Here is a 52,869-nt window from a genome sequence, read left to right on the forward strand (position 1 = left end):
TGAGTGTATTACAAACGGATACGGAAGTCGCGGGCCCTCGACGATGCGGCTTCGTCGAGGGCTCGCCGCGGCGAGCTGTCGGGGCCTGGTCGTGTCTCTAGTCGAGGTCGAACTCTCCGTTGCGTACGCCGCCGAGGAAGGCGCGCCATTCGTCACGGTTGAAGACGAGCGTGCCGCCCTCGCGGTCCTTGGTGTCGCGGACGCCGATCACGGTGTCGGTGATCGCCACTTCCACGCAGCTTTGGCCGTCGCCGCTGAGCGTGCTCTTCTTCCAGTTGGCGTTGGACAGGTCGGTCATTCCCGGTTCCTCTCTAGGATGCGGCCAGCTTCTTCAGCATGGCCGTGGTGTCGCCAGGGCTGAGCGCTATGGCGCGCAGGTGTTCGAAGATGCCGTTGTACCGTGTCAGCGCGGTTTCCTGCTCCAGGAACAGGTCGCCGGCCATCGAGTCGACGTACACGATGTCGGGGTCGTCCGGGCCGAACTTCATGACCACGAAGCTGCCCGGCATGCCGGGATGGGCGCCCGCCGCGAAGGGCACGACCTGCACGGTGACGAACGGGTCGCGGGCCTGCTCGGCCAGGTGGGCGATCTGCTCGCGCATGACGTCCGGCCCGCCGACCATGCGCGTCAGCGCTCCCTCATCCATGATCGCCCAGCGCGACGAAATGAAGCCGATCTGCCTCTGCCTCTACCGGAACTCCTCCAGCACGGTCATCGAGGTATGGGACGAAAGCAGAACCCCGCCGCGCATGCGCGTCCCCGGCGACGACGAGGAAGGCGGCCGCGGCCTCTGGCTGGTCGAGACGTACGCCAAAGCGTGGGGCTTCCGCTGGCCCAGAACCGGCGGCAAGATCGTCTGGGCGGAGCTCGCGACGCCCTAACCTACGCCCATGCCGACCGCAGACCGCCTCACCGATATGCGGCATCACGCCCGGCCGAGGGAGTGACAGAACGACGGAGGCGCGTCCTTCACGACGAATCCCCACGGGCCGGGATACAGCTCGGCACAGCGAGCCGAGCCCAGCTCTTGCGGACTACGGCGAGCGCCTTGGCCGCGGTCACAGTCAACCGCACCTGTCCGCCGAGGTCTCGCCGCCACCGATCCTCGGAGGGGGCTTCGCTGAAGGTAGCGGGGTCAGGTCTGCCGTTCGTCGGCCCGACCCTGGCGTATAGGTCGGCGGCCTCCTCGGTCAGGTGGCCGCGCTCCGCCAGCGCCCACAAGTCCCACAGATCGCGTGCTGCGGCCCGATCGTGCCACGCCGCGGTCTTCGCGGCGACGAACCCCGCTGCGGTGGGCACCGTGAGCACGGCCGCCGGGGCGTCGGAGTAGCGCTGCACGAGATCGACCTCTTCAGTGGGCCATTGTGGATAGCCGACGGCGTTGAGGAGTTGAACGCGAACAGCCACGCCATCAGGCGAGTGCAGGATCGCGGGATCGGTGTCGCGGCCGGCGATAAGCGAGGGATCCCAGGTCAGGCCGGGGTACTCGCGGCGCAGGGCTCGCGGAATGGCCCGGTCCAGCCGCTCGGCCACCTCGGTTCGCCGGCCGAGGGCAATCAGGTCCACGTCCTCGGACAGCCGACCGTCGGGCACCAAGCTACGCGACAGCGCGGTGCCTCCGAAGAAGATCACCGAGTCTCTCGCCGTGGCGCTCACCGCTGCGAGCAGGTGGGAGATCAGGTGATCCCGGCGGACCTGGGTCTCATCGACCCCGAACCGAGAGGCGACCTCCCGCAATTCATCGGCGGCGAGCACGTCAAGCCATCCTGCGATGGTGCGCGAGGGCCTGGTCCACTACCCGACGGCGGCGCTGTGCCGCGGCCAACTCCCGCAGCAGGTCGGCATCGGCCCGCGGAATCAGCGCAGCGATCGCCTCCCTCGCCGCGTCCGGCGCACCGCCGACATCAGGCCGGGCAATGAGATCGAGCGCGGTCTGCTCCACGGTGGTCACCCACCCCTGGCCCAGCTCGGTGCGATGCCGCTGCACGTCCAGCCGGCCCACGTCACGCCGCACAAACAGAATCTCGGCCTCGCGGTCGGTCAACCGCAACGTACGGCGATGGCGCTCGACAGCCACCACGGCGACGTTGAGAGCCCGCGGAATCGCCGCGTGGACACGGGCGGCGCTGATCCCCATCAACGCCACCTCGTCGGTGCGCCCCCCGGCGGCAGCGACCGCGAGCGCGGCGGCTTCTAGCGGCGGCAGCCAGTCGCTGCCCACGGCATCGTCAGGGACGGCAGCGAACAGGCCCGGGGCAAGCCGGTGCAGCGCCCCGCGCCGTTCCAGCCGAGCAAAGTCGGCCCGGGGGTTGGTGTAGAAGTTCTGGGCATCGATAGGGCGCAGCACGCGCCCATGATTGAGCAAGGCCGGCGGAACTCGCGCGGCAACATGAGCCATCATCACTGTCACCTCCGTCGTTCAAAACACTACGATAATGACAGTGACGACGAAAGCAAGAGCGCGAAAACGCCTCAGTCAATCCATATCAGTTGCTCGAACCGATCGGCCGGAGCACACCTGGACGTGCGTCTCCTGGGCATCCGCCCGCGCTAAGCCACGGCGAGCGGGAGGTGGGTACGGCCCGGCAGCGGGACGACCGCCTGGCGGACCTCGCCGATCGCCTCGGCCTGGTCCGCCAGCCTGACCGACCGGCCCACTTGGTCGTCGAGTCGCGACCGGTCACGATCTTGCACAGGTTCCAGCCAGCGCCGACACCGGCGTACAAGACCTGCGCAAGGCCGCTGACATGCGGGACTTCCACGGCGTGACGCTGGGCGAGGCGGTCAAGCGCCTGGTCAAGGAACACAAGATCAACCGAATCATGCGGCGGTACGAGGAGCTGCGCGCCGACCCCGAGGAGTCGGCCGGCTACCGGGCCGAGGCGCGGCTGACCGACAATGCGGCCGGCGACGGCCTGCCGGACGCGGGCGAGGAGTACCCGGAGTACAGCCGTTGAGCCGGTCGGCAAGGTTCGCGCCATGGCAAGTGTGGCTGGTGGACTTCGGCCAGCCGATCGGGCATGAGCAGGGCGGCCTACGCCCGGCCGTCGTGGTCGGCTCGGCGACGCACTGCCGGTTCCCGATCGACATGGCGCTCGTGGTGCCGTTGACCACGCGAGACCGCGGTCTGGACCATCACGTGCGCATCGACTCGCCCGAGTCCGGGCTGAACCGGCCGAGTTGGGCGCGCACCGAGGAGATCACAGCGGTGTCCACCGAGCGGTTCGCCCGGTCCAGGCCGCTCGGCACCGCATCCGACGCCGAGGTCGCCGAGTTGCGCGAGATGGTCGCCTTCTGCTGATCCACGGCCGCCCCGCCCCCATCGGCAGCCGACTTCGCCGATCACGTCGGCAGATGTCAGCACGCTGCTGACTTCCACGCGTCCCAGATCTCCGGCCGAAGTCTCCCGCGTGATGCGACCGGGAGCCCGCTGGCGCGTGCCCAGGCCCGCACCTCGGATGTGGTGGGCGTTTCTCTCCTTGGCGCCGTTTCCGGCTGCGTCGTGGAGAGCAGCTCAGGAGGCGGCAGATGGTCTCCTGTGGTTGTGAAGCCGAGACGGGTCAGGGTACGGCGCCGTTTGCCGTACATCCGCACCAGTTGAGGGACCAGCACATCGAGATAATCGTGAACCTCGACGTCATGCTTGGTCGCCGCCTCGCGCATGATCCGGCCGACCTGCTGGATGACTCTCCCCTTGAAGGAGATCGGGACGGCCAGGAACAGGGCGTCGAGCCGGGGAAGGTCGAAGCCTTCCCCTGCGATCTTGTCGATGGCGACCAGCACCAGCGGCCCGTCGTGGTCGAAGGCCAGCCGAGTACGAAGGTGGTCACGCTCGGCTGGGGTCAGCTTGCCGTGCAGCAGGGTCGGTGTCACGCCGAGTTCACGCAGCGTGGTGTCGAGGCGTTCGAGATGCTCCAGGCGGTTGGTGAGGACAAGGCTGTGCCGCCCGCGGTTGACGGCGTCGGCGACATCGGCGGCGATCTGGACGTTGCGGGCCTGATCGGCGGCCAGTTCGCCGTACGTGGCCTGGAAGGAGGTGCCGTCATTGCCGATCTCTTCCGTGGCGAACGCGGTGGTGTGCACCAGCAGGTGCCGGGCGAAGGTGACCTCCGTCGCGATCTCGTGCCGGATGGGGCCGCACTGCATGGTGATGATGGCGTCCATCTGGTCGGCACGGTACGGCGTGGCCGACAGGCCGATCCAACGCTCCACGCTCACCTGGCGAATCGCCGCTTCAGCGGCCGGCGCGCCGATGGCGTGGCACTCGTCGATGACGACCAGGCCATAGCCGTCCAGCAGGTTGTCGGCGGCGCGGCGGCTCGTCAGCGACTGCAGCATGATCAAGTCGATGGTGCGACCGCGCCGGTCCTTGCCCTTGCCGAGGCTGCCCACGTCGGCGTCGCCGAGGTCGAGGAAGACGGCCAGGCGGTCCTTCCACTGGTCCAGGAGTTCGGCCCGGTTGACGATGATCGCTGTCGGCAGAGCGTGGTGGGCGATCAGGGCGCAGGCCATTACCGTTTTGCCATGTCCGGGTGGGGCTACCAGCACGCCGGTCGAATGCCTGCTCATCGCCTGTACGGCATCGGCCTGGACCGGCGTGAGTTCGCCGGTGAACCTCGCGTTGATCGGCTTCGGGCGGCGCAGCTCGCTGGAGACCTCGAGGATTCCACCCGCCGCGCTGACGAGGGCGGCGGCGTCCTCTCGTAGGCCGCGTGGCAGGCGCAGCCGGCCGGGCTGGGTGTCATCGAAACAGCACACGAACCGGGGCGTGGCGAAGGTGGAGTACCGCATCGCCTGACGGCGGTAGAACTCCGGGTTGTGGAAGGAGGCGGTGTGCTTCAACGCCGCGACCAACTGCGGCGGCAGTCCCAACGTCGAGATGGCGAGCATCGCGCCGAGGCGGGCGTGGACGACCTGCGGCGCTTTGCCGAGGGATCCGCGGCGCGGCCGAGCGGAGAGGATGCCGGATGCCGATGCCGATGGGCCGGCATGGACTTGCCCGAGTCTGTCGGCGAGGGCTTGTACCTCTGCTGGATGGAGCCGCTGGAGCGTGGACAGGTAGGCGAACTGGTCGGGGTAGGGGGTCCAGGTCTCCGGGTCGCAGAAGACGGTCGTGCCGTTTTCGCGGCAGAGGCCTTGCAGCGGCAGGGCGATCAAGTTGCCGAATCGGAACCGAGGCAGCGCGCTGGTCGGCAGCGAGTCTTGAGCGGGAAAGAGCCGGTCGTAACTGGCCAGGGACATCTGTCCGCGGCGGTCGATCGCCTCGCGCAACATGGCCATGCCGATGGCACGAGCCGACGCGGTTGTGACGGGCGCGGTGAAAAAGATCCACACGTGGGCGCCATCGCCGGATCGGGAGATCTCGGCCGCGGCGGGGATCCCCGCCTCCCGGCAGGCGGTGACATAGGCGGCGGCGTCTTCGCGCCAGTCGGAGCCGTCGAAGTCGCAGGCCAAAAGTTGGCAGGTGTCGTCGGGCAGCATGGGGTAGAGGCCCACGTGGGTCTCGCGTTCGTTGGATGGTTTGGAGAGGTGGCTGATGAGCACCTGATCGGTCAGGGGGAAGAACTCACGGTCGGCGTCGTCCTTCTTTCGCCAATACTCCTTCTCGGCGGGGCTCCACGCATACTTGCCGGTCTTCTTGCTGAGGTAGCGGGTCGCGTACACATCGGTCCGGCCCACGAACAGCGCCCGGAACAACGCGAGCTTCTCCGTCGGTGACGAGGAGGCGTCCGCGTACGGCAAGCCGGACTCTCTGGGGGGCGGAGTGATGCTGGACAGAGCGACTTGCGGGCGCCGCTGTTGTGCGTTCCCGTTCTCCAGCAGGTCGCGTAGGCGTTCGTTCTCCTCCCGCAACTCGGCGATCTCGACCAATGCCAGGTCCAGGCGGATTCGAAGTTCTGCCGGGTCGTTCCATTCGGCCCACCCATTCACGATTCCATCCTGCGAGATTCACTCCGTGCAGCCAACTGACCACCGTCGTTTCTGCGGGGCGGTCGACGAGGCTTTACCCGGGCCGGGCTGTCGCGCGAGGAGCCTCGAACGTCACAGTGCGTTCATGGATCCCCATAGGCTGGGATCACGTCCCCCAGTAGATGGAGTCTTTCTGATGTCTCAGCCTCCTGATGTTCCCGCGGAGGTTCATCACCTGAAGGTCACGCTGCGGGATTTCCGCCCCGCGGTGTGGCGGCGACTGCAGGTGCCCTCGGGTGTGACACTCGGCGAGCTGAGCGACATCCTGCAGGACGCCTTCGAATGGGACGGCGATCACCTGCACAGATTCGACGTCGGCAGCGTCGGCTACGGCCCCGACATGCTGTGCGAGCGGCAGATCTTCGACTTCGGGCCCGCAATGGTCCATGAGGACACCGTCAGCCTCCGCCAGGTCGCACCGCGCCCGGGCGCCGCCTTCGATTTCACCTACGACCTGGGCGATGAGTGGTTGCACCGGATCGAGGTGGAGGATGTCGCTCCAGCCGAGCCGGACACGCTCTATCCGGCCTGCGTCGCCGGTCGGGGCCTGGCCCCGGAGGAGGACTCCTACGACTACACCCCCGGTACCTTCACGGACGCCGACCGGCTCGCGCTCAACTCGCTGTTCCGCCGCAATGGCGCGGTGGCCGGGCGCGACCTGCCGTCCGGAACCGGTGACGTCGATCCGGTGTTCGCGGCGCTGTTCCCGAGGCTTGTCCAGCTCGAAGCGGAGGAGGAGCGGTCGCTGGCGCCGCGTGAGCCTGCGTCCGCTGAGCAGCTCGCCGACCAGGCCGCCGCCTCGCCTCTGCTACGACGGGCACTCGCGCTGGCCCGCTGGGTGGACACGGGGCGCGCGCTGACCCCCAGCAAGTTGCCGCGGCCCGTCGATGCCGTCCAGGCTGCGGCTGAGCTCGGGTTGGCGGAGCCCCTCCTGCCCGCCATGGCGCAGGTAGCCCTCGCCTCGGGAGAGTCCGCGTTCGGTGACTGGGTTCTCCGGCGCAGGGCGCGGGAGGCTGCGCGCACAGACGGTAAGCCGAAGAAGGTTCGAAGTGCCAAGGACCTTCCCGCGCTGCACGGCCTGTGGTGCGCGGCCGTCGAGGCCGGACTCATCGAGATCCGCGGGTCCAAGGCCGTCATCGGCGCCGCCGTACGGGCTTGGGAGGACGGCTCAGCCGAACAGCGGCTGGAGATTTGGGCTCGGCTGCTGGCCGGGCTGTTACGCGCCCGCCTCGAAGCCGAACGCGCCGACCGCGGCTACTTCGGCCGTATGGCACCTCAGGAGGACGTCTTCCCCCTCACCGCCCAGATCCTGGACGGGCTGGCCGGGCGGCCCGTCCCGGCCTTGTTCCCGGCTCTGGCCATCGCCGCGGCCACGGGCGAGGTGATGGGCATGTACGGCTGCACCGACAGCCTCTTCGCGGCCGTTCACGCGGTGATGAGCGACTGGACACTGGCCGGTGTGGTCGAACGAACCAGCCGCGATCCTGGCCATGACGCCTTCGAACCGGTGCTGAAGGAACTGGCGGCCACCTTCTACCAGCAGTCCAGTCACGATGGGGACGATGATCCGTCCTCTGGGCCTGGGCTGTCGGACGAGCAGCTCATGCAGGCGATCTTGCGGCCCGCGCTCACCGCTGTTCGCGACAGCGCCGCCGTCCGCCTGACCCCGCTCGGGTCGTACGGCATCCGCCGTCTGCTCACCGCCCACGGCTGGCAGACAGCGACCTCATGATCGAAGTCGTAAGGGAGACCAGGCTGAGTGCTCACTGTGACGCAGAGCGTTCCGTTGTGATGCTATGCCGTCGCGGTGAAGTCCCACTGCAGCCGATCAGTGAGCGATCCGGTTGCGCAGTTATCCCGTGCGGGGCCACCTTGGTGAGACAGGGGCCAACTTCCCTGAGACAGGACAACGCTGTGATATCCCGCCGGGGGTAGGAGACGGCCGATACCAAACAGAATAAAGCTTGCTCGCGCTGCGCCAGCAGGCGAGCAGTCATCCGCCGTACCTTCGCCGTGGCGAAGCGGAGGGAGGGGCTGATTCAGGCCCGCGAAGGGAGCGGGCCGAACAACCAGTTGCCGTGGGCGTCCGCCTCAGGGCTGCGGAAGAACTGCTCAGTCGCGGCGTGCAGTTCCTCCGTGCTCAGTGAGCCGTTGCCGTCCAGGTCGAGATGCCCGAACGCCAGGAGGCTGTTCGCCTCCGACATGCGAAATGCGCTTCCGGCCATCCGGAGATACTCGGTCCGAGTGATCCGCCCGTCTCCGTCGGTGTCCATCAGGTCGTAGAACGCGTCGGCGACCGGCGCGATATGCCTGCTGTAGCCCTCCTCGGGCTGTGTGACGAACCGGTCGAACCCGGCCGTGAACTCTGTCAGGTCGACGCGTTCGTCTCCGTCGGCGTCCATGGGAAGCGTCACCTCGTCCCACAGCCTCGCGTACCGCTCCCTGACCCGCTGCGACTCAGCCGAGCCCGGCGCGAATCCGAACGCGTTCACCAGCCGGTCGGCCGAGGCGGTGTAGTCCATCTTGTCGATGACCTGGTCGTCGTCCACGTCCAGGAGTGCGAAGAGATGAGCCATCTTGCGCAACTGCAGGTCGTTGAGCATGAAGCCTCCCGAGTTTGACCACGTTGGGTGACTGATACTTTACGGTTCGCTAGCCTTCATGGGAAGGTTCTCCGATGAACGTTCAGGTGATCGACGGAGCCAACGGATTCGTGGGGTCCCATCTGATCGGCGCGCTGCTGGCCCGAGGTGACGAAGTGATCGCCCTGGCTCGCGCCTCCGTGGAGGTGGTGCGCCGCCGGGTCGCGGACGCACTGCGCTGCCTCGGCTTCGACGAATCTCCGGTGGACCGGCTCCGGGTGCGCAGGCTGGCATTGGACGAGCCGGATCTCGGCCTTCCGGTGGCCGAGGTCTTCGCCGAGCCCTGCACCTACTGGCACACCGCCGCGCTCGTCACCTTCTTCCCCCGCCGCGAGGTGGAACTGCTGAACGTGAACGTGGCGGGTTCCGCCAACGCCCTGGCCACCTACGAGCGACATGCCCGTCCGGGGTCGCGCTACGTCTACATCGGTACGGCCTATCAGTGCGGGCTCGACACGGGAGGTCCCGTGCCCGAGGACTGGCCCGCCTCCGATTCGCCCGACAGGTTCCGGAATTTCTACGAGTACTCCAAGCGTGAAGCGGAGATCGCGCTGGCCCGGTCGCGGTCAGTCGGCGAGGGCACCGTCCTGACGGCCCGGCTGGGCGTGGTGGTCGGCCACTCCTGCACCGGCCGCGCGCTCACCGACTACGGCCTGTACGACTTCCTCCGGGTGATGGCCTTCTTCGCCCGGCGTAACCCCGGCGAGCGGGTCCGCCTGCCCTGCCACCCGGACGCCAATCTCCACCTGACCCCCATCGACACGACGGTGTCCAGACTGCTTTCGATCGCCGCCGCGGATCTCGACCGTCCGATCTTCCATGTGGTGAACGGACAGACCGTGCCCGTACGCGATCTGTTCGAGGTGCTCAACGCCTGGCTTCCGATCGAGCTCATCCCGGCCACGCCCGAGCAGATCGAGGACGTGCCCTTCAACCGGTTCGAGGCCGTGGTCAACATGCGAGCCAAATACACCGCGACCTACTTCCGGCATCGTTACGACTTCGCGTGGCGGGACCTGGCGGCACCGCCGGCCGTCACGGCCGAGGTCCTCGACCGGTTGATCTCGTGGTACGTCCGTGAGGGGCTGCCGGAATGACCGATTTCGTCACGCACATCCGGGACCGCCTCAGCGCCGAACGGCAGCTGGTATTCATACAGGACAACGGCGAGCCGACCCAGCTCACTTTCACCGAGCTGGATCGGCGAGCCCGCGCCGTCGCCGTGTGGCTCACCGAACTCGGCATGACCGACCAGCCGGCGCTGCTGCTCTATCCGGCCGGACTTGACTTCACCGTCGCGTTCCTCGGCTGCCTCTACGCCCGGGTGCCGGCGATCCCCGCGCCGCTGCCGGACTCGGGTGCCCCGCAGATGAGGCGCGTGGCGGCGTTGCTGCGGGACGCGGGCGCCCGCCTGGTCCTGACCGATCCCGCGCACGCCTCCCAACTGTCCGGCCTCTCGGCCCGCGTCGTCGTGCCCTCCGCCGATCCCGACCGCTGGACCCGGCCGGCCCTGGGTTCCGGCGCCATCGCCTACCTGCAGTACACCTCCGGCTCGACGAGCGAACCTCGCGGCGTCGAGGTTTCACACGGCAACCTGCTGCACAACCTGGAGTTGTTCCGGTCCCTCACAGAAGGAAAACCGCCACGACGGCTGGGCGGATGGCTGCCCCACTACCACGACATGGGCCTGGTCGGCCTCCAGCTGCAGGCACTCCACACCGGCGCCGACCTCGTGTTCATGTCACCGAACGCGTTCGTCGCACGGCCCGTGCGCTGGCTGGAACTGATCAGCCGGTACGGCGTGGACTGGACCGTTTCTCCAGACTTCGGATACGCCTGGTGCACTCGCCGGATCACCGATGAGCAACTCGCCGGCCTGGACCTGTCCACCCTGACCATGGCCCTCAGCGGAGCCGAGCCGATCAAAGCCGCCACCCTCGCCGATTTCGAGCGCAGATTCGCACCTGTCGGCTTCCGCCCGACCACGTGGAATCCCGGGTACGGCCTGGCCGAGTGCACGCTGATGGTCACCTGCACGCCGCGAAGGCAGGGCGTGACGGTATGCAGGTTCGACGCCTCCGCGCTGGAGCGGCATCAGGCGATCGCTGACCCCGACGGGGTTCCCCTGGTGGCGTGCGGCCCGGCCTCCGGGCTCGACCTGCGAATCGTCGACCCGAACGACTGTGCCCCCGTGCCCGACGGCAGGATCGGGGAGATCTGGGTGGCGGGCCCGAGCGTGGCCCTCGGCTACCGTGGCCGCCCCGAGGAAACCCGGGCCACCTTCCACGCGGGCGAGGGCCGCTGGCTGCGCACCGGCGACCTGGGGTTCCTCTTGGACGGGCAGCTCTATGTAACCGGGCGGATCAAGGACCTCATCATCGTCAACGGCCGCAACCTCTATCCCCAGGATCTGGAGGAGGCGGCATCCCGGGCGAACTCGAGTGCCGGCCGAAGCGCCGCCTTCGGCATCCGCCGGCCGGACGGCGGGGAACACGTCGTCCTGATCCAGGAGGTACGCCGCGGAGATGCCGCGACCCTCGGCGAAATGGCCGAACAGGTCATGGACCTGGTGGCGAAGGAATTCGGCATCCCGCTGAGTCTGATGCTGGTAGCCCGTGGCGTGGTGCGGCAGACCACCAGCGGCAAGCTCTGCCGCCGGCACATGAGGCAACTGTTCCTCAGCGGGAGCCTCACGCCACTGCACGCCGAGCTGGTACCCGCGGTGCACGACCTGCTGGAAACCGCCTCATGAGCGTGCCTGAGATCCGACCCAGGAGAGGCCGTGTCCGACCATGACGTGCACCGATGGCTTACCGAGCGGGTGGCCCACTACCTTGAACGGTCTCCCGTAGAGATCGATCCGAGCGCCAAGCTCCGCACCTATGGATGGGAGTCGATCCACGCGCTCAGCCTGTGCGTCGACATCGAAGAGGCCGTCGGCCTGCTGGTCGAGCCGACGCTGACCTGGGACTATCCGACGATCGACGCCCTCGCCGCCCACCTCACCGAACTCCTGTCTCCCCGGCCGGGTGGTTGATCCTGCACACCTTCTCCACCGAGAACTGGTGGAACCCTGCCGCCGCGAGGTCGGCATCCTGCTGCGACTGGTACGGCACCCCGTCCGGAGGTCGGATGGCGCTGCTCACCTTGGCCCTCCGGCCGAAAGATTTTCGAGGTGGGGCAGAGTGAGGGTGTCGATGGCGGCGCGGCGTTGGCGGCTCCACCGGCACCCACACGTGTACGGCCAGCGGGCTCGGGGACGGGCCGAGCCGGCGCATGGTCAGCCGCCGGGATGGGTGCCGCCTACGGTGACCGCGGCCGGGACGCGGAGACCCTGGCGAAGGCCGAGCTCAGGAGGGCCGTACCGACCCATCAGTGCCGCCGCGAGACCGCTTGCCCATCGGTCTGCCCTGCCTGCGCATTCGCCGGTTCCGGCCCGGGCTGGGATGTCGCCCTCGTCCGCGCCTCCGACGACCTGCCCCGCCCCGCGTGGATCTTCATCAAGATGTCGTATCGGCTCTGTACTCTCTAGAGGCGAGGAAGGGAGCAGGCCATGACCGCGCAGCCGTACGGCTTCGTGCCGGGCGAGACGCCGTTGCCGGAGAAGAACCTGCGAGCCATACGTGGCGCCCTGGTCATCCCGGAAGACCGCGAGGCGTTCGACGCCGGGCTGAAGACGGTGCTCGACGAAGTGCGGGTCAGCCTCGAACTCGGGGCGCTGAACGCGTTCGTGCACCGGTGGTGGATCTCCGCCTGCGACTCGGTACGGGACCCCGAAGGCCGGCGGCAGATGCACAACCGGGCCGGGCAGGTGCTGTCCGGAGGCCCCCGGCCCGAGGGCAGGCCGTGGCGTGAGATCCTCGCCGCTCGCGGAATCGACGTGTAGGTGTACAAGCTCATCGTTGATCCGGTCGCCGAAGAGCAGATCACCGCGCTACCCGATGAGGCGCTGCGCCCGCTCGCGGAGTTGTTCACACTCCTGGAGACCGCTCCGTGGAGCGGGGAACCGTACAACCGGGCGAAGCCCAGATCGAACATGCTCGCCCACGCCTTCGGCGAACGCGGCCTCGCCACGTACGTCGTCCTCGAAGAACAGCGTGAGACCCTCCTTGTCCGCCTCGAATGGCCCTGACCGGCGAGACAGAGCCGACCATGGCCACGCAAGTACGGCGGAACTCGAGCGTATGCATATCACCGTGGCCAGTTCCCAGACCGTGGGAGGGATCGAGAGCCGACGGCAACGGGGCTCGCCTGGTCTGCTCGGGCCAGGGCCACCTTCCCGAGCGGTGCAGCCGCCTGCGTCCCGGTGTTGTCGTAGTGCCGGCCACGCTCAATTGAGCGCTCACGTGGCGAGGTCTTCGGGGCGGGGAAGGGTCAGGGTGTCGACGGCGGCGCGGCGTTGGCGGCCGGGCCGCCGGTCGTAGCCGGAGGTGGTGACGGGGGATGCGTGGCCCATGAGCTGCTGGACGCGGGCGAGGTCGACGCCGTTGTCGAGCAGGTCGCCCGCGAACGTACGCCGGAGGTCGTGGGGTGACAGGCGGGGCAGGCCGGCCTGGCGGCGGCGGCGTTCCAGCGCCGCGGCGATGGCGTCGGGTGACAGGTGCCGGGCGGTGGCGGCGCCCCAGCGGTTCACGGGTGCGATCAGCGGGCCGCGGATGTGTTCGGTCGCGGCGAGCCACCGTCCGAGGTAGACCGCGGCGACCTCGTGGAGGTAGACCTCGCGTGACTTGCCGCCTTTGCCGGTGATGAGCAGGCGGCGGTCGCCGGGGTCGTAGTTCGCCCGGGTGGCCTTGGCCAGTTCGTCGCGGCGCATGCCGGTCGACTGGAGTACGGCGATCACCGCGGCGTCGCGGATGCCGATCAGGTCGCCGGCGGCCAGGCATGCTTTCAGCATCGCGGCGACTTCGTGCTCGGCGACGTTCCGTCCGGCTTTGGCACGAGTGCCGCCTTTGACGTTTTTGACGGCTTTCGCGCGGTGGTAGTCCTCGGCGGTCATCTGGCCGAGCATCCAGGCGTGGTAGAGGACCTGGCGCAGCGCGCTCAGGTGCTTGTTCACGCTGGAGGGCGACCAGGGGACGAGCTCACCGTCGGCATCGAGGTGAACCTGGTTCACCAGTTCACTGCGGAGTGCCGCCGCGTGCTGGTAGCGCAGCAGTCCCCATGGCACGGTCTCGCCGGTCGTGTAGCCGAGGATCCGGGCGATGCGGTCGAGACATCCGCCCATGGTCCGCCGGGACTGCGCACCCCCGAGGGATTTCAGGTAGACGAGGTAGGGATTGCGCGCCGGCGGGCCGGGCGGCACGTCGGGCAGGTACGGCGCTGCCCCCGAGACGATCTCTGTCACGGCAGCCCATCATAGTGATCAACTCGCGAGAATCTTCATTCTCATAGGTTGAAAAACCGAGAATGCTTACAAGATCTAGTCGGTATTTGTGACTCACGGAAGTAGGACTACGTTACCTCGTTGAGAGCCACGGAACCGGACGGTAGGCCCGCCCGGCCATCTGCGGGATCCCCTTAAATCCACCTACCCCGAGTATTACCAGGCAGCTACACTCCAGGTATGGCTAAGGATAAGACGTCGATCAGCATCGCCCCGTGGATCCTGGAGAAGGCGCGGGCGCACGCCGAGGCGAACGGGCTCAGCCTGTCGGCCGTCATCGAACGGGGTCTTCTGCGGGAACTCGCCGCCACCCACGCCCAGGCGGCCCGGGCCAGGTTCTACGGCTCCCCCGCCATCACGGGCCAGGAGGCCGACGAGGCCACGATGCACGCCGACCTGCAGAACGCGCTGAAGAACAAGCAGGGCGGAGCCGCCGCGTGAGCCACCGATTCGGGGAACTCTGGACAATCCAGCTCGCCGACCGCGAAGAGGTCCGCCTCATCGTGTCCGGCGACTTCTACCACACCCTGTACGGCGACAACGTCCTCACCGCATACGTGGAGGCCGCGGACATGGCGACCGCGCTGACCGCGTTCTCCATCGACGTCGGTGGCGGGCGCGCGGCGATGATCGACCGCATCACCACCGTGCACAGCGGCCGACTGAAGGAAAAGGTGGGCGACCTGCCGGAGGCTCGGCTCGCCAACGTCCGCGGCATGCTCGCCGCCATCTTCGGCTTCGCCAGCTGACGGAGTATGGTGCTGTCTCTCCATAACAACGTGTGCACTTATCACCCGCTATGAGTGACTGCATCGAGCCCGCCCGGCTCGTCCTCGATCGGAATGACGCACATACGACAGTCACCTTCCGTCTGGACGAGTTCCCCCTCGGCGGTCGCGCTGCGCAACCGGGCCAAGGCCAGCTCTTCCAGCGCTACGGGCTGCCCGGCGGCGGCGCCACATCCGCAGTCAAGGTCGGCGCCCCCATGCCGTGATCACCTCCCACTGACGATGGTCAGACGGCTCCCCCGCCGTCGCTGGCTACATCCGCCAATTCGACCGATGGAAGACAGCGAACGCACGACCTCTCGGTCAGATGTTCACGGAGACGCCGACGTTGCCAGCGGCGGCCCGATCGAGGACAACCCGGGCGGCGGCAGCGTCTTCGACCGCGTGGTCCGTGGACTTATACACGGTGATTTGGGCGTCGCGAGGGCGTTCTTATAGGGGTCGACAAGGCGCCCGCCGTACGGCGGAAGCCGACGCTGGCGCTCGCCTTCCCCCTGGCTGTCGTCGGCCTCGGTGAACACCAGGCCGTCCCGCCGCGTCCCCGTCATTCCGCGCTGATCCGTTGTTGCTCTTCGGTCTTGTCGCCGCCGCCATTTGCCGGCGTTGCCGCTCTCGCCAAGCTCAGCGGGTCACGGCGGTCTCCCGCTCCACACGCGACAGCTTCTCGGGATTACGCACGTGGTAGGCGCCGGTGACGTAGCCGTTCTCCACGCGCACCGCCACCACTCCGTCGATCTCCCCGTCGACTCGCACGAGCAGCCCAGGCCCGCCATTGATCTGAACCAGCTCGACCGTCCTTTCCTCGTCGCGCTTCCACCAGCCGACGGCCAGCAGGCGAGCCACGTTGTCGATCCCCACGACAGGCCGCAGCAGGGCGTGTTTGACGCCGCCGCCGTCGCTCAGGGCGACGACGTCCGGCGCGAGGACGTCGAGCAGGCTCTGCAGATCGCCGGTTTCGACCGCTCGCTGGAAGGCCTGGAGCGCGGCTCGGGTCTCGGCCGGGGAGGCGATGCCGCGGGGCCGGCGGGCGGCGATGTGTGCCCGCGCCCGGTAGGCGATCTGGCGGACCGCGTTCGGGCTCTTGTCGACGGCTTCGGCGATCTCGTCGTAGTCCAGATCGAACACCTCGCGCAGCACGAACACCGCCCGCTCGGTCGGCTGAAGCGTCTCAAGCACGAGCAGCATCGCCATCGAGACGCTCTCGGCGAGCTCGACGTCCTCGGCCACATCAGGCGCGGTGAGCAACGGCTCGGGCAGCCACGGCCCGACGTAGGACTCCTTGCGCCGACCGAGCGCGCGTAGCCGGTCCAGCGCCTGCCGGGTGACGATCCGTACCAGGTAGGCGCGCTCCTCCCGCACGGTGTCGAGATCGACGTCCACCCATCGCAGCCAGGTCTCCTGCAGCACGTCTTCGGCGTCGGTGGCCGAGCCGAGCATCTCATAGGCGACGGTGAACAGCAGGTTGCGGTGGGCGACGAACGCCTCGGTGGCGGAGTCCGCTGAGCCGACGTGGTCGGCACGATCGAGCGGCTCGGCCGGGTCGGCGCTTCGTTCGCCGCGCTCGGTCATGCCCCGCTCCTGCCTGTTCGTTCTCAGCACTGCCACACGTACAAGACGCCGATCCCGACCGCTTTGTAACACCCACGGTAGGTGGCCTATGTCACATGGCCGCGCTGTTACAGGGATCGGGGCGCCGGCGTCTCGTGGTCGTCAGGACGCCGCGCGGACGATCCGTACGGCACTGCGACGAGTTGAGAATGAGAAGGGAAGTCTTCCCCATGTCCACACCCACGACGACCGACCAGCGGTCACGGATGCCCAACCCCCTCCCCTACCTCCCCGAGATGGTGGAGGTCGGCGCAGGTCTGCACAAGGCTCTCCAGAACGGCGCCATTCCCCCGACGACCATCAGCCTGCTGCAGCTGCGCGCCGGGCAGATCCTCGGCAGCACGTACTTCGCCATCCGGGAAACCGGCAACCTGCGCCAGTTGGGGGAAACGGAGGAGCGCATCACCGCCGTGGCCACCTGGCGGGACGCCACCTACTTCACCGACGCAGAACGGATCGCGCTGGAGCTCGTGGAGGCGGTCCTCACCCCGAACCCGTCCGGGGAGCGCGTCCCCGACGAGCTGTACGCCAGGGCGTCCGCGCACTACGACGACAAGGCGATGTGGTCGCTGATCATGGCGATCGCCCACATCGGCTTCTTCACCCCCGCCGCTCTCATCGCCAAGCCGATCCCCGGCATGCCCCCGGGTCAGAACTACAGCGAGTAAGAAAGGCATTCAGCATGAGCAACACCACGTTCGCGGTGGCGGGAGCGACCGGGCGGCTCGGCCGCCACGTCGTCGACGTCCTCACCGAACGAGGGCACCGGGTCGTGCCGATGTCCCGAGCCACCGGCGTGGACATCATCACCGGTGAGGGCCTCGCTGAGGCGCTCACCGGGGTGGATGTCATCATCGACGTCGCCTCGTGGCACTCCTCCGACCAGGAGGCGGCGACGGAGTTCTTCCGCACGTCTGCCCGCAATCTGCACGAGTACGGACAGCAGGCGGGGGTCACCCAGATCGCCATGGCGTCCATCATCGGCGCCGACAAGGCCACCGCCGGTTTCCTCGCCGCCAAGAAGGTGCACGAGGAACTCCTCCTGACCGGCCCGATCCCCGTCCGCATCCTGCGGGCCGCGCAGTTCCACGAGTTCGTCGGCCAGCTCCTGGACTGGCAGCAGGGCGACGTCGCCTACATCCCGGCCTTGCCCACCCAGCTCGTGGCCTGCCGCACCGTGGCCGAGGAACTGGTCGACCTTGCCCTCGATCCCGGAGCGCCCGCCCCAGGAACGCCGATCCCCGAGATCGCCGGACCCCGCGGGGAGACGATGGCGGAGGCGGCGCAACTTCTCGGCGCCCGCCGAGGCATCAAGGTCGTCGGCGTCGACGGGTCCGGCATGCCCGATGCCGAGCTCGCCGCCGACGGCGTCTTCCTGCCCGGCCCGCACGCCAAGCTCGCCGGACCCACCTTCCAGGAGTGGCTCGGCACCCAGTCCTGAGCCGGTCGTACGGCACGGCCATGCCCTTGTTCTCGGAATGCCACCACCCGGGGCCCCGAGAACAAGGGTTACCCCGAGCCTCACCCTCGGGGACTCAGTGGCTGCATCTTCGGACGACATCCACAGAAAGGGGCTTACTCATGCCCGTCACCACGATCGACACGACGACCACACTCGTTCTCATCGATTTGCAGAACCTCGTCGTCGGCCTCCCCACCACCCCCTACCCCGGCTCGGAGGTGGTGGCCCGTGCGGTCGAACTGGCTGACGCCTTTCACCACCACGACGTTCCGGTCGTCCTGGTCCGGCTCACGGCCGACGCGGACGGATCAGATGCCGCGCCGGGACGCACCGAGATCCCGCGCCCGGCCGTCCCCCTGCCTGAGGGCTGGGACGCCATCGTCGATGACCTGGCCGGCCACCCCGGCGACATCATCGTGACCAAGCGCTCCTGGAGCGCCTTCTACGGCACCGACCTCGACCTGCAGCTACGCCGCCGCGGCGTGACACAGCTCGTGCTGGCCGGAATCGCCACCAGCATCGGCGTGGAGTCCACCGCCCGCGCCGCCTACGAGCACGGCTACAGCGTCACGCTGGCGACGGACGCCATGACCGATCAGGACGCCGAGGCACATCACCACAGCGTGGAACGGATCTTCCCGCTCCTCGGCGAGAGAGGCTTCACCGCCGAGATCATCGACCTGCTGGCCAAGACCCGCGGCTAACGGTCCCACACGATCACCGGACGAAAGGACAGACGATGACGCAGGCCCCGGAACTGCCGCTGCACATGCGGAGGAACGGGCTCAACCCGGTCGAGGAACTGGCCCGGGCTCGCGACAGCGAGGGTGTGGTGCGGGTGAAGACGCCGTTCGGCTCGACCGCGTACGTGATCTGCCGCTATGAGGACGTTCGCCAGGTGCTGGCGGATCCGGCCCGGTTCAGCAGTGCCCTGACACCGTTACCGGGATCCGGGCAGATGAACGCCGACGAGCTGGCCAAGATGCGGGCCGGGCAGCTGATCGGATTCGACCCGCCCGAGCACACGCGGCTGCGCCGGATGCTCACCCCGGAGTTCACGGTACGGCGGATGCGCAGGCTGGAGCCGCGGATCACCGAGATCGTCCAGACGGCTTTGGACGATCTGGAGCGGGACGGCAAGCCGGCCGATCTGGTGGAGCACTTCGCGCTGCCGGTGCCGTCGCTGGTGATCTGCGAGCTGCTGGGCGTGCCGCATGCCGACCGCGCCGAGCTCCACGAGCGTTCCGTACGCCTGCTGGACACCTCCTTGCCGATGGAGCAGCGCGTCGCGGCGCAGCGGGAGGACCGCGCCTACATGGCCGGCCTGGTGGCCCGCGCCCAGGCGGATCCGGGCGAGGACATGCTGGGCATGCTGGTACGCGAGCACGGCCACGACCTCAGTACCGATGAGCTGATCGGCATCGCGGGACTTCTGCTGCTGGCCGGGCATGAGACGACCTCGAACATGCTCGGCCTGGGCACCCTGGCCCTGCTCCGGCACCCGGACCAGCTGGCGATGATCCGCGATGACCCGGCGCAGGTCGAGCCGGCCGTCGAGGAGCTGTTGCGTTGGCTGTCCGTCGTGCAGTCGCTGCCGCCGCGCACGACCACGACGGACGTGGAGATCGCCGGGCATGCCATCCCCGCGGGATCGCTCGTGATCTGCTCGTTCCCCGCCGCCAACCGCGACCCCGCCTTCGTCGACGATCCCGAGACACTCGACATCACCCGGGGAGTCGCCGGCCACGTCGCCTTCGGCCATGGCGTGCACCACTGCCTCGGGGCGCCGCTGGCGCGGATGGAGATGCGCATCGCCTTCCCGGCACTGCTGCGGCGCTTCCCCGGCCTCGCCCTGGCCGACCCGTACGAGCAGCTGGACTTCCGCGTCTTCAGCCTTGTGTACGGCGTGCACACGCTGCGGGTGACCTGGTGAGCAGACAGCCGGCACCTTACCCACCCAAACCGAACGCCCCCGAGAAGCCGAACACCGGGAAACTGTCGGCGGCGCAAGCCGTACGGCCGGGCCGGACGCACGGTGCACTGGCCGAGCCGAGTGACGCACGGACCCCCGCGACGAGGGAGCAGCCGACGGCGACCAGCCGGGCGGCCCTGCCAGAGGGGAAGATCCACGACATTCACCGTGAGGCCGAACAGTTCTTCGCCCGGCAGTTGGGCCGCGGGTGGCCCCTGCCATACCTCCGCACCCGCGGGATCGACGCGGCGACCGCCAGGGCCTGGCGGATCGGGTACGCGCCGAGCGGCCGGAAAGGGCTGGTCGCGCATCTGCGAGGCCGCGGATACGAGGACACGCTGATCGAGGCGGCCGGCCTGGCCAGGCGTCGCGACTTCCGTCTGGTCGACGCCTTCCAGGACCGGATCGTGCTGACATTGCGTACGGAAGCGGGTGACATCGCCGGCTTCATCGCGCGCCACTCTCCCAAAGGCCGGGGGCCGAAGTACCTGGCCAATCGAGGAGCGGCAAAAGGCAGCGTGCTGTACGGCCTGGCCGAGAACCGCCGGCTTCTCGCCGCGGGCGCCTGTCCGGTCATCCGTGAGCCACGGTGGTTCCGTGGCGGACGGCCAGGGTCGCCGATGCGGCGAAGGGGGCGCCGCGCCGACCAGCGGGATCTCGTGTACTGCGGAGCGGGGCCAAGTTCCCGGAACGTACTACAAGCCCCTCGGCGGCGCACATGCCTTGGAATACACTGTCCAGCACTGGATTCCGAGGGACTGCGAGGGGAGCGGCCGTGAAGGCACAGCCGGTGGAACCCACGCCGTGGCACGACCCGGACGACATCCTGCGCCGCCTGCCCGACAAGTACCGGCCAACCTTCCTGGCCGAGTACCGCGAGGCGATGGTCGCCGCCGCGCACGAGACGTGGCGCTTCAAGCACCTGGAAGAGGTCCTGAAGATCTGGCACCTGCGGGCGATCGCCTACGCCAAACCCGGCTTCGAGCGAGCCCGGGCCGAGGCCAAGCACGGCATCAACTGCGCGCCGGCCGACGACGTCATCCCCGGCTGGGCCAAGTTCGTCGCCGCGCACACCGGCGGCACGACCGCGTGAAGTACCGGATCAACTACCACGCCAGCGCCTCCAGCCAGGTCCCCGGCCTGCCCGAGGACGCGTTCCTCGCGCTGGTCCGCACGTTGATCACGGTCGGCGACGACCCGTGGTCGACTGGCATCCCCGACCCGGACGACCCGGACTACCGCCAGGCCGTGTTCGGCGGGCTGGGCCTGGTGCTCTACTACGTCGACGACACCGCCGGCGTCGTGAACGTCTACGACGTCACCTGGGCGGGCTGACAGCACCCAGCGAGAGATGGTATGGCCGATGCTGACGGTGCGCCTCGCTTCCCATCGGTCTTCGATCAGGAGTTCTCCTTCCTGGGGACCGGCAAGGGAATACTTCGGCACCGATGTCCTGAGAGGCCTGGTGCAGGGCCTCGACGAGTTCGCTGCCGACCCCGACAGGCGCTGGGAGCAGTATCGATCCTTAGGGCCCGCACTTCTCGGCTGCGTCCCATGGCTGGACGATCCCGAACTGCTCGACCGCATCTTGACCTTCCCCTCGTCCTGCGTGCTGATCACTAAGCCGGAGCTGAAGGAGCAGGATCGGGAGAGCTTCCAGGAGTTCAAACGGAAGGTCGAGCAAGGGCCGGGATTCCCGGCGGAGGCCTTCGCCGAACTGACCGGCCTGGACTATCGCGTCGACGGTCGACCACCCGTGATCGGGCCCTACTCGCCCAGGCCACAGGTGGTCATTAACTACCGGGCCCGCCTCGCCTCGGCGACCTCGGCCACAGGCGACCACCAGGCCGCGATCCAGGAGGGGACGGCCATCCTGCCCGACCTGGGCGGGCGGCTCACATCGGTACGGGTGCTGGATGAGCTGCGCCCCGTACGAAAGGCAGCCCAAGCCCTGGATGAGGAGTTCTGCGAGCGCTTCGACGCGGCAGCACGCATGCTCGCCCCCATCTCCGCCTGAACCCGGAGAATGCAGCCATGGCCGGAATCGACGCGATCGCCTTCACGCACTACGACACCACCGGCGCCCGCGCCCAGCGCGACGTCGTCTCGCTGATCCACCGCGACGCCTACGCCGAACGCATCGCCACCGGCGAGACCTTCGCCGGCGACGAGGCGTTCATGACCCGCTTCGACGCCTACACCCAGCGAAACGGCTTCGACCTGGTCATGGCCTACGACGGGGACGAGCCGGTCGGCCAGGCGTGGGGCTGGCCCCTCATGCCGGACACCCGGTGGTGGGACGGGCTGGAAGCCGAGCCGGAGCCGGGATTCACCGTCGAAGACGGCAGCCGCACCTTCGCCTTCTCCGAGATCATGGTCCGGCGGGCGTGGACCGGCAGGGGCATCGCCCGCGCGCTGCACGACCACCTCCTCGCCGGCCGTCCCGAAAAGCGGGCCAGCCTCCTGGTACGGCCGGGCAACACCACCGCCTACGACGCCTACGCCCGATGGGGCTGGCGCCCGGTCGCCCGCCTCCGCCCGGGCTGGCCGGACGCGCCCTGGATGGACGTACTGATACTCCCTCTGGACAGCCCCGGAACGTAGCGGCGCGGCAGACCGGGGCGGCGCCCGGATACGTCCGGCAAGAAAGGCAGATCGGGAACGCGCTTTGCCGGCTACGGCGGGGATGGCCCGGGGCCGGCGGTTACCGTCACCCCATGTCCAAGCTGCCGCACCACCTGGTCGGCGCAGGCGTCGTGCTCCGTGACAGCGACGGCCGGGTGCTGCTGGTACGGCCCACCTACCGCTCCGACACCTGGGAGATCCCCGGTGGCGCTCTCGAGCACGGCGAATACCCCTGGGAGGCCGCCGTCCGCGAGGTGAGAGAGGAAATCGGCCTGGCCCTACGCCCGGGCAGGCTGCTGGCCGTCGACGTCGTCCCCGCCCAAAGCGACGGACAGCCCCCGCTGGTCAACTTCGTGTTCGACGGCGGCGTCCTGAGCCCGGCCGAGGCGGCCGTCACCCGCCCCTGCGACGAGGAGTTGTCGGCCGTCGCCTGGTCCACCCGCCAGGAGCGGAACGCCCGACTGGCCCCTCACATGGCGCGTCGAATCGACGCCTGCCTGCAGGCCGCCGAAACCGGCCGCACCGTCTACCTGCAGTACGGCTACGGGGCGGCGTTCCTCATGCTGCTGCTCGCGGCGCCGCGGTCGCCCCGGCCGCGGGCGGGGAAGGAGGTCGACTTGTGGGCGGCGGCCGTCGTGGCTGCGGCGCGGGCGCCGGTCCGGCTCTCCCTCATGTCTCCGGGAGAGACCGGCACCTCATTCGGGTGGACCGCCTACACCGCGCCCCGTTCCCTGTGGAGCGATCCCGCGCTCTGGGGGTGCAAGGCCGACAGTGACGGCCTGCTGGTCGTTCTCGTCACCCTGGCCGCCACGGCGAGCGGCGTCCTGGCCGGCAGGATGCGGCGCCGTCTCACCCTGGCGATCGGGGCACTCCTCATCCTCGCGGCCTTCGAGGCGTACGTCCCGGCCGTGATCCTGCTGGACGCCGACAAGCTCAGGCAGGAGCCCCAGTTGGACGCGAGCATGCTGATCCGCTGGCACCTGGTCGTCGCGGCGGCGCTGGTCGCCACCGCCGCCTTCGTCGTACGGCCGGCCGCTCATCCCAGCACCGCGCCATAGCGGTCACCATCCGTGCCGAGGCTCCCTGATGCTCGCGTCGGACTGCCCCGGAAGGTCACCGCGCAGCCGTACGGGCTGAGCCTGGCCCGGGGGCATTGCCGACACCGTGACCTGGGTGAGCAACTGGTCCGCGGCCTGGCGGGCGGCGGCCGCCTGGGCCGCCTGCTGCCGGGCCTGGCGCAGGTCGGCGACCGAGGCGACGAGGGAGGCCAGGGCGCCGACCAGGGCCACACCGGCGAGCATCGTGTCCCGATCTCCTCGTGCGAGTAGGACTCGTGGTCGAGCGCCCAAACGAGCCGGCAACGATAGCCCGATACCGATTGCATGCAATGCATACAAACACATACTATTGCCACCATGATGTTGGTTCAGGTTCGTGACGTGTCCGAAGCCACCGTGAACGCGCTCAAGGCGCAGGCCGCAGAGCGTGGCCTGACCCTTACCGCATACCTCCGAGCAGAACTCGACCGGCTCGCCGCCCGGCCGACGAACGCCGAGGTGATCGAGAGAATGGCCCGCCGCGACAGACGCGGTGGACCCACGGCGGAGGACACCGTGGCAGAGATCCGGCGGATCCGCGAGGCATCGTGATCATTATCGATTCCTCCGCCATGGTCGACGCGCTGGTTGACGACCCGGTCAACCCGGCGCTTCTGGCGCTCATCGCCGACGAAGAACTACACGCGCCCGCCCTACTGGACTTCGAGGTGATCAGCGCTCTGCGCGGTCACTGCCTGGCAGGAAAGCTCGATCAGTCCCGCCTCGACGAGGCGGCCGAGGACTTCACCGCGCTGCGGATCCAGCGCTACCAGATGACAGACCTGCTTCGCCACATCCTCAACCTGAAGGACAATTTCACCACCTATGACGCGGCCTATGTCGTCCTATCGCAGGCGTTGGAATCGCCACTGATCACTTCGGACGCCAAAATGAAAGAGGCTGAGAAGATCGGGATCGACGTACGTGTCATGAGGTGACGTGGCGCATCACCGGCATCAGGACCCTCCCCTCGCGGACGGCGGTCTCCTCCAGGTCGGCGTACTCGCCGTCGTCGAGAGAGAACTGCACGACGTGGCGCCGTTTGGCACCGCGCCGCCTGCGCCGCCGCCCCTGCCTGTCCCCGTCCATCACGCCGGATGTTGGCCGTACGGCATTACCGGCGGTGTGACCACGCCACTGTGACGGAACGATTTCGGCAGCCGGGGGCCCACCCACGGGGCGTGCGGAAGGCAGGACGTCTCGTACTCCGTCGTTTCCGTGAGGCCTTCCGGCCCGCAAGGGACATGAGATGGCAACAGCCGTCCCATGTCCTGGGCAGATCGTCTACCCCTAGGCCGTTTTGGGCCTCCGGGTTCCCTGCCCAACTACGGCCGACCGGGACAGATTGCCCCATGAATGCATGTTTCATGCATTCCAGGTTTCACGGCTTCTCGATACCATGGGGTCATGGAGAAGCACCTGGGGTTCGTCGGAGTCCAGCCCCGCAACGGCACGGTGACGATCCCGGCCGAGGCGCGCCGCGCCTTCGGCCTGGACAAGGCCGGTGCGCAGGTCGAGGTCATCATCCGGGACGGCGAGATCGTGCTCGTTCCGCACGTGGCGGTGCCCGCGAGCGAGGCGTGGTTCTGGAGCCGGGGCCACCAGGCCGCGGAGCGGGAGGCCGACGCCGACCTGGCCGCGGGTCGCTACACCGACTCCGACAGCGCCGCGGAGTTCCTCGCCGACCTGGAACGCCTTACGGGTAAGGGCGACTCCGAGGCCGTGGCGTGAAGTTCCGCCGTGCCGCTGCGTTCGACCGGGACTTCACCCGGCTCCCCACCGAGCATCAGCGACTGTTCCTGAAAGCGCTTCGCGAACACGTCCTGCCCGCGATCGGCGCCGGCGCCTTCACCGGGGACCCGCCCTGGCCGGCCCGGCTCCGAGTCCACCGTCTGTCCGACACCGCGATCTACTCGATCACCTGGCACTTCTCGTCTCCCGACGGGCGAGCCACCTTCCACCTCGGGCAGAACGAGGAAGGGGAACCGATGCTGGTATGGCGCCGCATCGGAGATCACAGCATCTACGACCGGCCATAACACCACCAGCAGCGTGCCCCGGCCGGCTTCGAACGGCATGCCGCCCCACTCCCAGCCCCAACCACCCGTTGCACGACCGCGCCCGGTCGTACGGCTCCCGCCCTCGAGAGCCGGGGTAAGCATGGGCTACACATGGCGTAGGCGGTGCACCGGTCGACGTATCCGGCTCCGGCCCGGGCCGCCTCCTCCGCGATGTTGAAGGCCTCCCGTCCGGCGCGCAGCTTGGCGGTGCCGTCCCAGGCGAAGGCCGCGAGCAGCAGCATCAGCGGGCCCACCACCGCGGCGGTGAACACCGTGACCGATCCCCCGATCCCACTTCATGATCACGCTCCGCGGAACGGGTCGATGGGCGAGGTGAACGACGCCCGGACCGCCTTACTGTGCCGCAGCAGGAAGCGGGCTCGCGCCGCACGGCGAAATCCCCGGCCGCCCGCGGCCCGTGCGGACTCTCTCAGGTCGTGTGACTCGCGAGAGCGTCAGTTTCCGCATAGTCTCGCCACGACATCCGCCTTGTGCCGGTACGCCTCGGCCAGTGTCGCGCCCTGTCTCAGCGCGGCCACGACCTTCTCCTCCGCCTCGGCGTAGGTGTACGCGTCGGCCAGCACCTCCGGATCCGTCACCACGGCCACGCCGTCCCGATCCATGACGATCGTGTCGCCGTCGCGGACCGGCACCCCCGCGATCTCCAGCGGCGTACCGACGGATGCCATGTGCACCAGAGGCCCGGGGCCCGCCGTCGCCTCGTACAACGCCCACAGCGGCAGCCCGAGGCCACGTACGGCCTCCACGTCGCGGACCCCGCCCTCGACCACGGCCCCGGCCGCGCCCCGGCCGAGTGCCGCCAGCGTGAGGATTTCGCCCCACACCGCTCCCGCCGCCGCCTCGGCCCCGGCGATCACGATCACGCGTCCGCCCAGGTCCTCGTCGAGCAGCCGGTGCAGCGGCTTGAGGCCGTCCGGGCCGGGCCCCGCGGCCAGGCACACCGTACGGGCCCTGCCCTGTACGGCGGGGGCCCGGTGGATCGGCACCAGGGGTGGGCTCAGCCACCCCGTCAGCCCGCGTAGCTGGAGCACGTCCGCGATGGCGTTGGTCGGCGGGGGCACCACTGACTCACCTCTTCAAGAGAAATTTCCGTATTTTGCCGACGGAGGTTCGGGGCAGCGCCTCCACAACCTCGAAACGCACCGGCCGTTTGGACTTGGCGAGTCGCTCGGCGCACCAGCCGGCGAGATCGTCGAGGCGGGCATCACCCCGGGGCACCACGTAGGCGACCGGCACCTCATCCCTGACCGGGTCGGGCTCACCCACGACCGCCGCTTCGAACACGCCGGGGTGCCCGGCGAGCACGGCCTCGATCTCGACGACCGAGACGTTCTCCCCGGCGACCTTCAGCACGTCGCCGCCGCGCCCGGCGAAGTACACATTGCCGTCGGCGTCCACGCCGCCGCGGTCGCCGGTGACGAACCATCCGTCCCGGAAGCAGGCGGCCGTCGTCGCCGGGTCGTCCAGGTAACCGGCGAACAACGTCGTGCCGGGCTCGCCGCCGACGAGGATCTCACCGATCTCGCCGGGCTCCACGGGGAGACCGGTCGTGTCCGAGACGACCGCGACCGCGCAGCCGAGCGTGGGCCGGCCCATGGCGTGCGGGACGGGGACGACGGCCCGGTTGGTGAGAACGGCGGGGATCGTCTCGGTCATGCCGTACAGCTGGCGGGGACGGCAGCCGAGTAGAGCGGAGATCTGGTCGTACTGGTCATCGGTGAGGTTCTGGGCGTACCAGCAGTTGACCAGTCGGAGCCCCTCGACCGGGGTGCCGCCCCGGGCCAGGATCATCCGGATCGGCGCGGCGAACAGGCTGGCATGGGTCGCCTCGTGCCGCGCCGCCTGGGCCAGGAAGCCGCTGGCCGAGAACGTGTGCATCAGGGTCACGCTCGCGCCCATCGCGATGGCCGGCGCGAACGAGTAGTACTGCGCGTTGGCGTGGAACAACGGCAGCACGACGAGCTGGCGGTCATCCGGCCGGAGGGCGGATGCGGCGGCCATGACGTCTCCGGCGAAGGCGTAGTTGGCCTGTGTGACGACCACGCATTTGGGTGCGGAGGTCGTGCCGGAGGTGAACATCAGGCCGAGCGGCGCCTCCGGGGGCGGCGGCTCCTTCCACGGCGGCGGGTCTCCGGCGAGCACGTCGAGCGTCACGTCCGCCTCGGACACCTCCACGACGGAGACCCCGCTCTGGGCGGCCGCCGCGCGGAAGACCTCCGCGCGATCCGGCGCGCAGACGCCCAGGACGGCGGCCGTGCGCCGCATGTGGGCGGCGAGCTCGGGTGCCGTCGAGGACGGGTCGGAGGGGACCATGGCCGCTCCCAGCTTGGCGCAGGCCAGCCAGATCGCGACGAATGCCGGGGAGTTGCGCAGCGCGAGGCTCACGCGGGAGCCGTACGACACCCCCCGGGCCCGCAGCCCGCCCGCCACCCGGTCGGCCAGGGCGTCGAACTCGGCGTACGTCCACCGGGTCACGGACCCGTCCGGGCCTTCCCAGATCAGGAAGGGATGGCCCGGACGGGCCGCGACCGCGTCTCGCCAGCGGGCGGCGAACGTGACGGTCATGCCGATGCGCTCTCCGCGGCCACGCCGTACCCGCCGCCGCCCGGCAGTTCGAGCCGGACCACGTCGCCCGGCTGCAGGGTGATGCGGGCCTGGGTGCGGACCGGCTCGCCGTTGACCAGGAAACGGCCGGTGGCGCCCGGCCCGCCGCCGAAGACGCCGAGCGGGCCACGAGCCAGGCGGCTGGTCACCGCATTGAGCGTCCAGGGTGCCTTGGTGTCCACGGTGAACTCGATGGTCTGGCCGAGCCCGCCGGTGTGGCGGCCCCGGCCGCCCGAGTCTCGGCGCAGTTCCTTGCGGAGGAACCGGATCGGGGCCGAACCTTCGACGACCTCGATCGGCACCGCGGCGACCCCGGTGGGATAGGAGGTCGCCGACAGGCCCGGCTTGGCGGCGCGCGCCCCGACGCCGCCCGCGTAGGTGAACATCGCGGTGATGAACGGCCGGCCGTCGTCGTGCTGCCCGCTGACCTGCATCGTCCACACCGCCGCCGAGCCCTCCGCCATCACCGCGTCCGGCAGCACCTTGGACATGGCCTGCAGCAGCGGCATCGGCAGGAACATGCCGACGACGTGCCGTGCCGTACACGGGCTCGGCGGTACGGCGTTCACGATGCTGCCCTCCGGGGCCTCCACGCGGATCGGGGCGAGCGAGCCCGCGTTGTTGGGGATCTCCGGGTTGAGCAGGCTGCGCAGCGTGAACGTGGTGTAGGCGTGGGTGTAGTTCTTCACCACGTTGATGCCGTACGGGCTGGCGCCCGAGGAGCCCGCGTAGTCCACGAGGATCTCGCCGCGCTCGGCGTCGATCGTCACCGCGACCTGGATCGTGATCTCCGAGCCGTCGGCCAGGTCGAGCACCGAGGTCGCCTCGTAGCGTCCGCCGGGCAGCGCCTTGATGGCCCGCCGGGTGGCGTCCTCGGAGCGCTCGATGACCACGTCGGCGAGGTCCTCGATGTCGTCGAGTCGGTAACCGTCGAGCAGCGCGTGCAGCCGCTGGGCGCCGACCTCGCCCGAGGCCATCTGCGCGTGCAGGTCACCCGCCATGTGCGTGGGCTGGCGCACGTTGGCCAGGATGAAGTCCCACACCGGGGTGTTGCGCTCACCCCTCACCATCAGTTTCGTGATCGGGATCCACAGGCCCTCCTCGAAGACGTCCCTGGCGCCCGCCCCGATGCCGTAGCCGCCGACGTCGGTGTGGTGGATCGTCGAGCCGAAGAACGCGATCACACGGCCGTGGCGGAAAACCGGGACCAGCACGGTCACGTCGAGCAGTTGCCCCGCGGTCTTGTACGGGTCGTTGGTGATCAGCACGTCGCCCGGTTCGAGGGAGTCCACCGGGTGCCTGTCGAGGATGTTGCGCGCGGCGATGGCCAGGGAGTTGATGTGGCCGGGCGTGCCGGTCACGGCCTGGGCGACCATCCGGCCGCGCCGGTCGAACAGCGCGTTGGCCAGGTCCCCGGCCTCGCGCACGATCGGGCTGAACGCCGCCCGCTGCAGCGCCCTGGCCTGCTCGTTCACGGTCGAGACGAGCGAGCCCCAGAGCACTTCGAGCTCGATCGCGTCAAAGGTCCTCACTAGATCTCCCGGGTGGCGATGATGGAGCCGTCGGCGGACACCTCGCAGGTCCAGCCGTCGGGCACGACGGAGGTGGTCTCGCGTTCCTCGATGAGCGCGGGGCCGCTGAAGCGGTCGCCGGCGCCGAGGGAGGCCCGGCGGTAGACGGGGACCTCACGGGGCGGTTCGCCGCGGCGGAAGCGGGCCAGGCGGGTGCCGTACGGCGTCGCCGTGCCCGAACCGGCCGGCAGGGTGGGCACCTCGAACGGCGGTGCGTCCGACCAGGCGGCGACGCGCCAGGTCACGACCTCCACGTCCACGTCCGGGATGCGCAGGCCGTACACCCGCTCGTACGCCTGGTGGAAGCGCTCGGCGGTCTCCTCCGAGGTGACCGGCCACGCGTCGCCCTCGCCGACCCAGACGGTGATCTCGTTGCCCTGGCCGGCGTAGCGGGCGTCGAGGCCGTAGCGGAACCGCACGTTCTCGATGTCGGCCCCCGCCGCGGCGAGGATGCGGCGGCCCTCGTCGCGCATCTCGTCGAGCAGCGCGTCGCGGTCCCCGTCCGCGGCGGCGTTCAGCACCCGGACCATGCTGCGGGCCAGGTCGATGCGGACCGGGCTGACCAGTGTGCCGAATGCCGACAGCACGCTCGCGTTCACCGGGAAGATCACCCGGGGGGCTTCCAGCAGGGCGGCGACCCCGCAGGCGTGTACGGGACCGGCGCCGCCGAACGCGATCAGTGAGACGCCGCGCAGGTCGATGCCGCGTTCGACGGCGTGCATGCGCGCCGCGGCGGCCATGTTCTGGTTGATGACCTCGTAGACGCCCACTGCGGCCTCGTCGACGCCGGTTCCCATGCCGTCGGCGAGCGGCTGGAACGCCTGGCGCGCCCGCTCCAGGTCGAGCGGCATCTCACCGCCGAGGAAGTAGGCCGGGTCGAGCAGCCCCATGACCAGGTCGGCGTCCGTGGTGGCGGGAGTGGTGCCGCCCCGGGCGTAGGCCACCGGGCCCGGGTCCGCGCCGGCCGAGTCGGGTCCGACCTTGAGCAGGCCGAGGTCGTCGATGCGGGCCAGGCTGCCGCCGCCCGCCCCGATCTCCACCAGGTCCACCGACGGCACCGAGCAGGGGTAGCCCGAGCCCTTCTTGAACCGGTAGACGCGGGCGACCTCGAACTCGTTGGTCAGCTCGGGCTGGTACTCCTCGATCAGGCAGGACTTGGCCGTGGTGCCGCCCAGGTCGAAGCAGAACAGCCGCTCCTCTGCGAGCCGCCGGGCGTACCAGACCCCTGCCAGCGCGCCCGCCGCCGGGCCCGACTCCACCAGCCGGATCGGCACCTTGCGCGCGTCGGCCGCCGAGATCACGCCGCCGTTGGAGAGCATCATCAGCACCGAGGCGCCGAACCCACTGTCGCGCAGCCAGCGCTCCAGCTCCTCCAGGTAGGGGCCGATCACCGGCATGGTCGCCGCGTTGCAGGCCGTGGTGATCATCCGGGGGTACTCGCGGATCTGCGGACTCACCTCATAGGAGGCGCAGACCGGCACACCGAGCCGTTTGGCCAGGCCCTCGGCGACCAGCCGCTCGTTGTCTGCATTGGCATAAGAGTTGAGCAGGCAGACCGCGACGGCCTCGACGCCGCTCATCCGCCGCGCCAGCACGTCGAGTTCGTCCTCGCCCGGCGCGAGGCGTACCTCCCCGGTGGCGGTCGTGCGCTCGTCGATCTCGAAGACCAGCTCGCGCGGGATGGGCGAGGCCGGGAACTCGATCTGCATGTCGTACATGTCGTAGCGGTGCTCGGTGCGGATCTCCAGCGTGTCGCCGAAACCCTTGGTGGTGACGAGCGCCGCGCGGCCGGTCTTGCCCTCGATGAGCGCGTTGGTGATCAGTGTGGTCGCGTGGACGATGGGCCGGGTGATGTCACTCGGCTCGATCCCGGCCTTGGCGAGCGCCGAGGTCACGCCGTCCCGCACGCCGCCGAGCGGAGCCGAGGGCGTGGTCAGCGTCTTCTCCACGACCACTCGCCCGGAATCGGCGTCCAGCAGGACGATGTCGGTAAAGGTGCCGCCGATGTCGACGGCGAGTCTCCAGTCAGTCACTCCTTGCGTTCCCCTCGGTGATGGTCCAGGTGTCGGGACCGGTGAGCAGGGCGGCGAGGTCGCCCTCGCCGTGGATCTGTACGGCCCGGCCGAGCTGCTCGGCCATGAGCTCGTCATAGGAAGGCCGGTCGACGTCGCGGAAGACGCCGATCGGGGTGGGGTCGTCCATGCGGGAGAGCGCGAACGCCTCAGCGAGGTCGTCGGTGGGCTCGACGTGCCGGAACAGGTCGTTCCGCTTGAGTTCGTCGAAAGCGCCGTCGTTGAAGATGGGGCAGTTCTGGTAGATCTCCACGAACGAGGTGCCGCGGTGGGCGGCGGCCCGGCGCAACACGCTCTGCAGGTGCCTGCGATCGGAGTCGATCGTGCGTGCGACGAAGGTGGCCTCGGCACCGAGGGCGAGGGAGATCGGGTTGAGCGGCCGGTCAATGGACCCTATAGGCGTTGATTTCGTGATTTTCCCAATTTCGGAGGTCGGGGAATACTGGCCCTTGGTCAGCCCGTAGATCCGGTTGTTGAACAGCAGGATGTTCAGGTTGACGTTGCGGCGCAGCGCGTGGATCAGGTGGTTACCGCCGATCGAGAGCCCGTCGCCGTCACCGGTGATCACCCAGACCGACAGATCCGGGCGGGATGCCGCCAGGCCCGTGGCGATCGCCGGGGCGCGGCCGTGGATCGAGTGGAAGCCGTAGGTGTTCAGGTAGTAGGGGAAGCGGGAGGAGCACCCGATGCCCGAGACGAACACGATGCGCTCCCGGGGGACGCCCAACTCGGGCAGGAAGCCCTGCACCGCGGCGAGGATCGCGTAGTCCCCGCAGCCGGGGCACCACCGCACCTCCTGGTCGGACTTGAAATCCTTCGCCGTGAGGGTCACGACGCGATCACCTCCTCGATGACCGTGGCCAGCTCCTCGGCCTTGAACGGCAGGCCCCTGACACGGTTGTAGGAGATCGCGTCCACCAGGTACCGGCCCCGTAGCAGCAGGGCGAGCTGGCCGAGGTTGAGCTCGGGGACCAGCACCCGGTCGTAGGCCCGCAGCACGTCGCCGGTGTTGGCGGGGAAGGGGTTGAGGTGCCGCAGGTGAGCCTGGGCGACCTTGCCCCCGGCCTTCCTGACCCTGCGCACGGCCGCCGCGATCGGGCCGTAGGTCGACCCCCAGCCGAGCACGAGCACCCGGGCGTCGCCGTCGGGGTCGTCCACGGCCAGGTCGGGCACGTCGATACCGTCGATCTTGGCCTGGCGCAGCCGTACCATCCGCTCGTGGTTGTCCGGATCGTAGGAGATGTTCCCGGTGCCGTCGGCCTTCTCGATGCCGCCGATCCGGTGTTCGAGGCCGGGGGTTCCGGGGACCGCCCAGGGCCGGGCCAAGGTGTCGGGGTCGCGGGAGAACGGCAGGAAATCGTCAACTTGCGGTGCCGCAAATTCGACGGAAATATCCGGCAACTCATTTATGTGCGGGATGCGCCAGGGTTCGGAGCCGTTGGCCAGGTAGCCGTCCGAGAGCAGCAGCACCGGCGTGCGGTACTTCAGCGCGATCCTGGCCGCCTCCAGCGCCGCGTCGAAGCAGTCGCTCGGCGATTTCGCGGCGACCACCGGGAGCGGTGACTCTCCGTTCCGGCCGAACAGGGCCATCAGCAGGTCCGCCTGCTCGGTCTTGGTCGGCATGCCGGTCGAGGGCCCGGCCCGCTGCACATCCACGACGACGAGCGGCAGTTCCACGGCCACGCCCAGGCCGATCGTCTCGGCCTTCAGCGCCACGCCCGGCCCCGAGGTCACGGTGACCCCGAGGGCGCCGCCGTATGACGCACCGAGGGACGCGCCGACCCCGGCGATCTCGTCCTCGGCCTGGAAGGTGCGCACGCCGAAGCTCTTGTGCCTGGACAGCTCGTGGAGGATGTCGGAGGCCGGGGTGATCGGGTACGCGCCGAGGAAGAGCGGCAGCCCGCTTCGACGTGACGCCGCGATCAGGCCGTACGCCAGGGCGACATTTCCGGAAATGTTGCGATAACGGCCAGCGGGCAGCGGCGCCGTCCTGACCTGGTAGGAGACCGCGAAGTCCTCGGTCGTCTCCCCGAAGTTCCAGCCCGCCCGGAACGCCGCGATGTTGGCGTCCCGCACGTCGATCCTGCTCGCGAACTTGCGTTCCAGGAACTCGACCGTGGCGGTGACCGGCCGGCCGAAGAGCCAGGACAGCAGGCCCAGCGCGAACATGTTCTTCGCCCGTGCGGCGTCCTTGCGGGACAGCCCGTAGGCCTGCACCGCCCCCACCGTGAGCGAGGTCAGATCGAGTGCGTGTACGGCGTAGCCGTCCAGCGATCCGTCCTCCAGGGGATTCGCCGGGTATCCGGCCTTGGCGAGGTTCCGCGTGGTGAACTCGAAGGTGTCCACGATGATCCGTGCGCCGCGTGGCAGTTCCGTGAGGTTGGCTCTGAGAGCGGCCGGGTTCAACGCCACCAGCACGTCGGGCGCGTCGCCCGGGGTGAGGATGTCGTGGTCGGCGAAGTGGAGCTGGAAGCTGGAGACGCCGGGAAGGGTCCCGGCGGGGGCGCGGATCTCCGCCGGGAAGTCGGGGAACGTCGCCAGGTCATTGCCGAAGCGCGCGGTTTCGGAAGCGAACCGGCCGCCGGTGAGCTGTATCCCGTCCCCTGAGTCGCCCGCGAACCGAATGATCACCCGGTCGAGCTGCTGGACCTGCTTCATCGCCGTCAAGCCCCGTGCACGGCCTCGCGCAGCCGCTCCACCAGCTGCCGCGGCTTTTCCGATCCCCAGACGTTGCGGCCGAAGGCCACACCCGCCGCACCCGCCTCGACCACGCCGCGGGCGAGCGCCACGACATCGTCCTCGGTCTTCATCTTCGGGCCGCCGAGCGCCACGACCGGGACCGGGCAGGCCGCCACGACGGCCGCGAACTCCTCGGTCGGTCCGGGGCAGACGGTCTTGACGATATCCGCGCCCAGCTCTGCGCCGATGCGCGCGGCCCGGGCGACGTTCTCGACCGTCCACGGGACGGCCTGGCCCCAGCCGCCGGGGATCATCTCGGCCATGACCGGCAGGCCGAGCATCTCGGCCTCCGAGCAGAGACGGGCGAGCCGGGTCAGCGACAGATCCTCGTCGGGCGCGCCGGGGAACGCGAGCACGACCAGGCAGTCGGCACCGGCCTTCAATGCCTCCTCGGGGCGGTGCAGGATCTGGTTGGAATCGCCCGCCCCGCGCTCGCCGAGTTCGGAGGAGCCGCCGTCCACCCGGAGCACGAGCCCCGACTGGGCGAAGACACTGGCGTGGGCGCGGGCGAGGTGCCAGGTGGCCAGCACGCCGTCGGGCCGTCCGGCCGCGATCTCGTGCAGGGGCTCGCCGAGCGGCGGGCCCTCTCCCATGTACGCCGCGTGGTCGATCGCGACGAAGACGCTGCGGCCGTCGGCGCCGAACATGCGGCGCATGCGGCGGAGCTTGCCCGCCCCGATGGCGGAGGCGTTGAGCAAGGCTGGATTTCCTTTCTCAGGAGGGGCGCGCTCGGGAGAGCCGGCGCGCTCAGGAGGTCTGACGTGCGAAGTCCGCGCCGTCCCAGTAGTCGACCCGATGGGCGATCAGGCCGTCGGCGACCGTGAACCGGAACATCCCGCGGATCACCACGGGCCGACCGTCGTGGTGGAAGCTCATCCGGTACGGCACGGCCGCCCGCCACCCGTCCACGATCAGGTCCTCGATCTCGTACCGGAGGTCCGTGAACTGTCCGAGGAAGGTCGGCAGCCGCTCACGGTAGGCATCTCTGCCGCGCAGGCTGGTCCCGGCCACCGAGGTGTGCTCGTTGTGAAAGTCGGGGGTGACGCAGGCCGCGATCGCATCGGGGTCGTGGTGGTTGAGCGCCTGGATGTAGCGCTCAACCACCTGCCGGGTCATTCGCCCCATAGCGTGCGGATCTCTTCGAAGACCTTCTGGTTGTGCGAGATCTCCACGACGTTGCCGTCGGGGTCCTTCAGCGCGCAGATGTAGCCGACAGGGTCGGGCATGTCCATGGGCTCCCAGTGCAGACAGCCCATCTCGCGGGCCTCGGCCGCGATCCGGTCGACGTCCTCGCGGTTCGGCACCTCCATGCCGAGGTGTGCGAAGGGCGTGAGCTGCGGCTGCTGCTTGCCCTTGTCCTTGATGAATTCCACTAGCACGAGCACGAACGGCGTCTCCACCTGCTTGTCATTGGAGAGCCAGGCGGTGCGCCCGTCCTTGTCCTTGTGCCTGGCGGCCACCACCAGCGGGGTCATGGTGGTGTAGAACTCGATCGCCTTGTCCAGGTCGCAGCTGGGCAGTGCGATGTGCGTCCAGCGCGCCTCGGTGAGCGTCTTGCCGAGCATGTCGTGCCTCCTTCAGTCCTTGTCCACGGGTCCGTCGAACTCGTCGGGGTCCAGCGGGGTCGCGACGTCCTGCCGAATCATCCGCATCATGTGCTGGGCCCTCCCCTCCCAGGCGCTGGGCGGACCCACTCGGTAGAAGGGCGAGCGCAGATTCTCCATGAGCTGGGTCACCATGTCGGTGTCCTCCTTGTTGGTCTGCGCGAGACCGTCCAGCTCCCGGTTCTGCAGCTCGATGTCGTCGGTGAGCCCGTAGATCCGGGAGAAGATCCGTGAGCGATCCGGCGCGAGCGGGTCGACCCTGACCATGATCAGCTGAGACGCGTACGGCAGCGGCGTGAGGTTCGGGTAGATGAACTCGGCGTAGCTGCCGCGCAGGTCCCTGTCGTTCAGGTCGGTACGGCCGGCCGACATGTCGAAGCTGTCGGAATGGGGCTTGTACCCGCTGGTCGTGCGGCCCTCGAAACGCACGATCGTGTCCATCTGCTTCCGTACCTTGTTCAGCCGCCGATGCACGAACCGGACGTGGTAGTCGTCGTTGGAGTTCTCGACGAAGGCCTTCCAGTTGATCGGATAGACGTCATCGAGCTCCCGGTGGTATCGCCGGTAGGTGTGGATCTTGTACTGTTCGTAGCGGGGAAGCAGCGGCGCGATCCACTCGTCGAAGGCCGGCGCCCTGCGCGACAGGCAGCCGAAGACCAGCTTGCCGAAGGCGACCTTGATCCGGATCGGGACCAGGCCGTACTCCTCCTTCGGGAAGTCCGGGCCGTACATGCGATCCATATCGGGGATGCTCAGGAGCTTGCCGTCGATCGCGTACGTCCACGCGTGATATGGGCAGGCCAGCGCGTTGCAGTGCCCGGCCGGTTCGAAGGCCAGTCCGGCCGCGCGGTGCCGGCAGTTGTTGAGGAAGCCCTTGACCGAGCCGTCCTGCTGACGGATCACCACGACCGGCTGGGCGCCGATGCGGCCGGTGATGTAGTCGCCGGGCTTCTCCAGGTCCTCGGTGTCGCCGAGCCACACCCACGACCGTCCGAAGACGCGGATCATCTCGAGATCGAAGAGGTCCCTGTCCCAGATCTCCCACGGTTGCAACATGTCGCTCGGAAGCGGAGGGTCCACGAGTCCGCGGGACTCGCGCGCCCACTCGCCCTGTCGCTGTACGACCCGTTCGTGCAGGGCGTGTTCCGCCGCCTGGTCTGCGAGCAAGAGGTGCCTCCTGTCCTGCTCAATCAGCTCTGGTGTCGATGTCCGAACGCTATGTCCGGGCCGCCGGCGGCCTCCATGTGCCCGCAGCCCAAAGATCCGGGGCACGTACTGCCCCCCGCACCCGTTGAGTCGCCCTGGGGCACGGTGACGGTGCCGCCGACGAAGCTCCCTCCGGCGACGCACACTCAGCGGCCGCCTGAAGAGCCTTGATCCACAGGTACGAACCCAGGCTCCATGCTCGGGTCGAGACCCAACGCACTTGATTGGAGAAGCCGCGGCATCAGCGGCGGACCCGGCACCGCTGGGCCCTGGCCTGCGGAAAAAGGCCGCGGCGCGAGTAGGCGCCGGCCTCGGCCTGCGACGCGGCCGGGTGCCGGCCGGCTTCACGCAGCAGGAAAGCCGCCAACGCCATCGAGCGGCGTCGGTTCAGCGTCGCAAGGGCCAGCGGGAGGGAACGATGATCCCTGCCGCGGCGAGCGTATCGGCGGCGACGCGCCGGCCCCGCTCCTGCAACTCCGGCTCGTCGATGCGGGTCGAGCGGCCCCCGCGGAGCACCGGCTCACCGCCGACGACGACGTCGCGGACGGTTCGCCCGTCGCCGCCCCAGACCAGGGCGAGGACCGGATCGGCCGCCGACGGCCACCCGGACCTGCCGGCGTCGTGCACGACGAGGTCGGCGAGCTTGCCCGGCTCCAGCGATCCGATGCGGCCGCCCATGCCCGCCGCGACCGCGCCCGTGACGGTCGCCCACTCGAACGCGTCGTGCGCGCCGAAGATCTGGGGGTCGGTCCGGGTGTCACGGACCAGTCCGGCGGCGAGGGCGGCCGCCTTCAGCATGTCGCAGTGGTCGCCGGCGTTGGCGGAGTCCCCGCCCAGGCCGATCGGTATGCCCCGCGCGGACATCTCGGCATGCCTGCCCGCGCCGGTCACCCCCTGGCCCAGGCGCAGGTACGCCCACGGGCAGTAGGCGACCGACGTACCGGATCCGGCGAGGGCGTCGAGTTCCTCGTCGTCGAGCCAGACGGCGTGGCTCAGCAGCAGATGTGGGCCCAGCACGCCGAACCGGTCCAGGTGCACGACCGGGCGACGGCCGACGCGGCGCAGATAGGCGGCGGGATCGGCCGCGCTGGGGGACAGATGCATGGTCATACGCGCGCCGCTGTCGCGGGCGAGGTCGGCCGCGGCCGTGAGCAGAGCGTCGGAAGCGAGGTCATGGCCCACGAGGGTCACCCACCCCTCCACGCGCCCCCCTGCGGGGAAACGCTCCAGCACGTCTCGCTGGCGGGCCAGAACTTCTGGGACGTCCGCGGTGAATGGGACGTCCGGAACGTCCCAGCCCCAGGTGCCGACGGATCCGCGGATACCCGCGGCGTGCATGCCCGCCGCTGCGCGGGCGGGGTGGGCCACGGTGCCGGCTTCGATCACGGTGGTGACCCCGTTGCGCAGGCAGTCCAGAGCCCCCACGGTGGCCGCGACCTCATCGTGCTCGGGGGTGTGCGTGGCATACAGCGGCAGGGACCAGTCCCGGATCGACGCGCCGGGGGGCAGCCGGTCGGGGATGCAGCTTCGCAACAGCGGATCCCCGGTCAGGTGCTGATGAACGTTGATCAGGCCGGGTGTGACGATGGAGTCAGGGCGCTCGAGCACCCGCGCGTGTGGCCACCGTTCCCGCAGGTCACGGGCCGGGCCGACCGCGATGATCAGGTCTTTCCGCACGGCGACGCCGCCATCGAGGAGGATCTCCCGCTCGGCGTTCATCGTGACCACGGCGGAGCCGCACACGATCAGATCCGCCTGCGTCACAGGGCCTCACGCACCCGGCACCGGAAGTCCTCTCCGTCCCGTTGGAAGTCCCCGGTCACCCGTGCCGCGATCCGGTCGGGATCGCCGGTGGTGAGGGCGTCGAGGAAGCCGTGCATGACCCGCGTGCACGGCTCCGCGACGTAGGTCAACCCAGGACCTGCTCGACCGAGAACTCGACGTTGTTGCCATCGGGGTCGCGGACGAAGCAGATATAGCCCACGACCTCGTTGCGGTACATGGGGCCGAGCAGCAGGATCCCGTCTTCACGTGCCATGTCGGCGATGCGGTCGACGTCGTCGCGCGAGTCGACGGAGATTCCGAGGTGACTGATGGAGGTGAGGAAGGTGTACTGCTCCTCCATCGTCTCGCCGACGACCTGCCGGGGGAGAGATCCCTCGATGAGCACGATGACGAACCGGGCGGCCTCCTCGGTGACGTCGCGCTCGTTGGCGATCCAGGCGGTGCGCAGCTTCGTCTGCTCGTCCACCCGCTGGTGGATGACCTTCATGTTCGTGTACTTGGCGTAGAACTCCAGCTGCGCGTCGAGGTTGCGGACGGGCAGTGCGATGTGGGTGAGGACGCTGTTGCCGGTGCTCATATCGAATCCTTTCTCCAGGGGCCGGCTCGAACCGGGGAATCAGTGGCGGAGGATCAGCTTGCCGCGTAGCGCGCCGTCCTCCATGAGCTGATGGGCACGGGGTGCATCGCTGATCGACATCTGCCGGTCGACGATCGAGCCCAGGCCGGCCGACCAACAGAAGCGCAGCATGGCCGCGAAGTCAGCTGACCCGTAGCTCTCCGAGCCCAGCAGCCGGATCCCGCGCCGATAGGCCTGGGCCAGCCGCAGTTCGGTGCTGTTGCCTGTGGTGGTCCCGCAGAAGACCAGCCTGCCTCGCGGTCGCAGGGCCTGGATCGATTCGTCGAACAGCGCCGGGCCGAGATGGTCGAGCACCATGTCCGCGCCCACGCCGCCGGTCAGTTCCTGCACGGCCGCGACGAGGTCCTCGGTGCTGGTGTTGATCGTGGCGTGTGCCCCGGAGTGGAGGCCGTGCTCCAGTTCGGCCTCCGAGCGGCCGGTGACGATCACCCGAGCGCCCGCCCGGGTGGCGAGCTGGACCGCCGCGGTGGTCACGCCGCTGGCGGCGGCATGCACGAGCAGGGTCTCGCCGACGGTGAGTCCGCCGGTCGTGAACAGCGCGTACCAGGCCAGCGAGTAGACGGTCGGCATGGCGGCGGCCTCGGCGAGGTCGATGTGGTCGGGAACGAGATAGGCGTTCGTGGCGGGCACCGCGCACAGCGCGCCATATCCGCCGGGCCGGTTCCCGCCGACGACGGCCTTGGCGTCGCACAGGCCGTCGTCGCCGCGGCGGCAGAACGGGCAGTGGCCGCACGTGATCGCCGGGTTGACCACGACCCGCTGCCCGATCCGTGCCCGATCGACGCCCGCTCCGGCGTCGACGACGGTCCCGGCGACGTCCATGCCCGGGATGTGCGGCAGCGCGAACCCAGGCATGGTGGTGGCGCCCTGGCGTTGCAGGACGTCGAGCCTGTTCAGTGCCACCGCGTCGACCTGGACGATTACCTCGCCGGCTTCGGGGACGGGATCGGCGATGTCGACGTGCTCCAGGACCTCGACCCCGCCGAGTGCCTTCTGGACGACAGCCTTCATGATGTTCCTCCGGAAGGGTGATCAGGGCAGGCCGCGGGTGAACGGCTTGCCGTACGCGGACGGGCTACGGTTGTTCCTGGCGAACAGGACCATCGCGAGCAGCGCCAGGATGTAGGGCGAGGCGATCAGCAACTGCGGGTTGAGCTGCACACCGAGCGCGGGCAGCGCGAGCCGCATCGCGTCGGCCGCTCCGAAGACCAGGCAACCCGCCATCGCGCCGCGCAGCGTCCACGCGCCGAAGATGACCGCGGCGATGACGACGTAGCCGCGGCCCGAGGTCATGTTCTGGTTGAACATCCCGACCTCACCGACCGAGAGGTAGGCGCCGCCGAGGCCGGCGAGCAGGCCGCAGAGCAGCAGTCCCTCCCGGCGTCGCTTGTTGACGTCGATCCCGGTGGCGTCGACCGCGGAGGGATTCTCCCCGGTCGCGCGCATCTGCAGACCCCACCGCGTGCGGTACATCGCGTACCAGATCGCCGGGAGTAGCAACCACACCAGGTAGGCGGGCCACCGCTGGGCGAACAGCGCCGGGCCGATCACCGGGATGTCGGCCAGCAGGGGGATGGCCAACACCGACACCTGGGAGGGCACCAGGGTGACGAGGTCGAACAGGAAGCTGGTCAAGCCGAGCACGAGAAGGTTCAGCGTCAGGCCGACGACGTAGGTGTTGACCGTGAGGCGGTGGCTGAAGTTGGCGTGCACGAAGCCGATCAGGAGCCCGGTGAGCACACCGCATATCAGCCCGACGGCCGGAGAACCGGTGATCGAGGCGCCCAGGACGGCCGAGAACGCGCCGCCGAGCATCATCGCCTCGATCGAGATGTTGATCGTCCCGGAGCGTTCGGCGATGTACTCCCCGCAGGCGGCGAACGCCAACGGGAGCGCCAGCCGGATGGAACTGGCCAGGACGAGCGTGAGCGCGTCGATCATGCCGCCATCCCTTTCCCTTCCACGGCCAGCGCCCGCGCGGCGGCCCTGGCTCGCCATTCGCGGCGCAGGATCCGGAACGCCGGGGGAAAGGCGACGGCCAGGACGAGGACGGCCGTGACCACATCGACGAGGTAGCGCGGCACCCCGGTGGAGGCAAGGAAACCGCCGCCGGCACGGAGGATGCCGAAGAAGAACGCCACCGGTATGGCGAGGACGGGGTTCTCCCTGGCGACGAGCGCGACGAGCAGGCCGTCCCAGCCGCCGTTTTCGGAGATGCCCGGCTGCAGCCGGTGGTTGCCGCCGGTGAGCAGCACCGCCCCGCCGAGCCCGGCGAAGGCCCCTGACCACAGCAGTGCCGTGCCACCCAGGACGGCCGCGCTGATGCCCGCACGACGAGCGGCCAGCTTGTTCATCCCGAGCATCTTCATCTTGAAGCCCCACACGCTGTGCCGCAGCAGAACCGCGACGATCACGGTGAGGGCCAGCGCGATGAGCACACCGCTGGTGAAGTTCAGACCGGGGTACTCCCCGATATGGGGGAGCCAGACCTCGGTGCGCAGCAGGTCGGACTGGGGGGACATCACGTCGCCCTCGGGACCGGACTCTTGCAGCAGCCAGGGCTGGGTGACGGCGAAGAACACCACTTGAACGGCGATGAACACCAGCAACAGGGTGCCGATGACGATGGGGACTCCGGCCTTGTAGAACAGCAGCGCGGCGATGCCCGCCCACGCCGCCCCAGCCAGCGCCCCCCCGATCAGGGACAGCACCAGCACCAGCGGTCCGGGACCGGGCACGAAGATCGCGACGGCGCACGCGGCGGTGGCGCCGACGGTGAGCTGTCCCTCCTGGCCGATGTTGAACAGCCCGGCGCGGGCGGCGATCACCGTGCCTGCCGCGACGATCAGCAGCGGCGCGGCCTTGTCCAGGGCGAGGCCGACGGAGGCGGGGGTGCTGAGGCTGCCCTCGTAGAGTGCGACGACCGCGGCCCAGGGTGAGACCCCGGTCATCATCACCAGCGAGGCGGAGATGCCCAGCGCGACCGAGAGCGAGGCGAGGTAGGTGAGTAAAGTCGGGTAACCCTTGAGCCACAATCGGAGGTGGGGAGAAGCGTGACTTCGGGGGGCGGCGGTCCGTTCCTCCGCCAGGACGGTGGTGTCGCTCAAGCTTCCTGCCCTCCCATGAGCATCCCGAGGCGTTCGATATCGACGTCCATGCGCGGCATCTCCCCGACCACGGCGCCGCGGTGGATGACCGCTACCCGGTGGGAGAGGGTGAGGATCTCCTCCAGCTCGGTGGAGATCAGCAGCACCGCGATGCCCGCCCGGGATGCTTCGTGCAGCTGTTCGGTCATGTACTCGATCGCGCCGATGTCCAGCCCGCGGGTTGGGTAGGCGGCGACGAGGATCTTCGGCTGCTGGGACAGTTCCCTGGCCAGGACGACCTTCTGCTGGTTGCCGCCGGAGAGGGCGCGCATCGGCGTGTCGGGAGAGGGAGTGGCGATCGCGAAGCGCTCGATGAGCTCCTCCGCCCGCTCGCGCATCCGTCTCCTGCTGACGAACCCGCGGCGGCTGACCGTCGGCACAGCGGAAAGGACGAGGTTCTCGGCCACGGACATGTCCAGCACGCAACCGGACTGGTGACGGTCCTCGGGGATCACTCCGATCCCCGCGTGGTGCATCGCGCCCGGCCGCCCGGCCGGGACCGGGGTTCCGTCGACCCTGACTTCGCCGGAGTCGAGTGGGAGAAGGCTTGAGAGCAGATCGCCCAGCGCGTGCTGGCCGTTTCCCTCGATTCCGGCGAGCCCGAGGATCTCCCCGGCGCGCAGTTCCAGCGTCAGACCCTGCAGCAGCGGTCGACCGTCCCTGTTCGCGACCGCGGCGTCGATCCGCATGCGGACCGCCGGCTGGTCCTCGCTCGGCCGGAGCGCGGTGAACATCGCCGGGTCCTTCGACAGACCGGGGTCGACGAGGGCGTCCAGATCACCGAGCGCGGATGCGGCCACCCACTTGGACAGTTCACGGCCCACCATCTCGCGGGCGAGCTCGCGTTCGTCGGTCTCGGCGGTCCGCCGCTGTGCGACCACCCGGCCCGACCGCATGATCGTGACCCGGTCGGTCGCGTTGAGGATCTCATCGAGCTTGTGACTGATCAGGATGACAGTGCGCTGTTCGTCCTGGGCGACCCTGCGCAGAACTGAGAACAGCTCCCGCGAGTCGCCCAGGGTGAGCACCGAGGTCGGTTCGTCGAGGATGAGGATGCTGGGGTCACGCCGCAGACACTTGATGATCTCGACGCGTTGACGCTGCCCGGTCGAGAGGTCCTCGACCTTGGCGAGCGGGTCGACGACCAGACCGTAGCGCTCGCCGATAGAGCGGACGAGTTCGCACGTCGCATCGGCGTCGGGTCTGCCGGTGTCTCCGAGGGTGACGTTCTCCCACACCGTCAGCTCATTCACCAGGCTGAAGTGCTGGTGGACCATCGCCAGTCCGAGCTCTGCGGCTGCGAACGGGTCGGGGATCTCGGTGGGCCGGCCGTGCAGCAGGATCTGCCCTGCGTCCCGGCCGGCCAGCCCGAGCAGGATCTTCACCAGAGTGCTCTTGCCCGCGCCGTTCTGGCCGAGCAGCCCATGGATCTCGCCAGAAGCGACCGAGAGGTGGACATCATCGCAGGCGATCGTCGTGCCGTAGCGCTTGGTGATTCCGCGTAGCTCGACCGCCGGGGGAACCTCCCCATGCACTGGGGAGGTCCCGAGGAGTTCCGGCCGCATGGTGGCGGCTACTTCGCGGAGGCGCCGACCAGCGCCTCGACGTCGTACTTGCCCGCCGCGACATCGGCCATGAACTGGTCCACCTGGGGTTGCAGGTCGGCGTGCTCGCCGCACATCACAATGGTCGGAACGTCGTCCACCCCGATTCTCCACATTCGGGCCTGACCCATCTTGAGGGTGCCCTTCTGGAACTCCTTGAGGGCGGCCGCGAGGTACGCTCCCGGGCTGAAGACCATGGAGATGTCGAAGCCGACGCTGTCGGCGCACCGGTCGGTACCCGGGGTGAGCGTGTAGACCTGGTTGTCACGAGCGAGGGAGGCGACCGCGTCGGTCGCGCCACCGAGGTAGGGGTAGATGACCTTGACGCCAAGGGAGATCTGCGCCTGGGCGGCTTCGCGCGCCTTGCCGGAGTCGTTGAGGTCGCCCGTGTAGGTCGTGACGAGCGTGGCCTCGGGGACGACGGCCTGCATACCGGCGCTGAAGCCCGCGGCCGCCTGCTTGGAGAAGTCGAGTTCGGGACCGGTGATGAAGCCCGCCTTCGTGGATCCGCTCTTCTTGAGCAGCAGGCCCGTCGCCAGGCCGCCGGCGAAGAGGATCTCCTTGACGTTCTCCTGGGACTGCGCGAAGTACTCGGTCTGCTCGACGCCGACCCCGCCGTTGATGTACCAGTGGACGCCCTTGCACACGGGCTCCGGCGCCGCGCTGAGCGCGTCCTTGAGCTCGCTGGCACCGACGGCGATGAGGTCGACGGACTGGCGGCACAGGTTCTTGGCCTGGCTGATGCTGTCCGAAGGGTTGATCTTGTCCAGGGTGATGACGTTCCAGCCCTGCGTCTTGGCGAACGTCGTGGCCTCGTCGACGAGGCTCTGGTAGTACCCGTTGTCCTTGCTGTCACCGGGGCTCATGACCCCGATGACGACCTTGCCGTCACCGTTGACGTCGGGCTGCTGACCGGCCGTCCCGTTGGCGGAGGCCGAGAGCGTGCTGCCGCAGCCTGTCAGAAGCAGGCCTGACGCGACGGTTATCGCCAGGACGGCGTTGGACCACTTCTTCACGTGTCCTGCCCTTCACGGTCCGGGCTGGCCGGACGAGTCATGTCGTACGGGTGAGGAGGGTGGGCCGGATCGCGTGCCTGATTGACCGCGTCGGCCGGATTGAGCCTGTCGATCGTGCGGATCTCCCAGCCGCCTGCCTGGTCGATCTTGTTCGCGTCGTCGGCGAAGCTCTGGTAGTAGCTGTTGTCATGGATGTCGCCGGGGCACGTGACCCCGATGACGCCCGTCCCATCCCCGTTGACGTCCGGCTGCCCTTTGCCCGCGATCGAGGAGCCGCCGTCCTCCGTTCCGAAGCCGCTGCCACCGCGGGCGGTGAGCAGCGGCTTCGGAACGGGAATGATCGCGAGGGTAGCCCGTGCCGAAGTGTTCATCGCGTTGCCTCCGAAGCGCGGAGGGCGATTCACTCCTTGTGTGACTCGGGGGCGGCGCCCCACTGGATGATCTGGACGTAGTTGCCGTCGGGGTCAGCGACGGTGCCGATGAGGCCGAACGGCATCTGCTCCACCTCGCGCACCCACGTGACGTCCAGCGTCTTCAGGTGCGCCTCGATCGCACGGCAGTCCTCCACGTCCAGGTTGAGGACGACGCGCGCGGGCTCCTTCGTCGGTCCGCTGACCTCGCTGTGCTCCTCGATGAACAGCTGCGTCGAACCGAACGCGAAGGCGCCCATCTCGTTCTCCTTGACGTCGAACGCGGCGCGGTACCACTCCTTCATCGTCTCGACGGCGGAAGAGCCGATCAGCAGGCTGCCAAGATTCATTGGGGGTCTCCTATCCGTTCCGGTAGTCCTCGCGGGGAGGGGTGAAGATGTCGAGGATCCAGGTCTCTCCGTGTTCGGGGTCGCCGATGAAACGGCTGTCCCCGTGCAGGAAGCTCTTGGGGGCCCAGTAGACGTCGCCGGGCCCCAGCACCCGTCGCTCGTCCGAGCCGATGCGGAAGTCCAACTGGCCCTTGATGATGACGCCGAACTGCTCGTTGTCGGGGTGGCAGTCGTACGGCGTCGGCCCGACGCCCTCGCGGATCCGCCACATGGTCAGCATCAGGTCGTCGCCGGTGTAGATGCGGCGTCTGAAGCCCGGCTTGATCTCCTTGAAGGCGTCGTCGTCGAAGCGCCAAACGTGTTCGGTCATGCTCTCTCCGTCGTCGGGGGGTTCAGACCATCCGGGCGATCATGGAATGCTCGACCTGGCTGAGGTGGAACTCGGCGGCCTGGGCCGCGCAGTCCTCATCGCCGGCCTGGATGGCCTCGGCGATGCGCCGGTGGGCGGCGCACGCCTCGGTGATGACCTCGCGTACGGCTTCCACGTTGGTGGAGGAGTCCAGCAGCGTACGGAACTCCTCGGAGGCGAAGACGCCATCGAGGACCTTGCCGTACAGCTCCTGCAGGGTCGGGTTGCCGCAGGCGCGGGCGACCGTCCAGTGGAAGAGCCGGTCGGAACCGCGGAACTCCTCCAACGACATCTCCCCGGTGAAGGAATCAGCCATCCGGAGCAGCTCGTCGCGTTCCGCGGAGGTCGCCCGGGACGCGGCGAAGCGGGCGATCGAGACCTCGATGACCCTGCGGCATTCGAACAGCTCGCGCACCCGGCTCTTACGGGGATCGACGCTGATCTCCGGAAGCTTCTCGGCGACGTGGAAACGGTTGCCGACCTTGTGCACGCGTCCGAGCGCCAGCAGACTCTGCACCGCTTCCCGCACCGAGGTGCGGGCCACGCCGAACTCCTCGCAGAGCTCCCGCTCGGAGGGGAGGCGGGTGCCCGGGGCCAGCGCGCCGGTCTCGATGCTCTCCAGCAGCGCGTCGCGGATCTCCTCGGAGACCATCCGGCGGGCCGGAACCGGCCCGAACCTGGCCCGGGTCACGACCTGCCACCCCCCATCAGGGCGGCGAAGCGCCGCCGCTCACCCGCGATGTCGAGCGGCCGGACGATCGCCTCGTGCTCCTCATCGCCCCAGAACTCGGCGGGGACGAGCCACATGACCTCGAACTCCAGACCGTCGGGGTCCTTGGCGTACAGGCTCTTGTTCGCGCCGTGGTCGCTGGCTCCGATGAGCGCACCCTCGCGGGTCAGCCGCTCTTCGACCGCGGCCAGTTCCTCCAGGGTGGGCACCTCCCACGCGATGTGGTAGAGCCCCACGGTCCTCTGCCCCGCCGCGGAGTCGCCCGCGGCCGATCCGATCGTGAACAGGGCCAGGTCGTGGTGGTTGTCGGAGTCGGGCGCGCGCAGGAACATGTACTGGCCGGCCGGGCTCTCGATGATCACCTTGAAGCCCAGCACCCGCTGGTAGAAGTCCGCGGTCCGGCGGGCGTCCCGCACGTACAGCACCGCATGGTTCATCCGGGTGATCCCCATCTGGCCCGCCTCCAGATTGCCTTTTGGTCTGTTGGTCTGACAATCAGATCATAAGTTGGGCAGGTGAGAAGATTCAAGAGGCTCTTCCGGAGAAAACGTGCAGCAGCTCGCGGGCCGTCAGGGCGGTCCGGAGACGGTGGGCGGTCTCCGGATCCAGCGGGTCGGCGCTGAGCAGCTGGCGGAGCTGGCCGACGCGGTAGCCGACCGAGTTGCGGTGCAGATGAAGCAGGTCGGCGACCGCCGCCCGGCTGCCCCGGGTGGCCAGCCACGCGTTCAGGGTGAGGAGCAGCTCCGGCTTGTCGAGGATCGGTCCAAGCTGCTGCTCGACGAACGCGTTCAGCTGTTCGGGCGGTACGGCCAGCAGCAGTTGCGCCGGGCCGAGCGTGGAGTGGAGCAGCTCGGTCTCGCCCGCTCTCCGTCTGAGCAGGCCGAGCACGGTCTCGGCGTCCCGGAAGGACCGGGCGGTCTCCCGGGGATCCGTCACCACGGGCCCGGTCGCGGCCAGCACGGTCCCGTCGCCGACCATGCCCTGGAGCCGGACGCGGATCCGGGTGACCTCCCGGGGGATGTCGCCGGAGAGCACGGTCCAGCCTTCGCCGTCCTCCTGCCGCACCGGCATCTCCAGCCAGGACAGCGCGGTGGACCAGGTGCGGCGGTTGGACCCGTCGTAGGCGAAGACCGCCGCCGAGTGCGGCTCGTCGAGCCGGAGCCCGAACCTGGCCGCCGTGCGGGTCAGTTCGTTGGTACTCCGCAGGGCCCCGTAGCGCAACTCGTCGATGAGCCGGCTCGCGGTCTCGGCCGTCGCCGCCGCCGCCGCGTCACGCCGCACCGCCTCGATCGCCACAGCCGTCGCCGAGGCATCGAGATAGGCCAGGGCCCGCTCGCCGACGGGTTCGGCGAGCAGCAGCAGGCCCACCCGGCGCTGCGCGGCCCACACGGCCAGTGCCCTGGCCGTCCATCCGTCTCCCAGGGAGACCGTGACCGGCCCGGGTTCGGCGAAGACGCGGGCCACCTCAGCCGGGCTCATCGTCGCGTCCCCGCCGTCGGTGGCGCAGAAGACGCCGCCGTGCACGCCGATCAGGCGGGCGGCCCGGCCGGTCTCCGCGGCGATCCGGGCCAGGATCGACCGCCACCCGGCGCCGCCGAGGGCCAGCGAGTTGAGCCCGGCCGCGAACTCCTCAACGGTGGCCGCGGGGGCCTGGTGGCGGCTCGGCGCGTTCGTCGGGCCGGCCAGACTTTCCACTGCAATCAGGCCATCCATGCCACCTCCCGGCGTTTCGCCCTTAGGCGCAGAATGTGCGACATTTCATATCACTCACTGATTTTTTAGGACAGTCTTGATTGCGGAGAGAATCCCTGCCATGCATGACCGAACGAAGGCCGCCGCGAAGGCGGCGATCGACCAGGAGGCGGATCGTCTGGTCGCGCTGAGCCACCGGCTGCACGCCCATCCCGAGCTGGGATTCGAGGAGGAGCGGGCCTGTGCGTGGCTGACCGATGAGCTGTCTTCGCGGGGCTTCGCCGTACGGGCCGGGGTGTGCGACCTGCCCACGGCGTTCGTCGCCACGGCCGGGAGCGGGCCGCTGGTGATCGGTGTCTGCGCCGAGTACGACGCGCTGCCCGGTGTGGGCCACGCCTGTGGCCACAACGTCATCGCCGCGGCCGCCGTGGCCGCGGGGCTGGCCCTGGCCCGCGTCGCCGACGACCTCGGGATCACGGTCAAGGTGCTGGGCACACCCGCGGAGGAGAACGGCGGCGGCAAGGTCCTGATGATCGAACGTGGCGCGTTCGACGACGTGCACGCGGCGATGATGGTCCACCCGGCGCCGCGCGAACGGCTCGCCCCGCCCGTTCTCGCCCGGGCGCAGCTGCACGTCGAGTACGAAGGCCGGCCCGCGCACGCCTCGGCCTGCCCCGAGGAGGGGATCAACGCCGCCGACGCGCTGACGGTCGCGCAGGTCGCCATCGGCCTGCTCCGCCAGCACGTGCCCGCGGACCAGCGGATCCACGGCATCGTCACCGAGGGCGGTCAGGTGCCCAACGTCGTGCCCGCTCACACGTCCGCGGACTACTACGTGCGGGCGCGGACGCTCGCCGAGTTGTCGGTTCTGGAGACACGGGTGCGGGCCTGCTTCGAGGCGGGTGCCGTCGCGACCGGCTCGCGGCTGTCGATCGGTACGGCCTCGCCCGCGTACTCGGAGTTCCGCCATGATGGTCCCCTGTCAGAGTCCTACCGGCGGAATGCGGAGGCACTCGGCCGGATGTTTCCTGAAGTGACGCCGGCCGATGAGCGGATGGCCGCCTCGACCGACATGGCCAACGTCTCGCTCGTCGTGCCCGCCATCCAGCCGCTCGTCTCGATCGGCTCGGGCCCGGTGGGGCAGCACCAGGAGGAGTTCGCGGCGTTCGCCGTACGGCCGGCCGCGGACCGCGCCCTGCTCGACGGCGGTACGGCGATGGCGTGGACCGCGATCGACATCGCCCTCGATGAGGAGCAGCGCCGCCGCCTCATCAGGCCATGACCTGGACGGCCAGCCCGTCGAGGTAGGCCCGGGCGTTCCGGCGGGTCTCGGCCACGGAGTCACCGCCGAACTTCTCGAGCACCGCGTCGGCGAGCACCAGCGCCGCCATGGCCTCGGCCACGACGCCGGTCGCCGGGACCGAGCACACATCGCTGCGCTGGTTGATGGCCCTGGCCGGCGTGCCGGTGACCACGTCGATCGTGGACAGCGCCCTGGGCACCGTGGAGATCGGCTTCATCGCGGCCCTGACGCGCACGATCTCCCCGGAGGTCATGCCGCCCTCGATGCCGCCCGCCCGGCCGGTGAGGCGTCTGACCGTCAGCGGGCCGGCGGCCACCGCCTCGATCTCGTCATGGGCCCGCGAACCGCGGCGGGTCGCCGTCGTGAAGCCGTCACCGACCTCGACGCCCTTGATGGCCTGGATGCCCATGAGCGCGGCGGCGAGGCGGGCGTCCAGGCGGCGGTCCCAGTGCACATAACTGCCCAGGCCGGGCGGCAGGCCGTACACCACGACCTCGACGATCCCGCCCAGGGTGTCGCCGTCCCGGTGCGCCGCCTCGATCTCGGCGACCATGCGGGCACTGGTCTCGGGGTCGGCACAGCGGACCGGGTCGGCGTCGATCGCAGGGGTCTGGCCCCGGTCGGGGACGATCCCCTCGGCCAGCTGTACCGGGCCCAGCCCCACCACGTGACTGAGGATCTCGACGTCGAGGGCCTGGCCCAGGAACGCCCGGGCGACCTCCCCGATCGTGACGCGGGCGGCGGTCTCCCGGGCGCTGGCGCGTTCCAGGACCGGCCGCACGTCGTCGAAGCCGTACTTCTGCATGCCGGACAGGTCAGCGTGACCGGGGCGCGGGCGAGTGAGCGAGGCGGCGCGTCCCCGGTCCTCGAACCGTCCCGGCTCGTCGTAGCGCCGCCCGTCCGGGTCGGCCGGGTCGGGGTCCATCACCTCGCGCCATTTCGGCCATTCGGTGTTGGCGATCTCCACGGCCACCGGACCGCCCAGCGTGCGGCCGTGCCGTACCCCGCCTGTGAACCGCACCTCGTCCCGCTCGAACCGCATCCGGGCGCCGCGCCCGTATCCGAGGCGGCGCCGCGCGAGCGCGTCGCCGAGCTCCTCGGACGAGATCTGGACGCCCGCGGGGAGTCCTTCGAGCACTGCGGTGAGAGTGGAGCCGTGGGATTCGCCTGCGGTGAGCCATCTGAGCATGTCTGCGAAACTGCCACAGCACGGCGGGGATCATGTTGTGCTTCAAGCACAAAAGTTACCGATCGCCCATGGGCCGGTCTCGAAAGCACTCCCGCCGAGCCACACCGCCCCTGCTCACCGGACCTTTCCCTCCAGGGCGCAGAGTTTCCGCGGTGTGGCTACGGCGGGCACAGGTTTCGGCACGGGCCGTCGGCGCGGCTACGGAGCCAGCCTCGACAGGGCTGCCCGCGCGCACTCGACGTCCTGCTCCTCGGTTCCGCCGCTGACTCCCACGGCGCCCACGACCCCGCCCTCTCGCGTGATGGGCAGCCCTCCCCCCAGGAACGCCAACATCGGATCCAATCGCTGCATGATCGCCTTGTTCTCCATGACGATCAGTTTCTTCATCTCCGCGCTGCCGGCTCCGAAGTTGAGAGCCGTGTACGCCTTGGCCTCCGCGACCCTGTACATCGCTTTCGGGCAACCGTCCATCCGTGCGGCGGCAGCGACCGTGAACGTCGGGTCGAGGACGACAACGGCGATGTCGACGCCTCGTGAACGAGCGGCCTCGATCGCCGCGTTCACCACCTCGCCGGCGACCGTCAAGAATTCCACAGAGCTGCTCCTTCGCTCCCATCGCGTCGAGCCAGGTTCACCCGGCCCTCCGACACCAGTCCCGATCGCCCGAAACGATGACGAAACTTCAGCGCCCTCAGTCTTCTGCGGGCTTCCACCACATGACGATCTGGTTGCCCCAGGGGTCGAGGAACGACGCGTGGTGGCCGTCGAACTCCTCCCAGTAGGTCTGCTCCCACAGGGCGGTGGCACCGAGGATCACGGCCTTGTTGAGGTATTCCCCGGGAGGGGCGTCGACCAGGATGTAGGTGCGGGGCTGCAGCCCGGAGCGCGGCTGGAGCGGGCGCGGCGACGGATCCGGCCGCTGCTCCAGTTCGTTCCACAACCCCAGGTGCAGGCCCTCGCCGGGGACGACCTGGTGGAAGACCCCTTGGGGGCGGCCGTTGATCTGCCAGCCGAACAGGTCCTTGTAAAACGCCGACGTCGCCTCGATGTCGGAGGTCGGAAGGTCGACGAAGACGAGCGTGTTAGCCACTAGAAATCCCTTCTTTAACTGAATTGTCAGGAGTTGTAGTACGTGCCCTTGTCCCGCCAGAGCACGATCTCGGTACCCCACGG

69 protein-coding genes (1 of these 69 only partly in view) are annotated in these 52,869 nt (G+C 69.2%); 28 read left to right on the forward strand and 41 right to left on the reverse strand.

Annotation, left to right across the window (positions count from 1 at the left end):
• Positions 1–97: 97 nt before the first annotated feature.
• Entirely contained in the window at positions 98–298 is a 201-nt protein-coding gene (locus ACFHYQ_RS08040) for a DUF397 domain-containing protein (protein WP_394300456.1), read from the reverse strand.
• A gap of 13 nt (positions 299–311) precedes the next feature.
• The gene (locus tag ACFHYQ_RS08045) at positions 312–647 is read right to left on the reverse strand and encodes a DUF5753 domain-containing protein (protein ID WP_394300457.1); all 336 of its coding nucleotides are present in this window, start codon (positions 645–647) and stop codon (positions 312–314) included.
• 19 nt (positions 648–666) lie between these two features.
• Between ACFHYQ_RS08045 and ACFHYQ_RS08050 the strand changes: the two genes are divergently transcribed.
• Positions 667–882, forward strand: coding sequence for an ATP-binding protein (locus tag ACFHYQ_RS08050; protein WP_394300458.1), 216 nt, complete (start codon positions 667–669; stop codon positions 880–882).
• Positions 883–970: 88 nt separating this feature from the next.
• Here ACFHYQ_RS08050 and ACFHYQ_RS08055 read toward each other — a convergent pair whose 3' ends face one another.
• The 3 genes from ACFHYQ_RS08055 to ACFHYQ_RS08065 form a co-directional block, all read right to left on the reverse strand.
• Complete coding sequence (locus ACFHYQ_RS08055) at positions 971–1,756, reverse strand: nucleotidyl transferase AbiEii/AbiGii toxin family protein (RefSeq protein ID WP_394300459.1); 786 nt, start codon at positions 1,754–1,756, stop codon at positions 971–973.
• A gap of 1 nt (position 1,757) precedes the next feature.
• Positions 1,758–2,402, reverse strand: a complete 645-nt coding sequence (locus ACFHYQ_RS08060; RefSeq protein WP_394300460.1) for a hypothetical protein — start codon at positions 2,400–2,402, stop codon at positions 1,758–1,760.
• A gap of 149 nt (positions 2,403–2,551) precedes the next feature.
• Positions 2,552–2,695, reverse strand: a complete 144-nt coding sequence (locus tag ACFHYQ_RS08065) for a hypothetical protein (protein ID WP_394300461.1) — start codon at positions 2,693–2,695, stop codon at positions 2,552–2,554.
• A 53-nt stretch (positions 2,696–2,748) separates the two neighbouring features.
• Here ACFHYQ_RS08065 and ACFHYQ_RS08070 point away from each other — a divergent pair, with 53 nt between their 5' ends.
• Both ACFHYQ_RS08070 and ACFHYQ_RS08075 read left to right on the forward strand, forming a co-directional pair.
• Positions 2,749–2,958, forward strand: a complete 210-nt coding sequence (locus ACFHYQ_RS08070; protein WP_394300462.1) for a hypothetical protein — start codon at positions 2,749–2,751, stop codon at positions 2,956–2,958.
• Positions 2,955–3,302, forward strand: coding sequence for a type II toxin-antitoxin system PemK/MazF family toxin (locus ACFHYQ_RS08075; RefSeq protein WP_394300463.1), 348 nt, complete (start codon positions 2,955–2,957; stop codon positions 3,300–3,302). The genes ACFHYQ_RS08070 and ACFHYQ_RS08075 overlap by 4 nt, the downstream gene beginning before the upstream one ends.
• A 56-nt stretch (positions 3,303–3,358) precedes the next feature.
• Here ACFHYQ_RS08075 and ACFHYQ_RS08080 read toward each other — a convergent pair whose 3' ends face one another.
• Entirely contained in the window at positions 3,359–5,932 is a 2,574-nt protein-coding gene (locus tag ACFHYQ_RS08080) for a TOTE conflict system archaeo-eukaryotic primase domain-containing protein (protein ID WP_394300464.1), read from the reverse strand.
• A gap of 175 nt (positions 5,933–6,107) precedes the next feature.
• Here ACFHYQ_RS08080 and ACFHYQ_RS08085 point away from each other — a divergent pair, with 175 nt between their 5' ends.
• Positions 6,108–7,703 carry a plasmid pRiA4b ORF-3 family protein gene (locus ACFHYQ_RS08085; protein ID WP_394300465.1) on the forward strand — a complete coding sequence of 532 codons (1,596 nt, stop codon included), beginning with the start codon at positions 6,108–6,110 and terminating at the stop codon, positions 7,701–7,703.
• A 307-nt stretch (positions 7,704–8,010) separates the two neighbouring features.
• Here ACFHYQ_RS08085 and ACFHYQ_RS08090 read toward each other — a convergent pair whose 3' ends face one another.
• Positions 8,011–8,574 (reverse strand): EF-hand domain-containing protein, encoded by a 564-nt coding sequence (locus ACFHYQ_RS08090; protein WP_394300466.1) that lies wholly within the window; start codon positions 8,572–8,574, stop codon positions 8,011–8,013.
• Between the two features lie 74 nt (positions 8,575–8,648).
• Here ACFHYQ_RS08090 and ACFHYQ_RS08095 point away from each other — a divergent pair, with 74 nt between their 5' ends.
• The 6 genes from ACFHYQ_RS08095 to ACFHYQ_RS08120 all read left to right on the forward strand — a co-directional run bounded on the left by ACFHYQ_RS08095 (position 8,649) and on the right by ACFHYQ_RS08120 (position 12,745).
• Positions 8,649–9,710 carry an SDR family oxidoreductase gene (locus ACFHYQ_RS08095; protein WP_394300467.1) on the forward strand — a complete coding sequence of 354 codons (1,062 nt, stop codon included), beginning with the start codon at positions 8,649–8,651 and terminating at the stop codon, positions 9,708–9,710.
• Positions 9,707–11,365 carry a fatty acyl-AMP ligase gene (locus ACFHYQ_RS08100; protein WP_394300468.1) on the forward strand — a complete coding sequence of 553 codons (1,659 nt, stop codon included), beginning with the start codon at positions 9,707–9,709 and terminating at the stop codon, positions 11,363–11,365. Before ACFHYQ_RS08095 ends, ACFHYQ_RS08100 begins: the two co-directional genes overlap by 4 nt.
• Before the next feature lie 30 nt (positions 11,366–11,395).
• Complete coding sequence (locus ACFHYQ_RS08105) at positions 11,396–11,650, forward strand: acyl carrier protein (protein ID WP_394300469.1); 255 nt, start codon at positions 11,396–11,398, stop codon at positions 11,648–11,650.
• A 255-nt stretch (positions 11,651–11,905) separates the two neighbouring features.
• The gene (locus ACFHYQ_RS08110; protein ID WP_394300470.1) at positions 11,906–12,145 is read left to right on the forward strand and encodes a hypothetical protein; all 240 of its coding nucleotides are present in this window, start codon (positions 11,906–11,908) and stop codon (positions 12,143–12,145) included.
• A gap of 21 nt (positions 12,146–12,166) precedes the next feature.
• A complete protein-coding gene (locus ACFHYQ_RS08115; RefSeq protein ID WP_394300471.1) occupies positions 12,167–12,499 on the forward strand; it encodes a DUF6247 family protein in 333 nt (110 codons plus the stop codon).
• On the forward strand, positions 12,500–12,745 hold the full coding sequence (locus tag ACFHYQ_RS08120) for a hypothetical protein (RefSeq protein ID WP_394300472.1): 246 nt from the start codon (positions 12,500–12,502) through the stop codon (positions 12,743–12,745). It begins immediately after the preceding gene.
• Positions 12,746–12,955: 210 nt separating this feature from the next.
• Here ACFHYQ_RS08120 and ACFHYQ_RS08125 read toward each other — a convergent pair whose 3' ends face one another.
• Complete coding sequence (locus ACFHYQ_RS08125; RefSeq protein ID WP_394300473.1) at positions 12,956–13,957, reverse strand: tyrosine-type recombinase/integrase; 1,002 nt, start codon at positions 13,955–13,957, stop codon at positions 12,956–12,958.
• 219 nt (positions 13,958–14,176) lie between these two features.
• Here ACFHYQ_RS08125 and ACFHYQ_RS08130 point away from each other — a divergent pair, with 219 nt between their 5' ends.
• Genes ACFHYQ_RS08130 through ACFHYQ_RS08140 form a run of 3 tightly spaced genes read left to right on the forward strand, consistent with a single transcriptional unit; the run spans position 14,177 to position 14,990 of the window.
• The gene (locus ACFHYQ_RS08130; RefSeq protein ID WP_394300474.1) at positions 14,177–14,437 is read left to right on the forward strand and encodes a hypothetical protein; all 261 of its coding nucleotides are present in this window, start codon (positions 14,177–14,179) and stop codon (positions 14,435–14,437) included.
• Entirely contained in the window at positions 14,434–14,745 is a 312-nt protein-coding gene (locus tag ACFHYQ_RS08135; RefSeq protein WP_394300475.1) for a type II toxin-antitoxin system PemK/MazF family toxin, read from the forward strand. Before ACFHYQ_RS08130 ends, ACFHYQ_RS08135 begins: the two co-directional genes overlap by 4 nt.
• A 50-nt stretch (positions 14,746–14,795) precedes the next feature.
• Complete coding sequence (locus tag ACFHYQ_RS08140) at positions 14,796–14,990, forward strand: hypothetical protein (RefSeq protein ID WP_394300476.1); 195 nt, start codon at positions 14,796–14,798, stop codon at positions 14,988–14,990.
• A gap of 97 nt (positions 14,991–15,087) precedes the next feature.
• Here the strand turns inward: ACFHYQ_RS08140 and ACFHYQ_RS08145 are convergent, their stop codons facing one another.
• Both ACFHYQ_RS08145 and ACFHYQ_RS08150 read right to left on the reverse strand, forming a co-directional pair.
• Positions 15,088–15,189, reverse strand: a complete 102-nt coding sequence (locus ACFHYQ_RS08145) for a hypothetical protein (protein ID WP_394300477.1) — start codon at positions 15,187–15,189, stop codon at positions 15,088–15,090.
• Positions 15,190–15,405: 216 nt separating this feature from the next.
• Positions 15,406–16,353 carry an RNA polymerase sigma-70 factor gene (locus ACFHYQ_RS08150; protein WP_394300478.1) on the reverse strand — a complete coding sequence of 316 codons (948 nt, stop codon included), beginning with the start codon at positions 16,351–16,353 and terminating at the stop codon, positions 15,406–15,408.
• Between the two features lie 209 nt (positions 16,354–16,562).
• Here ACFHYQ_RS08150 and ACFHYQ_RS08155 point away from each other — a divergent pair, with 209 nt between their 5' ends.
• The 10 genes from ACFHYQ_RS08155 (at position 16,563) to ACFHYQ_RS08200 (ending at position 23,509) form a co-directional block, all read left to right on the forward strand.
• Positions 16,563–17,060, forward strand: a complete 498-nt coding sequence (locus ACFHYQ_RS08155) for a carboxymuconolactone decarboxylase family protein (protein ID WP_394300479.1) — start codon at positions 16,563–16,565, stop codon at positions 17,058–17,060.
• Positions 17,061–17,074: 14 nt separating this feature from the next.
• Positions 17,075–17,833 carry an SDR family oxidoreductase gene (locus ACFHYQ_RS08160; RefSeq protein ID WP_394300480.1) on the forward strand — a complete coding sequence of 253 codons (759 nt, stop codon included), beginning with the start codon at positions 17,075–17,077 and terminating at the stop codon, positions 17,831–17,833.
• A 140-nt stretch (positions 17,834–17,973) separates the two neighbouring features.
• On the forward strand, positions 17,974–18,558 hold the full coding sequence (locus tag ACFHYQ_RS08165) for an isochorismatase family protein (RefSeq protein WP_394300481.1): 585 nt from the start codon (positions 17,974–17,976) through the stop codon (positions 18,556–18,558).
• A gap of 35 nt (positions 18,559–18,593) precedes the next feature.
• Complete coding sequence (locus ACFHYQ_RS08170) at positions 18,594–19,787, forward strand: cytochrome P450 (protein ID WP_394300482.1); 1,194 nt, start codon at positions 18,594–18,596, stop codon at positions 19,785–19,787.
• Entirely contained in the window at positions 19,784–20,605 is an 822-nt protein-coding gene (locus tag ACFHYQ_RS08175) for a hypothetical protein (RefSeq protein WP_394300483.1), read from the forward strand. The genes ACFHYQ_RS08170 and ACFHYQ_RS08175 overlap by 4 nt, the downstream gene beginning before the upstream one ends.
• A complete protein-coding gene (locus ACFHYQ_RS08180; RefSeq protein ID WP_394300484.1) occupies positions 20,602–20,919 on the forward strand; it encodes a DUF6247 family protein in 318 nt (105 codons plus the stop codon). The genes ACFHYQ_RS08175 and ACFHYQ_RS08180 overlap by 4 nt, the downstream gene beginning before the upstream one ends.
• A complete protein-coding gene (locus tag ACFHYQ_RS08185; RefSeq protein ID WP_394300485.1) occupies positions 20,916–21,161 on the forward strand; it encodes a type II toxin-antitoxin system RelE family toxin in 246 nt (81 codons plus the stop codon). The genes ACFHYQ_RS08180 and ACFHYQ_RS08185 overlap by 4 nt, the downstream gene beginning before the upstream one ends.
• Before the next feature lie 130 nt (positions 21,162–21,291).
• On the forward strand, positions 21,292–21,843 hold the full coding sequence (locus tag ACFHYQ_RS08190; RefSeq protein WP_394300486.1) for a hypothetical protein: 552 nt from the start codon (positions 21,292–21,294) through the stop codon (positions 21,841–21,843).
• A 17-nt stretch (positions 21,844–21,860) separates the two neighbouring features.
• Positions 21,861–22,430 carry a GNAT family N-acetyltransferase gene (locus ACFHYQ_RS08195; protein ID WP_394300487.1) on the forward strand — a complete coding sequence of 190 codons (570 nt, stop codon included), beginning with the start codon at positions 21,861–21,863 and terminating at the stop codon, positions 22,428–22,430.
• Between the two features lie 113 nt (positions 22,431–22,543).
• Positions 22,544–23,509 carry an NUDIX domain-containing protein gene (locus ACFHYQ_RS08200; protein WP_394300488.1) on the forward strand — a complete coding sequence of 322 codons (966 nt, stop codon included), beginning with the start codon at positions 22,544–22,546 and terminating at the stop codon, positions 23,507–23,509.
• 3 nt (positions 23,510–23,512) lie between these two features.
• On the opposite strand, the gene ACFHYQ_RS08205 is transcribed toward ACFHYQ_RS08200, so the two are convergent.
• Entirely contained in the window at positions 23,513–23,752 is a 240-nt protein-coding gene (locus ACFHYQ_RS08205) for a hypothetical protein (RefSeq protein WP_394300489.1), read from the reverse strand.
• A 114-nt stretch (positions 23,753–23,866) separates the two neighbouring features.
• Between ACFHYQ_RS08205 and ACFHYQ_RS08210 the strand changes: the two genes are divergently transcribed.
• Together ACFHYQ_RS08210 and ACFHYQ_RS08215 are read left to right on the forward strand one after the other, a co-directional pair.
• Entirely contained in the window at positions 23,867–24,100 is a 234-nt protein-coding gene (locus ACFHYQ_RS08210) for a FitA-like ribbon-helix-helix domain-containing protein (protein ID WP_394300490.1), read from the forward strand.
• Positions 24,097–24,486, forward strand: coding sequence for a type II toxin-antitoxin system VapC family toxin (locus tag ACFHYQ_RS08215; protein WP_394300491.1), 390 nt, complete (start codon positions 24,097–24,099; stop codon positions 24,484–24,486). The genes ACFHYQ_RS08210 and ACFHYQ_RS08215 overlap by 4 nt, the downstream gene beginning before the upstream one ends.
• Here ACFHYQ_RS08215 and ACFHYQ_RS08220 read toward each other — a convergent pair.
• Positions 24,476–24,637: a hypothetical protein gene (locus ACFHYQ_RS08220; protein WP_394300492.1), complete on the reverse strand. Its 162-nt coding sequence runs from the start codon at positions 24,635–24,637 to the stop codon at positions 24,476–24,478. The genes ACFHYQ_RS08215 and ACFHYQ_RS08220 overlap by 11 nt on opposite strands.
• 318 nt (positions 24,638–24,955) lie before the next feature.
• Between ACFHYQ_RS08220 and ACFHYQ_RS08225 the strand changes: the two genes are divergently transcribed.
• On the forward strand, positions 24,956–25,279 hold the full coding sequence (locus ACFHYQ_RS08225) for an AbrB/MazE/SpoVT family DNA-binding domain-containing protein (RefSeq protein WP_394300493.1): 324 nt from the start codon (positions 24,956–24,958) through the stop codon (positions 25,277–25,279).
• A complete protein-coding gene (locus ACFHYQ_RS08230; protein WP_394300494.1) occupies positions 25,276–25,587 on the forward strand; it encodes a hypothetical protein in 312 nt (103 codons plus the stop codon). Before ACFHYQ_RS08225 ends, ACFHYQ_RS08230 begins: the two co-directional genes overlap by 4 nt.
• On the opposite strand, the gene ACFHYQ_RS08235 is transcribed toward ACFHYQ_RS08230, so the two are convergent.
• The 25 genes from ACFHYQ_RS08235 to ACFHYQ_RS08355 all read right to left on the reverse strand — a co-directional run bounded on the left by ACFHYQ_RS08235 (position 25,572) and on the right by ACFHYQ_RS08355 (position 49,225).
• Entirely contained in the window at positions 25,572–25,880 is a 309-nt protein-coding gene (locus ACFHYQ_RS08235) for a pilus assembly protein TadG-related protein (protein ID WP_394300495.1), read from the reverse strand. The two genes, ACFHYQ_RS08230 and ACFHYQ_RS08235, sit on opposite strands and share 16 nt — an antisense overlap.
• A gap of 183 nt (positions 25,881–26,063) precedes the next feature.
• Positions 26,064–26,690, reverse strand: a complete 627-nt coding sequence (locus ACFHYQ_RS08240) for an RraA family protein (protein WP_394300496.1) — start codon at positions 26,688–26,690, stop codon at positions 26,064–26,066.
• Between the two features lie 7 nt (positions 26,691–26,697).
• Complete coding sequence (locus ACFHYQ_RS08245) at positions 26,698–28,194, reverse strand: class I adenylate-forming enzyme family protein (protein WP_394300497.1); 1,497 nt, start codon at positions 28,192–28,194, stop codon at positions 26,698–26,700.
• Positions 28,191–29,765 (reverse strand): hydantoinase B/oxoprolinase family protein, encoded by a 1,575-nt coding sequence (locus tag ACFHYQ_RS08250; protein WP_394300498.1) that lies wholly within the window; start codon positions 29,763–29,765, stop codon positions 28,191–28,193. The genes ACFHYQ_RS08245 and ACFHYQ_RS08250 overlap by 4 nt, the downstream gene beginning before the upstream one ends.
• Positions 29,765–31,837, reverse strand: a complete 2,073-nt coding sequence (locus ACFHYQ_RS08255; protein WP_394300499.1) for a hydantoinase/oxoprolinase family protein — start codon at positions 31,835–31,837, stop codon at positions 29,765–29,767. The genes ACFHYQ_RS08250 and ACFHYQ_RS08255 overlap by 1 nt, the downstream gene beginning before the upstream one ends.
• Entirely contained in the window at positions 31,830–32,708 is an 879-nt protein-coding gene (locus ACFHYQ_RS08260) for a 2-oxoacid:ferredoxin oxidoreductase subunit beta (protein WP_394300500.1), read from the reverse strand. The genes ACFHYQ_RS08255 and ACFHYQ_RS08260 overlap by 8 nt, the downstream gene beginning before the upstream one ends.
• Positions 32,705–34,534: a 2-oxoacid:acceptor oxidoreductase subunit alpha gene (locus tag ACFHYQ_RS08265; protein WP_394300501.1), complete on the reverse strand. Its 1,830-nt coding sequence runs from the start codon at positions 34,532–34,534 to the stop codon at positions 32,705–32,707. The genes ACFHYQ_RS08260 and ACFHYQ_RS08265 overlap by 4 nt, the downstream gene beginning before the upstream one ends.
• A gap of 5 nt (positions 34,535–34,539) precedes the next feature.
• Positions 34,540–35,313: a class I fructose-bisphosphate aldolase gene (locus ACFHYQ_RS08270; RefSeq protein ID WP_394300502.1), complete on the reverse strand. Its 774-nt coding sequence runs from the start codon at positions 35,311–35,313 to the stop codon at positions 34,540–34,542.
• 49 nt (positions 35,314–35,362) lie between these two features.
• Positions 35,363–35,731 carry a nuclear transport factor 2 family protein gene (locus ACFHYQ_RS08275; protein WP_394300503.1) on the reverse strand — a complete coding sequence of 123 codons (369 nt, stop codon included), beginning with the start codon at positions 35,729–35,731 and terminating at the stop codon, positions 35,363–35,365.
• Positions 35,728–36,180: a VOC family protein gene (locus ACFHYQ_RS08280; RefSeq protein WP_394300504.1), complete on the reverse strand. Its 453-nt coding sequence runs from the start codon at positions 36,178–36,180 to the stop codon at positions 35,728–35,730. The genes ACFHYQ_RS08275 and ACFHYQ_RS08280 overlap by 4 nt, the downstream gene beginning before the upstream one ends.
• A 12-nt stretch (positions 36,181–36,192) precedes the next feature.
• On the reverse strand, positions 36,193–37,386 hold the full coding sequence (locus tag ACFHYQ_RS08285) for an aromatic ring-hydroxylating oxygenase subunit alpha (protein ID WP_394300505.1): 1,194 nt from the start codon (positions 37,384–37,386) through the stop codon (positions 36,193–36,195).
• 426 nt (positions 37,387–37,812) lie between these two features.
• Positions 37,813–39,189: an amidohydrolase family protein gene (locus tag ACFHYQ_RS08290; protein ID WP_394300506.1), complete on the reverse strand. Its 1,377-nt coding sequence runs from the start codon at positions 39,187–39,189 to the stop codon at positions 37,813–37,815.
• Positions 39,186–39,338, reverse strand: coding sequence for a hypothetical protein (locus ACFHYQ_RS08295; RefSeq protein WP_394300507.1), 153 nt, complete (start codon positions 39,336–39,338; stop codon positions 39,186–39,188). The genes ACFHYQ_RS08290 and ACFHYQ_RS08295 overlap by 4 nt, the downstream gene beginning before the upstream one ends.
• On the reverse strand, positions 39,335–39,787 hold the full coding sequence (locus tag ACFHYQ_RS08300; protein WP_394300508.1) for a VOC family protein: 453 nt from the start codon (positions 39,785–39,787) through the stop codon (positions 39,335–39,337). Before ACFHYQ_RS08300 ends, ACFHYQ_RS08295 begins: the two co-directional genes overlap by 4 nt.
• Before the next feature lie 39 nt (positions 39,788–39,826).
• Positions 39,827–40,858 (reverse strand): zinc-binding dehydrogenase, encoded by a 1,032-nt coding sequence (locus ACFHYQ_RS08305; protein WP_394300509.1) that lies wholly within the window; start codon positions 40,856–40,858, stop codon positions 39,827–39,829.
• Between the two features lie 21 nt (positions 40,859–40,879).
• On the reverse strand, positions 40,880–41,788 hold the full coding sequence (locus ACFHYQ_RS08310; RefSeq protein WP_394300510.1) for an ABC transporter permease: 909 nt from the start codon (positions 41,786–41,788) through the stop codon (positions 40,880–40,882).
• Positions 41,785–42,954: an ABC transporter permease gene (locus tag ACFHYQ_RS08315; protein ID WP_394300511.1), complete on the reverse strand. Its 1,170-nt coding sequence runs from the start codon at positions 42,952–42,954 to the stop codon at positions 41,785–41,787. The genes ACFHYQ_RS08310 and ACFHYQ_RS08315 overlap by 4 nt, the downstream gene beginning before the upstream one ends.
• The gene (locus tag ACFHYQ_RS08320; protein WP_394300512.1) at positions 42,951–44,528 is read right to left on the reverse strand and encodes an ABC transporter ATP-binding protein; all 1,578 of its coding nucleotides are present in this window, start codon (positions 44,526–44,528) and stop codon (positions 42,951–42,953) included. Before ACFHYQ_RS08320 ends, ACFHYQ_RS08315 begins: the two co-directional genes overlap by 4 nt.
• Before the next feature lie 38 nt (positions 44,529–44,566).
• Positions 44,567–45,613, reverse strand: coding sequence for a BMP family lipoprotein (locus ACFHYQ_RS08325; protein ID WP_394300513.1), 1,047 nt, complete (start codon positions 45,611–45,613; stop codon positions 44,567–44,569).
• Entirely contained in the window at positions 45,610–45,984 is a 375-nt protein-coding gene (locus tag ACFHYQ_RS08330; RefSeq protein WP_394300514.1) for a hypothetical protein, read from the reverse strand. Before ACFHYQ_RS08330 ends, ACFHYQ_RS08325 begins: the two co-directional genes overlap by 4 nt.
• A gap of 29 nt (positions 45,985–46,013) precedes the next feature.
• On the reverse strand, positions 46,014–46,373 hold the full coding sequence (locus ACFHYQ_RS08335) for a VOC family protein (RefSeq protein WP_394300515.1): 360 nt from the start codon (positions 46,371–46,373) through the stop codon (positions 46,014–46,016).
• A 10-nt stretch (positions 46,374–46,383) separates the two neighbouring features.
• On the reverse strand, positions 46,384–46,743 hold the full coding sequence (locus ACFHYQ_RS08340) for a cupin domain-containing protein (RefSeq protein WP_394300516.1): 360 nt from the start codon (positions 46,741–46,743) through the stop codon (positions 46,384–46,386).
• A gap of 22 nt (positions 46,744–46,765) precedes the next feature.
• Positions 46,766–47,473, reverse strand: a complete 708-nt coding sequence (locus ACFHYQ_RS08345; protein ID WP_394300517.1) for a FadR/GntR family transcriptional regulator — start codon at positions 47,471–47,473, stop codon at positions 46,766–46,768.
• A complete protein-coding gene (locus ACFHYQ_RS08350; protein WP_394300518.1) occupies positions 47,470–47,964 on the reverse strand; it encodes a VOC family protein in 495 nt (164 codons plus the stop codon). The genes ACFHYQ_RS08345 and ACFHYQ_RS08350 overlap by 4 nt, the downstream gene beginning before the upstream one ends.
• Positions 47,965–48,037: 73 nt before the next feature.
• On the reverse strand, positions 48,038–49,225 hold the full coding sequence (locus ACFHYQ_RS08355) for a PucR family transcriptional regulator (RefSeq protein WP_394300519.1): 1,188 nt from the start codon (positions 49,223–49,225) through the stop codon (positions 48,038–48,040).
• A 100-nt stretch (positions 49,226–49,325) separates the two neighbouring features.
• On the opposite strand from ACFHYQ_RS08355, the gene ACFHYQ_RS08360 reads away from it, so the two are divergent.
• The gene (locus ACFHYQ_RS08360; protein WP_394300520.1) at positions 49,326–50,486 is read left to right on the forward strand and encodes a M20 family metallopeptidase; all 1,161 of its coding nucleotides are present in this window, start codon (positions 49,326–49,328) and stop codon (positions 50,484–50,486) included.
• On the opposite strand, the gene aroC is transcribed toward ACFHYQ_RS08360, so the two are convergent.
• The 4 genes from aroC to ACFHYQ_RS08380 all read right to left on the reverse strand — a co-directional run.
• Positions 50,476–51,696, reverse strand: a complete 1,221-nt coding sequence (gene aroC, locus ACFHYQ_RS08365; RefSeq protein ID WP_394300521.1) for a chorismate synthase — start codon at positions 51,694–51,696, stop codon at positions 50,476–50,478. The genes ACFHYQ_RS08360 and aroC overlap by 11 nt on opposite strands.
• A 198-nt stretch (positions 51,697–51,894) precedes the next feature.
• On the reverse strand, positions 51,895–52,290 hold the full coding sequence (locus ACFHYQ_RS08370; protein WP_394300522.1) for a GlcG/HbpS family heme-binding protein: 396 nt from the start codon (positions 52,288–52,290) through the stop codon (positions 51,895–51,897).
• Between the two features lie 97 nt (positions 52,291–52,387).
• Positions 52,388–52,786, reverse strand: coding sequence for a VOC family protein (locus ACFHYQ_RS08375; RefSeq protein ID WP_394300523.1), 399 nt, complete (start codon positions 52,784–52,786; stop codon positions 52,388–52,390).
• A gap of 26 nt (positions 52,787–52,812) precedes the next feature.
• On the reverse strand, positions 52,813–52,869 hold the end of the coding sequence (locus ACFHYQ_RS08380; RefSeq protein WP_394300524.1) for a VOC family protein. The gene runs 315 nt beyond the window's last position; only the last 57 of its 372 coding nucleotides appear in the window; the start codon falls outside the window, past its right edge; its stop codon occupies positions 52,813–52,815.

The sequence above is a fragment of the Sphaerimonospora cavernae genome, from assembly GCF_042435035.1.
Taxonomy (GTDB): Bacteria; Actinomycetota; Actinomycetes; order Streptosporangiales; family Streptosporangiaceae; genus Sphaerimonospora; species Sphaerimonospora cavernae.

Excerpts from the sequence above, each read along its gene's own strand:
- ACFHYQ_RS08040 (WP_394300456.1), bottom strand. The coding sequence starts at position 298 with ATGACCGACCTGTCCAACGCCAACTGGAAGAAGAGCACGCTCAGCGGC.
- ACFHYQ_RS08045 (WP_394300457.1), bottom strand. The coding sequence starts at position 647 with ATGGATGAGGGAGCGCTGACGCGCATGGTCGGCGGGCCGGACGTCATG.
- ACFHYQ_RS08050 (WP_394300458.1), top strand. The coding sequence starts at position 667 with ATGAAGCCGATCTGCCTCTGCCTCTACCGGAACTCCTCCAGCACGGTC.
- ACFHYQ_RS08060 (WP_394300460.1), bottom strand. The coding sequence starts at position 2,402 with ATGATGGCTCATGTTGCCGCGCGAGTTCCGCCGGCCTTGCTCAATCAT.
- ACFHYQ_RS08070 (WP_394300462.1), top strand. The coding sequence starts at position 2,749 with ATGCGGGACTTCCACGGCGTGACGCTGGGCGAGGCGGTCAAGCGCCTG.
- ACFHYQ_RS08085 (WP_394300465.1), top strand. The coding sequence starts at position 6,108 with ATGTCTCAGCCTCCTGATGTTCCCGCGGAGGTTCATCACCTGAAGGTC.
- ACFHYQ_RS08090 (WP_394300466.1), bottom strand. The coding sequence starts at position 8,574 with ATGCTCAACGACCTGCAGTTGCGCAAGATGGCTCATCTCTTCGCACTC.
- ACFHYQ_RS08095 (WP_394300467.1), top strand. The coding sequence starts at position 8,649 with ATGAACGTTCAGGTGATCGACGGAGCCAACGGATTCGTGGGGTCCCAT.
- ACFHYQ_RS08100 (WP_394300468.1), top strand. The coding sequence starts at position 9,707 with ATGACCGATTTCGTCACGCACATCCGGGACCGCCTCAGCGCCGAACGG.
- ACFHYQ_RS08110 (WP_394300470.1), top strand. The coding sequence starts at position 11,906 with ATGGGTGCCGCCTACGGTGACCGCGGCCGGGACGCGGAGACCCTGGCG.
- ACFHYQ_RS08115 (WP_394300471.1), top strand. The coding sequence starts at position 12,167 with ATGACCGCGCAGCCGTACGGCTTCGTGCCGGGCGAGACGCCGTTGCCG.
- ACFHYQ_RS08130 (WP_394300474.1), top strand. The coding sequence starts at position 14,177 with ATGGCTAAGGATAAGACGTCGATCAGCATCGCCCCGTGGATCCTGGAG.
- ACFHYQ_RS08140 (WP_394300476.1), top strand. The coding sequence starts at position 14,796 with ATGAGTGACTGCATCGAGCCCGCCCGGCTCGTCCTCGATCGGAATGAC.
- ACFHYQ_RS08150 (WP_394300478.1), bottom strand. The coding sequence starts at position 16,353 with ATGACCGAGCGCGGCGAACGAAGCGCCGACCCGGCCGAGCCGCTCGAT.
- ACFHYQ_RS08155 (WP_394300479.1), top strand. The coding sequence starts at position 16,563 with ATGTCCACACCCACGACGACCGACCAGCGGTCACGGATGCCCAACCCC.
- ACFHYQ_RS08160 (WP_394300480.1), top strand. The coding sequence starts at position 17,075 with ATGAGCAACACCACGTTCGCGGTGGCGGGAGCGACCGGGCGGCTCGGC.
- ACFHYQ_RS08165 (WP_394300481.1), top strand. The coding sequence starts at position 17,974 with ATGCCCGTCACCACGATCGACACGACGACCACACTCGTTCTCATCGAT.
- ACFHYQ_RS08170 (WP_394300482.1), top strand. The coding sequence starts at position 18,594 with ATGACGCAGGCCCCGGAACTGCCGCTGCACATGCGGAGGAACGGGCTC.
- ACFHYQ_RS08195 (WP_394300487.1), top strand. The coding sequence starts at position 21,861 with ATGGCCGGAATCGACGCGATCGCCTTCACGCACTACGACACCACCGGC.
- ACFHYQ_RS08200 (WP_394300488.1), top strand. The coding sequence starts at position 22,544 with ATGTCCAAGCTGCCGCACCACCTGGTCGGCGCAGGCGTCGTGCTCCGT.
- ACFHYQ_RS08205 (WP_394300489.1), bottom strand. The coding sequence starts at position 23,752 with ATGCTCGCCGGTGTGGCCCTGGTCGGCGCCCTGGCCTCCCTCGTCGCC.
- ACFHYQ_RS08210 (WP_394300490.1), top strand. The coding sequence starts at position 23,867 with ATGATGTTGGTTCAGGTTCGTGACGTGTCCGAAGCCACCGTGAACGCG.
- ACFHYQ_RS08220 (WP_394300492.1), bottom strand. The coding sequence starts at position 24,637 with ATGGACGGGGACAGGCAGGGGCGGCGGCGCAGGCGGCGCGGTGCCAAA.
- ACFHYQ_RS08225 (WP_394300493.1), top strand. The coding sequence starts at position 24,956 with ATGGAGAAGCACCTGGGGTTCGTCGGAGTCCAGCCCCGCAACGGCACG.
- ACFHYQ_RS08245 (WP_394300497.1), bottom strand. The coding sequence starts at position 28,194 with ATGACCGTCACGTTCGCCGCCCGCTGGCGAGACGCGGTCGCGGCCCGT.
- ACFHYQ_RS08265 (WP_394300501.1), bottom strand. The coding sequence starts at position 34,534 with ATGAAGCAGGTCCAGCAGCTCGACCGGGTGATCATTCGGTTCGCGGGC.
- ACFHYQ_RS08275 (WP_394300503.1), bottom strand. The coding sequence starts at position 35,731 with ATGACCCGGCAGGTGGTTGAGCGCTACATCCAGGCGCTCAACCACCAC.
- ACFHYQ_RS08280 (WP_394300504.1), bottom strand. The coding sequence starts at position 36,180 with ATGCTCGGCAAGACGCTCACCGAGGCGCGCTGGACGCACATCGCACTG.
- ACFHYQ_RS08300 (WP_394300508.1), bottom strand. The coding sequence starts at position 39,787 with ATGAGCACCGGCAACAGCGTCCTCACCCACATCGCACTGCCCGTCCGC.
- ACFHYQ_RS08305 (WP_394300509.1), bottom strand. The coding sequence starts at position 40,858 with ATGAAGGCTGTCGTCCAGAAGGCACTCGGCGGGGTCGAGGTCCTGGAG.
- ACFHYQ_RS08310 (WP_394300510.1), bottom strand. The coding sequence starts at position 41,788 with ATGATCGACGCGCTCACGCTCGTCCTGGCCAGTTCCATCCGGCTGGCG.
- ACFHYQ_RS08330 (WP_394300514.1), bottom strand. The coding sequence starts at position 45,984 with ATGAACACTTCGGCACGGGCTACCCTCGCGATCATTCCCGTTCCGAAG.
- ACFHYQ_RS08335 (WP_394300515.1), bottom strand. The coding sequence starts at position 46,373 with ATGAATCTTGGCAGCCTGCTGATCGGCTCTTCCGCCGTCGAGACGATG.
- ACFHYQ_RS08340 (WP_394300516.1), bottom strand. The coding sequence starts at position 46,743 with ATGACCGAACACGTTTGGCGCTTCGACGACGACGCCTTCAAGGAGATC.
- ACFHYQ_RS08350 (WP_394300518.1), bottom strand. The coding sequence starts at position 47,964 with ATGGGGATCACCCGGATGAACCATGCGGTGCTGTACGTGCGGGACGCC.
- ACFHYQ_RS08355 (WP_394300519.1), bottom strand. The coding sequence starts at position 49,225 with ATGGATGGCCTGATTGCAGTGGAAAGTCTGGCCGGCCCGACGAACGCG.
- ACFHYQ_RS08360 (WP_394300520.1), top strand. The coding sequence starts at position 49,326 with ATGCATGACCGAACGAAGGCCGCCGCGAAGGCGGCGATCGACCAGGAG.
- aroC (WP_394300521.1), bottom strand. The coding sequence starts at position 51,696 with ATGCTCAGATGGCTCACCGCAGGCGAATCCCACGGCTCCACTCTCACC.